Source organism: Aminipila terrae (assembly GCF_010120715.1).
GTDB classification, from domain to species: domain Bacteria; phylum Bacillota; class Clostridia; order Peptostreptococcales; family Anaerovoracaceae; genus Aminipila; species Aminipila terrae.
Genome location: NZ_CP047591.1, coordinates 2247905 through 2305575 on the forward strand (window position 1 = coordinate 2247905; position 57671 = coordinate 2305575).

General features: G+C 37.5%; 51 protein-coding genes, 1 tRNA gene, 4 pseudogenes and 1 other annotated feature (2 of these 57 running past the window's edge). Of the genes and pseudogenes, 51 read left to right on the forward strand and 5 right to left on the reverse strand.

Going from position 1 to position 57671, the window contains the following annotated elements; genetic code table 11:
* Positions 1-1307, forward strand: partial view of an elongation factor G gene (locus Ami3637_RS10630; protein ID WP_162362561.1) — the 3' portion only. It extends 652 nt beyond the left edge of the window; only the last 1307 of its 1959 coding nucleotides appear in the window; its start codon lies off the left edge, out of view; its stop codon occupies positions 1305-1307.
* A 147-nt stretch (positions 1308-1454) separates the two neighbouring features.
* Positions 1455-2843 (forward strand): DNA repair protein RadA, encoded by a 1389-nt coding sequence (radA, locus tag Ami3637_RS10635; protein WP_162362562.1) that lies wholly within the window; start codon positions 1455-1457, stop codon positions 2841-2843.
* 82 nt (positions 2844-2925) lie between these two features.
* Here radA and Ami3637_RS10640 read toward each other — a convergent pair whose 3' ends face one another.
* Entirely contained in the window at positions 2926-4281 is a 1356-nt protein-coding gene (locus tag Ami3637_RS10640; protein ID WP_162362563.1) for an APC family permease, read from the reverse strand.
* Between the two features lie 227 nt (positions 4282-4508).
* Between Ami3637_RS10640 and Ami3637_RS10645 the strand changes: the two genes are divergently transcribed.
* From Ami3637_RS10645 to Ami3637_RS10870, 48 genes and pseudogenes are all read left to right on the forward strand, one after another.
* Entirely contained in the window at positions 4509-5180 is a 672-nt protein-coding gene (locus Ami3637_RS10645) for a response regulator transcription factor (protein ID WP_162362564.1), read from the forward strand.
* A 2-nt stretch (positions 5181-5182) separates the two neighbouring features.
* The gene (locus tag Ami3637_RS10650; protein ID WP_162362565.1) at positions 5183-6613 is read left to right on the forward strand and encodes a HAMP domain-containing sensor histidine kinase; all 1431 of its coding nucleotides are present in this window, start codon (positions 5183-5185) and stop codon (positions 6611-6613) included.
* Positions 6614-6750: 137 nt separating this feature from the next.
* Positions 6751-7224 carry a CarD family transcriptional regulator gene (locus tag Ami3637_RS10655; RefSeq protein WP_162362566.1) on the forward strand — a complete coding sequence of 158 codons (474 nt, stop codon included), beginning with the start codon at positions 6751-6753 and terminating at the stop codon, positions 7222-7224.
* A gap of 84 nt (positions 7225-7308) precedes the next feature.
* Positions 7309-8412 carry a PIN/TRAM domain-containing protein gene (locus tag Ami3637_RS10660; protein ID WP_162362567.1) on the forward strand — a complete coding sequence of 368 codons (1104 nt, stop codon included), beginning with the start codon at positions 7309-7311 and terminating at the stop codon, positions 8410-8412.
* A 6-nt stretch (positions 8413-8418) separates the two neighbouring features.
* Positions 8419-9066: pseudogene (gene ispD / locus Ami3637_RS18960) on the forward strand (2-C-methyl-D-erythritol 4-phosphate cytidylyltransferase); the annotation flags it as partial.
* Positions 9067-9072: 6 nt separating this feature from the next.
* Positions 9073-9558, forward strand: coding sequence for a 2-C-methyl-D-erythritol 2,4-cyclodiphosphate synthase (gene ispF, locus Ami3637_RS18965; RefSeq protein WP_456298129.1), 486 nt, complete (start codon positions 9073-9075; stop codon positions 9556-9558).
* A gap of 17 nt (positions 9559-9575) precedes the next feature.
* Complete coding sequence (locus Ami3637_RS10670; protein WP_162362569.1) at positions 9576-11303, forward strand: proline--tRNA ligase; 1728 nt, start codon at positions 9576-9578, stop codon at positions 11301-11303.
* A gap of 3 nt (positions 11304-11306) precedes the next feature.
* Positions 11307-11918, forward strand: a complete 612-nt coding sequence (locus Ami3637_RS10675; RefSeq protein ID WP_162362570.1) for a trimeric intracellular cation channel family protein — start codon at positions 11307-11309, stop codon at positions 11916-11918.
* 10 nt (positions 11919-11928) lie between these two features.
* Complete coding sequence (locus tag Ami3637_RS10680) at positions 11929-12444, forward strand: NUDIX domain-containing protein (RefSeq protein ID WP_162362571.1); 516 nt, start codon at positions 11929-11931, stop codon at positions 12442-12444.
* Between the two features lie 16 nt (positions 12445-12460).
* Positions 12461-12949, forward strand: coding sequence for a peptidylprolyl isomerase (locus Ami3637_RS10685; RefSeq protein WP_162362572.1), 489 nt, complete (start codon positions 12461-12463; stop codon positions 12947-12949).
* 346 nt (positions 12950-13295) lie between these two features.
* Positions 13296-14612: a LysM peptidoglycan-binding domain-containing M23 family metallopeptidase gene (locus tag Ami3637_RS10690; RefSeq protein WP_162362573.1), complete on the forward strand. Its 1317-nt coding sequence runs from the start codon at positions 13296-13298 to the stop codon at positions 14610-14612.
* Between the two features lie 104 nt (positions 14613-14716).
* Positions 14717-16114: a cysteine--tRNA ligase gene (gene cysS, locus Ami3637_RS10695; RefSeq protein ID WP_162362574.1), complete on the forward strand. Its 1398-nt coding sequence runs from the start codon at positions 14717-14719 to the stop codon at positions 16112-16114.
* Positions 16115-16124: 10 nt separating this feature from the next.
* A complete protein-coding gene (locus tag Ami3637_RS10700) occupies positions 16125-16571 on the forward strand; it encodes a Mini-ribonuclease 3 (RefSeq protein WP_162362575.1) in 447 nt (148 codons plus the stop codon).
* A gap of 44 nt (positions 16572-16615) precedes the next feature.
* Complete coding sequence (gene thyA / locus Ami3637_RS10705; protein WP_330586606.1) at positions 16616-17416, forward strand: thymidylate synthase; 801 nt, start codon at positions 16616-16618, stop codon at positions 17414-17416.
* A 156-nt stretch (positions 17417-17572) separates the two neighbouring features.
* Complete coding sequence (locus tag Ami3637_RS17105) at positions 17573-17719, forward strand: hypothetical protein (RefSeq protein WP_202931043.1); 147 nt, start codon at positions 17573-17575, stop codon at positions 17717-17719.
* 11 nt (positions 17720-17730) lie between these two features.
* The gene (locus Ami3637_RS10710; protein WP_243157988.1) at positions 17731-18642 is read left to right on the forward strand and encodes a ribonuclease Z; all 912 of its coding nucleotides are present in this window, start codon (positions 17731-17733) and stop codon (positions 18640-18642) included.
* Between the two features lie 177 nt (positions 18643-18819).
* Positions 18820-19305: a dihydrofolate reductase gene (locus Ami3637_RS10715; RefSeq protein ID WP_162362577.1), complete on the forward strand. Its 486-nt coding sequence runs from the start codon at positions 18820-18822 to the stop codon at positions 19303-19305.
* Position 19306: 1 nt separating this feature from the next.
* Positions 19307-20062, forward strand: coding sequence for a 23S rRNA (guanosine(2251)-2'-O)-methyltransferase RlmB (gene rlmB, locus Ami3637_RS10720; RefSeq protein WP_330586607.1), 756 nt, complete (start codon positions 19307-19309; stop codon positions 20060-20062).
* Positions 20046-20660, forward strand: a complete 615-nt coding sequence (gene sigH, locus Ami3637_RS10725; protein WP_162362578.1) for an RNA polymerase sporulation sigma factor SigH — start codon at positions 20046-20048, stop codon at positions 20658-20660. Before rlmB ends, sigH begins: the two co-directional genes overlap by 17 nt.
* Before the next feature lie 189 nt (positions 20661-20849).
* Positions 20850-21956 (forward strand): hypothetical protein, encoded by a 1107-nt coding sequence (locus tag Ami3637_RS10730; RefSeq protein ID WP_162362579.1) that lies wholly within the window; start codon positions 20850-20852, stop codon positions 21954-21956.
* Positions 21953-22216 (forward strand): hypothetical protein, encoded by a 264-nt coding sequence (locus tag Ami3637_RS10735; protein ID WP_162362580.1) that lies wholly within the window; start codon positions 21953-21955, stop codon positions 22214-22216. The genes Ami3637_RS10730 and Ami3637_RS10735 overlap by 4 nt, the downstream gene beginning before the upstream one ends.
* Positions 22217-22644: 428 nt before the next feature.
* Positions 22645-23061, forward strand: coding sequence for a MaoC family dehydratase (locus Ami3637_RS10740; RefSeq protein ID WP_162362581.1), 417 nt, complete (start codon positions 22645-22647; stop codon positions 23059-23061).
* 14 nt (positions 23062-23075) lie between these two features.
* A complete protein-coding gene (locus tag Ami3637_RS10745; RefSeq protein ID WP_162362582.1) occupies positions 23076-24161 on the forward strand; it encodes a poly(R)-hydroxyalkanoic acid synthase subunit PhaE in 1086 nt (361 codons plus the stop codon).
* A 29-nt stretch (positions 24162-24190) separates the two neighbouring features.
* Positions 24191-25267, forward strand: a complete 1077-nt coding sequence (gene phaC / locus Ami3637_RS10750; protein ID WP_162362583.1) for a class III poly(R)-hydroxyalkanoic acid synthase subunit PhaC — start codon at positions 24191-24193, stop codon at positions 25265-25267.
* 276 nt (positions 25268-25543) lie between these two features.
* A tRNA-Thr gene (locus Ami3637_RS10755) sits at positions 25544-25620 on the forward strand.
* Between the two features lie 61 nt (positions 25621-25681).
* Positions 25682-26875, forward strand: a complete 1194-nt coding sequence (tuf, locus tag Ami3637_RS10760; protein ID WP_162362584.1) for an elongation factor Tu — start codon at positions 25682-25684, stop codon at positions 26873-26875.
* Positions 26876-27022: 147 nt separating this feature from the next.
* A complete protein-coding gene (locus Ami3637_RS10765) occupies positions 27023-27928 on the forward strand; it encodes a GDSL-type esterase/lipase family protein (protein ID WP_162362585.1) in 906 nt (301 codons plus the stop codon).
* Between the two features lie 17 nt (positions 27929-27945).
* A complete protein-coding gene (locus Ami3637_RS10770) occupies positions 27946-28449 on the forward strand; it encodes a DUF4358 domain-containing protein (RefSeq protein WP_162362586.1) in 504 nt (167 codons plus the stop codon).
* Between the two features lie 227 nt (positions 28450-28676).
* On the forward strand, positions 28677-29909 hold the full coding sequence (locus Ami3637_RS10775; protein WP_330586608.1) for an MBOAT family O-acyltransferase: 1233 nt from the start codon (positions 28677-28679) through the stop codon (positions 29907-29909).
* Between the two features lie 12 nt (positions 29910-29921).
* On the forward strand, positions 29922-31064 hold the full coding sequence (locus Ami3637_RS10780; protein ID WP_162362588.1) for a DHHW family protein: 1143 nt from the start codon (positions 29922-29924) through the stop codon (positions 31062-31064).
* A gap of 223 nt (positions 31065-31287) precedes the next feature.
* Complete coding sequence (locus Ami3637_RS10785) at positions 31288-31791, forward strand: PaaI family thioesterase (protein ID WP_162362589.1); 504 nt, start codon at positions 31288-31290, stop codon at positions 31789-31791.
* 179 nt (positions 31792-31970) lie between these two features.
* Entirely contained in the window at positions 31971-32531 is a 561-nt protein-coding gene (locus Ami3637_RS10790) for a sigma-70 family RNA polymerase sigma factor (RefSeq protein ID WP_162362590.1), read from the forward strand.
* Complete coding sequence (locus tag Ami3637_RS10795; protein ID WP_162362591.1) at positions 32528-33574, forward strand: DUF4179 domain-containing protein; 1047 nt, start codon at positions 32528-32530, stop codon at positions 33572-33574. The genes Ami3637_RS10790 and Ami3637_RS10795 overlap by 4 nt, the downstream gene beginning before the upstream one ends.
* Before the next feature lie 296 nt (positions 33575-33870).
* The gene (gene rpmG, locus Ami3637_RS10800; protein ID WP_162362592.1) at positions 33871-34032 is read left to right on the forward strand and encodes a 50S ribosomal protein L33; all 162 of its coding nucleotides are present in this window, start codon (positions 33871-33873) and stop codon (positions 34030-34032) included.
* A gap of 12 nt (positions 34033-34044) precedes the next feature.
* Entirely contained in the window at positions 34045-34290 is a 246-nt protein-coding gene (gene secE / locus Ami3637_RS10805) for a preprotein translocase subunit SecE (RefSeq protein WP_243157989.1), read from the forward strand.
* 17 nt (positions 34291-34307) lie between these two features.
* Positions 34308-34955, forward strand: a complete 648-nt coding sequence (nusG, locus tag Ami3637_RS10810) for a transcription termination/antitermination protein NusG (protein ID WP_162362593.1) — start codon at positions 34308-34310, stop codon at positions 34953-34955.
* 17 nt (positions 34956-34972) lie between these two features.
* Positions 34973-35398, forward strand: a complete 426-nt coding sequence (gene rplK / locus Ami3637_RS10815) for a 50S ribosomal protein L11 (RefSeq protein ID WP_162362594.1) — start codon at positions 34973-34975, stop codon at positions 35396-35398.
* Between the two features lie 67 nt (positions 35399-35465).
* Positions 35466-36164, forward strand: coding sequence for a 50S ribosomal protein L1 (gene rplA / locus Ami3637_RS10820; protein ID WP_162362595.1), 699 nt, complete (start codon positions 35466-35468; stop codon positions 36162-36164).
* A 14-nt stretch (positions 36165-36178) separates the two neighbouring features.
* Positions 36179-36296: a sequence feature (ribosomal protein L10 leader region), on the forward strand.
* A gap of 53 nt (positions 36297-36349) precedes the next feature.
* Entirely contained in the window at positions 36350-36847 is a 498-nt protein-coding gene (rplJ, locus tag Ami3637_RS10825; protein ID WP_162362596.1) for a 50S ribosomal protein L10, read from the forward strand.
* 88 nt (positions 36848-36935) lie between these two features.
* Positions 36936-37304, forward strand: coding sequence for a 50S ribosomal protein L7/L12 (gene rplL, locus Ami3637_RS10830; RefSeq protein ID WP_162362597.1), 369 nt, complete (start codon positions 36936-36938; stop codon positions 37302-37304).
* 385 nt (positions 37305-37689) lie between these two features.
* Positions 37690-41384, forward strand: a pseudogene (gene rpoB, locus Ami3637_RS18970) (DNA-directed RNA polymerase subunit beta).
* 17 nt (positions 41385-41401) lie between these two features.
* Positions 41402-45057, forward strand: a pseudogene (gene rpoC, locus Ami3637_RS10840) (DNA-directed RNA polymerase subunit beta').
* A gap of 177 nt (positions 45058-45234) precedes the next feature.
* Positions 45235-45669, forward strand: coding sequence for a 30S ribosomal protein S12 (gene rpsL, locus Ami3637_RS10845; protein ID WP_162362598.1), 435 nt, complete (start codon positions 45235-45237; stop codon positions 45667-45669).
* Between the two features lie 234 nt (positions 45670-45903).
* A complete protein-coding gene (rpsG, locus tag Ami3637_RS10850) occupies positions 45904-46374 on the forward strand; it encodes a 30S ribosomal protein S7 (protein WP_162362599.1) in 471 nt (156 codons plus the stop codon).
* Positions 46375-46420: 46 nt separating this feature from the next.
* Positions 46421-48483, forward strand: a pseudogene (gene fusA, locus Ami3637_RS10855) (elongation factor G).
* Between the two features lie 28 nt (positions 48484-48511).
* Complete coding sequence (tuf, locus tag Ami3637_RS10860; protein ID WP_162362600.1) at positions 48512-49705, forward strand: elongation factor Tu; 1194 nt, start codon at positions 48512-48514, stop codon at positions 49703-49705.
* A gap of 151 nt (positions 49706-49856) precedes the next feature.
* Entirely contained in the window at positions 49857-50417 is a 561-nt protein-coding gene (gene yfcE, locus Ami3637_RS10865) for a phosphodiesterase (protein WP_162362601.1), read from the forward strand.
* A gap of 32 nt (positions 50418-50449) precedes the next feature.
* Positions 50450-51442, forward strand: a complete 993-nt coding sequence (locus tag Ami3637_RS10870) for a pseudouridine-5'-phosphate glycosidase (protein ID WP_330586612.1) — start codon at positions 50450-50452, stop codon at positions 51440-51442.
* A 212-nt stretch (positions 51443-51654) separates the two neighbouring features.
* Here Ami3637_RS10870 and bioD read toward each other — a convergent pair whose 3' ends face one another.
* The 4 genes from bioD to Ami3637_RS10890 form a co-directional block, all read right to left on the reverse strand.
* Complete coding sequence (gene bioD / locus Ami3637_RS10875) at positions 51655-52398, reverse strand: dethiobiotin synthase (protein ID WP_162362602.1); 744 nt, start codon at positions 52396-52398, stop codon at positions 51655-51657.
* Positions 52399-52450: 52 nt separating this feature from the next.
* On the reverse strand, positions 52451-53428 hold the full coding sequence (gene bioB / locus Ami3637_RS10880; RefSeq protein WP_162362603.1) for a biotin synthase BioB: 978 nt from the start codon (positions 53426-53428) through the stop codon (positions 52451-52453).
* Between the two features lies 1 nt (position 53429).
* Positions 53430-54017, reverse strand: a complete 588-nt coding sequence (locus Ami3637_RS10885; protein ID WP_162362604.1) for a biotin transporter BioY — start codon at positions 54015-54017, stop codon at positions 53430-53432.
* 164 nt (positions 54018-54181) lie between these two features.
* A complete protein-coding gene (locus Ami3637_RS10890; RefSeq protein ID WP_162362605.1) occupies positions 54182-55048 on the reverse strand; it encodes a YitT family protein in 867 nt (288 codons plus the stop codon).
* Between the two features lie 344 nt (positions 55049-55392).
* Here Ami3637_RS10890 and Ami3637_RS10895 point away from each other — a divergent pair, with 344 nt between their 5' ends.
* Positions 55393-57671 carry the 5' portion of an ATP-dependent helicase gene (locus Ami3637_RS10895; RefSeq protein ID WP_162362606.1) on the forward strand. Its footprint extends 64 nt past the window's final position, so 2279 of the gene's 2343 nt are visible here — the first part of the coding sequence; it begins with the start codon at positions 55393-55395; the stop codon falls past the right edge of the window.

Genomic DNA, 57671 nt, shown 5'->3' on the forward strand with positions numbered 1-57671 from the left:
CTGCGTTCTCATTGGGACATGGAATTGAAGGATTGCTGGATTTACTTATTACATATGTACCTACTCCTTTGGAACATGGACCTTATTATGGATTTAATGAGAAAAATGAGCATATTGAGAGAAAATCTGTGGTGGATGCACCAATGTCAGCCTTTGTATTTAAGACTATTGTTGACCCGTTTGTTGGTAAGATTTCCATTATGAAAGTTATCACAGGAAAAATAAATTCAGGAACAGAAGTTTTAAATGAGAGGTCCGATAAAGTAGAGAAATTAGGAAAGTTATTTTTCCTCAGAGGGAAAAACCAGTTGGAACTGAATTATGCTGAAGCCGGTGATATCGTCGCCGTAGCCAAACTGCAGTATACATTATCAGGAGATACTCTTTGTGACAAGAGTGATATCATTCGTTACTTACCTCTAGATTATCCTGAACCTTCATACTTTATAGCTATTGAAGCAGTGGATAAAGGTGATGAGGAAAAGATGGGAACAGGTCTCAATAAACTAAGAGAGGAAGATCCATCATTTATAGTAACAAGAAATAATGAAACCCATCAGACACTACTGGGTGGTCAGGGTGAAATCCAGCTGGGAATTATCATAGCAAAATTGAAAGACAGATTTGGTGTTTCCGTAAAAACTGTACCTCAGAAAATTGCTTACAGAGAAACTATAAAAGGAAATTCCGATGTACAGGGAAAACATAAAAAACAATCCGGCGGCGCGGGTCAGTACGGAGATGTTCATATCAGATTTTCCCCATCAGAACAGGAATTTGAATTCTCAGAGCAATTATTCGGCGGATCCATACCTAAAAACTATGTTCCAGCAGTAGAAAAAGGCTTGATGGAATCTATGCATAAAGGACCTCTGGCTGGATGTAAAGTAGTAAATATAAAAGCCGTTCTTTATGATGGATCTTACCATGATGTGGACTCAAATGAAATGTCATTTAAAATAGCAGCTTCATTAGCCTTTAAGAAGGGCATCGTAGAGGCCAAACCATGCCTTCTGGAACCAGTTATGCATATGGAAATCACTGTTCCGGATGAATACATGGGAGATGTTATGGGAGATATGAACAAGAGAAGGGGTAAAATTCTGGGAATGGAACCACTTCAGGGAGGTGGACAAAAGCTTCTTGCAGAGGCTCCTCATGCTGAAATCTTTGATTATGCAGTATCCCTGAGAGCTATGACTCAGGCAAGAGGATCATTTACACAAAAATTTGAGAGATATGAAGAAGTACCTACTCATTTAGCTGAAAAAATTATAGCCAAACATAAGGCTGAAACTGAGGCATAGAGTAATATTTGAATTAAAAAGTAAGGGAGCAAACTATTATTGCTCCCTTTTTGTTGGCATTTTATCTAATATAAATTATACTAAGAGAATAGAAAAAATAAGTAACATTCAGGTTTTATAGCTGAAAAGAATATAAAGGGGTAAAAGATGAAAAAGGCAAAGACTATATTTGTATGCCAGGAATGTGGTTACGAGACTGCTAAATGGATGGGACAGTGCATCTGTGGAGCCTGGAACTCCATGGTAGAAGAAAAAGTAATCCCTGTGAATGAAAATGACAGCAGAAGCAGAACTACGGCTAATATAAGCGGAAATGCCAGGCAAAGAGTGAAAGCATCCAGATTATCAGAGGTCCAGTCGGGTAATTTTTCAAGAATTGATACCGGCATAGGAGAGTTAAACAGGGTTTTAGGAGGAGGACTGGTCAAAGGTTCTCTTACGCTCATATCAGGAGAACCTGGTATAGGAAAGTCTACAATTATAATTCAGGCAGCCTCAAACATCGCCGGACAATATGGGAAGGTACTATATGTTTCTGGAGAAGAGTCGGAAGAACAGATTAAAATGCGGGGAGACAGAGTATGTAAAGGCAATATACAGAATCTGTTTTTACTGGCTGAAACCAATATGGAAAATATCATAAATGTCACAGAGGAATTAAAGCCGGAATTTATTATTATAGATTCCATACAAACTATGTATTCACCAGAACTGGATTCTGCACCAGGAAGTGTTTCCCAGGTGCGGGCTTGCGGAAACGAATTGATGAAAATGGGAAAGGTACAAAATATTCCAATATTTATAGTGGCTCATGTGACGAAATCAGGAGAACTTGCAGGCCCTAAAATAGTGGAACACTTAGTGGACTGTGTTCTTAATTTTTCTGGGGAGAGAAACCAGGAGTTAAGGATACTACGATGCTTTAAAAATAGATTTGGCACTACAAGTGAAATCGGGGCTTTCGAGATGATGGAAGAAGGTCTGGTTGAAATTGAAAACTTATCTAAAACTTTTCTTGAGGGAATGGAGGAAGGCGCGGAAGGAGCTATAGCTACTGCAGTTTATGAAGGCACAAGGCCTTTGCTTTTAGAAATTCAGGCGTTAACAGCCCCTACAAATATTGGTTTTGCCAGAAGAACTGCCATTGGCATTGATAATAACCGGCTGAACATGCTGCTGGCAGTGCTTGAACGAAAAGCGGGTCTGTCTCTCATAAACCAGGATGTATACGTCAATGTTGTAGGGGGATTAAGGCCAGACGGTACGTCTACGGATCTGGCCGTGGCCCTTGCTATATATTCTTCCTTTAAAGGTAAGACTGCGTCAGGGAAAACCCTGGCACTGGGTGAAATCGGACTGACCGGAGATTTGAGATCTGTTCAGAACTGTGAGAAGATTGTAAGAGAAGCAAGCAGAATGGGATTTTCAAGAATAATTTTACCGAAAAAAAATGAACTTGCCATTAAAGAGCCTCCGCAAAATGTAAAACTTGTGGGAGTGTCAAATATCAGAGATGCTATTTCATGTTTTTCATAAAAAGCAAATATAATGAAGTTTGATTATCAATAAAAAAGTCAGATACAAAAGTGTATCTGACTTTTTGTTACATAAGTATTATTTAAGCAACGTTTTTCTGTTTGCTGAATATTGCACCGATAAACATGATAACTGCAAACACAATCAGATATGCTATGACAGCTTTACCATGTGAGAAACAAGCGGCAATAATCATAAATACGCAGCCTGCAAGAGCAAGTATAGGCATAAAGAAACGTTTAAATGCTGGTAAATCCTTTTCCTTTTTAATCATCATAATGAAGATAGGGATATATAATGCGTAAATGGATACTATTGGAAGCTCTGATGAATCAAAACAGAAGAATCCAAACCATGTAGGAGAAGCCAGGTTAGCACCATAGAAGAATAGCAGCCAGATAGCGCATAATAGTAAACCAATAACGGATGAATTTGTAGGCATATTGGTTACTTTGTCAACCTGACCAAAAATTTCAGGATTAGGTCCCTGCTTTCTGGAAGCAACAGAATAAATACCTCTTGTACAGCCAAGCATAAGTCCGTTCAGGGTACCCAGACATGAAATAATTACAAATACAAAGATAAGTGTACCGCCTACATTGGTAAACATTGTTTCAAATGCAAGTTTTGCTCCAGCTTCACCGCCTGCCATCATAACTTCGTTAGTAACAGCTCCTGCAAGACCTACATAGTAAAGAATATATACTGCCATAATAATAAAGGTTCCGCAAACTAAAGCGATTGGCAGATTCTTTTTAGAATTCTTTAATTCGGCATTTATACTGGTAGCTACAATCCAGCCTTCATATGCAAAAGCTGTGGCAACTACTGCTGTAAATAAAGCATTTGAAGTGTTTACGTGATTTACCACAGTTGTGAAGTTATGTGCAGTCATACCGTTTCCAAGGCCTACAATAGTCCCGATAACAGCCATTAAAAATAATGGAATTAATTTGATAACGGTTGTTGAAACCTGGAACTTACCTGAAAGTACAGGGGATAAAGTATTAAGGGCATAGCTTCCAATCAGGAAAAAGCATGAAATAGTCATACATGGACCGCCAACAATGTCCCACCCAAATAATACGCATGTATATCTGGCAGATACCCAGGCTAAAACGGATGTAAGTGTAGGATAATAAATAAGTGCCATAAACCAGCCTACGTAGTAGCCATATTTACTGCCCATTGTGGCTTCTGCGTAGTCAACGATACCATTTACATATTGATATCTTGTTGCCATTACTGCGAAGGTATATGCGCATGCAATCATAATAAGACCACCGATTACCCAGGCTAAAATACCAAGAGGAAGGTCACCTCCAGTAGCATTTAGTACTTTTTCTGCTTTGAAAAAGACACCACTTCCGATTACTATGCCTACAACCATAGCAATTGCAGTAATCAGGCCATATTTTTCTTTTAATTCAGTTTTCATTTTCATCTCCCATTTCTTAAAAAATATAGTTATAATAACAAATAATAATAAAATTATTTTAGCACTAGAACAAAAAATAAACAATAAAAACTTAAACAATTTAAATAAGAGATATGATAAAATTACATATAATATCTTTGTTTTAATCACAAACTTATCACTTTAACCGTTTAAGATATAATATAGAGATTTTAATGTGAAATGAAAAATAATAAAAGAGGTAAATTATGAGTAAATTGTTAATTGTTGACGATGAAATTAAAATTAGAGAAGTTATAAGGGAATATGCTGAATTTAACAGTCATGAGGTAGATGAGGCTGCAGATGGTATGGAAGCTATAGGGCTCTGCAAACTAAATGATTACGATTTGATTATACTTGATGTGATGATGCCTAAACTGGATGGATTCTCCACTTGCAAGGAACTTAGAAAATTTAAAGACACACCAGTAATCATGCTTTCTGCCAGGGGTGAGGAATATGATAAACTCTTTGGTTTTGAACTGGGGGTAGATGACTATGTGGTTAAGCCTTTCAGCCCCAAGGAACTGATGGCAAGAGTTCACGCAGTACTGGCAAGAAAAGCTTCCGTTCAGCTTGCTGAGCAGGATATACTTAATTTTAAGGGGTTATCTATTAATATTCCTGCAAGAACTGTCCTTGTGGATGGTGAGAAAATTGAACTTACACCAAAAGAATATGACCTTCTGTTTTATCTGGCTAAAAACTGCAATCTTGCATTATCAAGAGATAAACTCCTGTCAGATATCTGGGGTTATGACTTTTTTGGTGATGACAGGACTATAGACACCCATATTAAAAACCTGAGAAACAATCTGGGACCATACAGAGATTTTATAGTTACCTTAAGGGGTGTAGGATATAAATTTGAGGCATAGGCATGAAGATTAAATTACCTAAAATAAATTTTGACAAAAATAGTATAAATTTCAAACTGTGGGCTTATTTTATTCTATTTGCTGCATTTTTACTTTCACTTTTATGGCTTTTACAGATATTCTTTTTAAATACTTATTATCAGGAAATGAAAATATCTGAAACCAACAGAATAGCCAATGTGATTGCAGATAAATATGGTAAACCAGACTTTGTAGAAACCATAAGGTCTTTATCTGTATCCAATGATATGTATATCCAGATAGAAACAGATGATGCCATATTGTTTTCTCCGGGAAATGAATCTGGGAGAATGCCAGTCTATATGTATTTACCTGAGATGAGTACTGTGCGGAAAATGCTGTTTAAAGATAACCAACGGAGTGCTTCTGTTATTATCCCACAGAAAAACCCTGGGCATGGAGACAGAAAAACCCTGGCATATGCCAGCTTTTTGGAAAAGACTGCAGATGACAAAGTGATTTTATATATTTTTTCTCCTTTGTTTCCGGTAGATTCTACTGTAGGAATCTTGAGAAATCAATTAATATATGTTACTATTATTTCACTATGTATGGCATTCTGTTTGTCATTTTATTTGTCAAACAGGATTTCCAAGCCTATAAGAAGTATAACGAAATCCGCAGAAAAACTGGCTGCTGGGCAGTATGGTGTACCTTTTGAGGGGGGGCACTATACTGAAATCATACAACTGGCAGATACTTTAAATATGACATCAGTGGAATTAGAAAAGACGGATTCCTTAAGAAAGGATTTAATTGCAAATGTTTCTCATGACCTAAGAACACCTCTGACCATGGTTAAATCCTATGCAGAGATGATCAGAGATCTCTCCGGTGATAATCCTGAGAAACGAAAGGCCCATTTAGAGGTGATTATTGAGGAAGCAGACCGGTTAAATCTGCTGGTTAGTGATATGCTTGATTTATCCAGGCTTCAGACCCATGTCACACCTCTTGAAAAAAGTCAATTCAGCCTTTTGGAAGCTGCTCAAAGCATTATACATTCTCTGGGCATATATGAAAGCCGTGATGGGTATAAATTTGTTTTGGATTGCCCGGAAGATATCATTGTAACTGCAGATGAAAATAAAATAAAACGTGTTATTTCCAATTTACTCAATAACGCCATTAAATATTGTGGTGAAGATAAGGAAATTGAAGTAAAAATCTTCAGTAAAGATGGAGCTGCAAGGTGTGAGGTGTCTGACCATGGAATGGGCATTGCCGCTGATGAGATTGATCAGATATGGGACAGATATTATAAAGCAAGTACACATCATGTAAGGGAAGTAAAAGGTACCGGACTGGGGTTATCTATCGTTAAGGAAATCGTATTACTTCATAAAGGTCGTTATGGAGTAGACAGTAAAGAAGGAGAAGGCAGTACCTTTTATTTTGAATTAAATAAATAGAATTAAAAAAAATTAAAGAGAAATTAGCAATTTTGTTATTGACATAAAAAAAGCAGTATGATAAACTGAAAAATTTGTATGCTTGACATAAACCGAATTAGTAATATATACTAGAAGTATATATTGGAGGGATTGTTATGTATACCGTTGGAGATAAAGTCGTGTATCCGATGCATGGTGCAGGAGTTATAGAAAAAATAGAAGAAAAGAAAATCTTAGGGGAAATAAGAAAATATTACATCTTAAAACTGCCTTGTGGGGATATGAAAGTGATGATTCCTGTTGAAAGCAGTAACAGTGTTGGCGTGCGTGAAATTATTTCTGAAGAGCAGCTGAAAGGAGTTATCTCCATACTAAAAGATGACTCTAGTACAATGCCGAGCAATTGGAACCGCAGATATCGGGAAAATATGGAAAAACTAAAGACGGGTGACGTAATAGAGGTCGCTGAAGTTGTCAGGAATCTGATTCGGATGGACAGACAGAAAAAGTTGTCTACGGGAGAAAAGAAAATGCTTACTAATGCAAAACAGATTCTGCTTAGTGAAATAATTCTGGTAAGGGATATTGGACAAAACGAAGCAAATGATATTATTGATAAAGCAATTTAATCTTCGCTTATTGATAGTATTTGAGCTATAAACACTTCAAAAGAAATGGAGGGAAAAAACAGATTTGAAGGGGGGTGAAACAGGATGTTAAAAAAACTTATAAGAATAATATTGACTATTGTTGGGGCCATTGTGGGATATGGTGTGTTCTTATTAAGTGAATTTATGTATGGCTTATCGGGGAATTCCTTAGAAAGTAAATTCACAGAAACACAGTTAGCAGTTACTGCGCTATGTTTTGCTATTATTTTTGGAATTATATTTTTTAGAGCAACACCTAGTCTTGGAAAACACAGCATCAAGGTAGCAAAGGGCATTGAGTCCGATTTGCAGGGGGTTTCTACAAATGATATAGCATCAGGAACATTTGGATTGATTGTTGGATTGATTATTGCTTTTTTAGTCAGTCAGATTTATGCGACGATTCAGATTTTCTATATGGGTACAATTCTAAGCATCATTACGTATCTTATCATGGGATACCTGGGTGTTATTATTGCAACAAAAAGGTTTAAAGATGTAACAAGTGCATGGCTTGCAAGAAGCAAAAGTGGACAGCCTTTTAAATCAAAAAGCAAACTTGCTGATGCTACACCAAAAATTCTTGATACCAGTGTAATCATTGATGGAAGAATAGCAGATATTATGAAAACGGGATTTATCGAAGGAAATATCGTGATACCTGAATTTGTATTATTGGAGTTACAGCATATTGCTGATTCATCTGATGGATTGAAAAGAAACCGGGGACGCAGAGGACTTGATATTTTAAATAAAATACAGGAAGAATATGGTATTGATATTTACAATACCACATCTGAAAAATCTCTGGATGAGATTCCTGAAGTTGATGTTAAACTACTAAAGCTTGCGCAGATTATGAATGGGAAGGTTGTTACCAATGACTTCAACCTGAACAAAGTAGCAGGAATAAAAGGCGTTAAAGTCTTAAATATTAATGAACTGGCAAATACCTTAAAGCCAGTAGTGCTTCCTGGAGAGGACATGAAACTTTTCCTTGTGAAAGAAGGAAAAGAAAGCAATCAGGCCGTAGCATATCTTGATGATGGAACTATGATTGTCGTTGAAGAGGGAAGAAGGTTTATAGGACAGAATGTAACTGTTACTGTAACAAGTGTATTGCAAACATCAGCAGGACGTATGATTTTTGCAAAACCAAAGAGATAAAAATATATGTATAAAAACAAAAAAGTAGCTGTAATAATAGCCGCTGCCGGGTCTGGAAAAAGGATGGGCAGCGGCATTCCGAAACAATTTTTAGAAATAGAAGGTAAGTCCGTGCTTGTTAAAACTGCTTTGGCTTTCAGCCAGAATCAGTATGTTGACGGCTTTTTTGTCGTTACGGGAAAGGATTTTGTTGAAAGAACAGAAGAACTTTTGAAAAGTATGGATAAATTTATGGGAATTGCTGTAGGTGGTGCTGAACGGCAGGATTCAGTGTATAAGGGATTGGAAATGCTGCCAGAAGATACGGATTATGTATTAGTGCATGACGCAGCAAGACCTTTTATAACCCAGAATGTTATTGATTTGGTAATTGAAAAGTCTGTAGAGAAGGGAGCTGCGGTTGCGGCAGTACCAGTTAAAGACACCATAAAGACCGTTGATGAACAAGGGGTTTTTACAAATACATTACCGAGAGATCAGCTCAGGTGCATACAAACTCCTCAGGGATTTCAGAAGGAACTGCTTATAAAGGCCTATAAAAAAGCTTTTGCTGAAAATTATTATGGTACGGATGATGCGGTTTTAATTGAAAGGACAGGGTTCCCTGTACATCTGGTGGATGGAGATTATAGTAACATTAAGATTACAACAAAAGAGGATATGCCCATGGAATGCAGAATTGGTACAGGATATGATGTACACAGATTAGAAAAAAACAGAAAACTAATTTTAGGAGGTGTGGAAATACCTTTTGAATCAGGGTTGTCAGGACACTCCGATGCAGATGTTTTGGTGCATGCCATTATGGATGCACTGCTGGGTGCGGCGGCTTTAGGTGATATTGGAAGACATTTTCCAGATGCAGATGAAAAATATGAGGGTATTTCCAGTATGAAGCTGTTGGAACATGTTTCATGGCTTTTAGAACGCAATGGATATGGTATAGGCAATATAGATGCAACCATTATAGCGCAGGCCCCCAGATTGGCACCTTTTATAGATGAGATGAAAATAAATATTGCTGAAACTTTAAAAATAAGTCATAATAAAGTGAATGTAAAAGCGACTACAACAGAAAAACTGGGCTTTACCGGACGAAAAGAGGGTATTGCTTCAGAAGCTGTATGCATATTGAATAAAATTTGAAGGAGATCTTATAGAAAATGAAATTATCAAAAATGCACTTAAAAACCTTACGAGAAGTGCCAAATGAGGCTGAAATTGCCAGCCATATTTTGCTTGTCAGAACAGGAATGATTAAAAAACTGGTATCAGGGGTTTATGGCTTTATGCCACTTGGCTGGCGCTCCATAAGAAAGATTGAAGAAATAATCAGACAGGAAATGGATGCCAAAGGAGCACAGGAAATACACATGTCTGCAGTTCAGCCTGCAGAACTTTGGATGGAATCAGGAAGGTGGTTCAAATATGGGCCTGAACTTTGGAGATTGAAGGACAGAAATGGAAGAGATTTTTGCCTTGGCCCTACTCATGAAGAAATTTTTACAGATATTGTGAGAAATGATGTAAACTCATACAGACAGCTTCCTTTAAATCTTTATCAGATTCAGACCAAGTACAGAGATGAAGCCAGACCAAGATTTGGATTGATGAGAAGCAGAGAATTTATTATGAAGGATTCCTATTCTTTTGATAAAACCTATGAAGATTTAGATAAAAGTTATGATGATATGTATGATGCTTATGAAAAAGTATTTACAAGATGTGGACTGACTTTCCGGCCTGTGGAAGCAGATACTGGCGCTATTGGAGGAAGCAACTCTCACGAGTTTACAGCATTATCTGAAGTTGGTGAAAGCGAGATTGCATACTGTGAAAAATGCAACATGGCAGCAACCACAGAAAAAGCTCTATGTGTAGATGCAGCAGCTTCAAAGGCAGCAGAGCTTCCTTTAGAAGAAGTGCACACTCCGGGAACAAAAACCATTGAAGAAGTATCGGCTTTCCTGAATATGGATCAGACACAGACTTTAAAGGCATTACTGTTTGTAACTTATGATGACAATGGTAATGACAATGGCTATGTGGCTGCTTTCGTAAGGGGCGACAGAGAATTAAATATGATAAAACTTGTTAATGCATTAAATATTCCGGAACACGCCATTGGTTTTGCTGACGAGGCTAAAATGTCAGAAGCAACAGGCTGCGTAGGAGGATTTACTGGTCCTGTTGGCCTGCATGACTGTAAGATTGTAGTGGATAGTGAAATTCCTGGATTGAAGAATCTTTGTGCAGGAGCCTGCAAAGCAGACTATCACCTGAAAAATGTGAATTATGGCAGGGATTATAGTGCAGATATCGTTGCAGATATTAAAATGCTTAAGGCTGGAGACCCTTGCCCGGTATGTGGAGCTCCTGTAAAGCATGCAAGAGGGATTGAAGTAGGACAAGTCTTTAAGCTTGGAACAAAATACAGTGAATCCATGGGGGCTTACTATAAAGACGAAAACCAGAAGGATCAGCTTATTGTTATGGGTTGTTATGGAATAGGAGTTACCAGAACTCTGGCTGCTATTGTAGAACAGCACCATGATGAAAACGGCATTATCTGGCCAGTGTCGGTTGCTCCTTATCATGTGATTATTACGCTGTTGAGTCCAGAGGATGAAATACAGGCCAGAATAGCTGAAGATATTTACAGGCAGCTTGCCAGTGCAGGCGTAGAAGTACTGCTTGATGATAGAAAAGAAAGACCTGGTGTTAAATTTAAAGATGCGGATTTGATTGGTATTCCTGTACGAATCACAGTGGGCAGAGGTGCCGCTGAAGGAAAAGTGGAATATAAACTCAGAAGAGAATCCGATAAAGAAGAAATTTCTCCTGAAGAAGCCATTGCTAAAGCAATCACAATTATTAACGAGGAGAAATAATGAATGGAATTCATTTCTTTAATGGAATTAATAGGAACTGTAGCATTTGCAGCGGCAGGGGCACTGGTAGCCATCGATAAAGAATTGGATTATTACGGAATATCAATTTTTGCCATAATAACAGCAGTTGGAGGGGGAATAGTCCGGGACGTGATGATTAATGTTCCCGTACCTGTTTCTCTTGCCAATCCTCTATATATTATAATCAGCCTGATTACAACGGCTGTAGTAATAATTTTTTATAAGAGGATTGTAAAATATCAGAATGTAGTAATGTTTTGCGATGCCATTGGACTGGCAGCCTTCACGGCAATAGGTGCAGAAGTGGCACTGGTAAACGATGTTTATATGCCTTTTGTGGTTATAACGCTGGCTGTTTTAACGGGAACTGGTGGAGGCGTGATAAGAGATGCCATGTGTGGTGATGTACCATATGTTTTCAAAAAAGAGGTTTATGCTGTAGCTTCTATTTTTGGAGCAGTGATTTTTATGGCGATATATCCTTATTTTGGAAAACACGTGGCAGTATACGCTTCGTTTGGAGCGACGCTTGCTATCAGATTAATATCCATGAAGTTTAATTTACATCTTAAAAAGGTTGCAAAGCAAGGATAGGAGTACATTTATGTGGGCTGGTGGAGTACGAGTAATAATATTTGATGATGAAAAGAAGATATTAATGGTTAGACAGCATCATGAAAACAAAGATATCTGGATGTTGCCGGGAGGAGCCATTGAAGAGCATGAAGATGCACGGCAGGCAGCTGCCCGTGAGGTCAAAGAAGAAACTGGTCTTGATGTAACCATAGAAAAATTAATCTGGCATGTGGAAGAGGTTTCAGATGTCCGGGGTCAAAGGTTTGTAAATTTCTTTTTGGGAAAAATCTGCGGGGGAGCGTTGGAACTTGGATATGATCCGGAGCTTTTTGGACAGGAACAGGTTATGAAGGAAGTTAAGTTTGTTTCCAGAGAAGAACTTAACTCTTTAGAAAATATATATCCAGATTATTTAAGAGAAGAAATATGGGAGTTTATGGATTACTTTTTCGGACTGGAAAAGTTTGAGGGCCATATTGAAAAAGAAGTGCTGTCTGTGCTGAAAAAAAGAGATAAAATGTACGACAGCTTTAAATTAAGATAATAAAGGAGAAAAATGTATGAAAAAAATCGTGACAATTGAAATGGAAAACGGAGACATCATGAAAGGAGAACTCTATCCAGAAATCGCACCGGAAACAGTAAAGAACTTTGAGACTCTGGTAAAAGACGGATTTTATGATGGACTGATTTTTCACCGGGTTATTCCTGGCTTCATGATTCAGGGTGGTGATCCTACAGGTACTGGTATGGGTGGGCCTGGACATACAATCAAAGGAGAATTTTCAGCCAATGGATTTGAAAATAATTTAAAACATACTAAGGGCGTTTTATCTATGGCAAGAGCCATGGACCCAAATTCCGCTGGTTCACAGTTCTTTATTATGGTTGAAGACGCTCCACATCTGGATGGACAATATGCTGCTTTCGGTAAAATTACTGAAGGAATCGAAGCTGCAGATAAAATAGTAAATGTGAAAAGAGATTTTTCGGATAAGCCGAAAGAAAAACAGGCTATGAAGAAAGTAACCATTGAAGATGAGGAATAATTTTATATAATATATAACGTTAAAATGGCTAATACCGCAAATAAGTGATAGGATTGTTACAGTCTTGTAATATATTGGTATCCTAAGAGGCTTATTACTTTTTTAACAAACTGGGTTGCAAAAATCCGTGATTATGTTGAAATTTCAACTTGATTACGGATTTTTTTATTTGAAGTTTTTGTGAAGAAAATGCCATAGGGGTTGACTTTTCTGTAACAATACTGTAACATTACAACGTAGCTGGAAATAATATGCTACATGAGATCGTAAGTACAATACATCTCTTTTGAAAGGGGATTATAGAAAAAACGGGTATTAACTAGCGAGGAAAAAAGGAATTTAGAATATGAATATAAAAATAAAAAATGCTATGAGTTCTATAAAGGATAAATGTACCTTAGAAAAAATCGGGCAGACCACAAAGAGTTTTTCAAAGAAGCAGAAAATTACGGCTGGCGGGGTAGTTGGCGTGCTGGCACTTGCTGCAATCCTTTCTGTAACACCAATGGTACCTATGGGGGCACCAGGGCATACAGGAAATCATACAGCTGTTCATGAAAATAAAATTGAGCTTGCAAAAGCTGCAAATGATATACAATGGCTAATAAAAATTGGAGGAAAAACCATATTGGCAGTGGATACTGAAGAAGATGCCAAAGCTGTTTTCCAGGGAGTAAAGTCCTATTATTTAGCCAATAAATCCGATCCAAATGCCACTGTTGTTTTTGATAAGGAATTTGGATGGGACCCATATGATGCCAAGGCGGTAGGAGGCGACCCAGCCTGGGTGATGAGTGTTGCTGATGCTGTTGACTATATTATAAAGGGAACAGCGACCCCGAAGACTTATGTAGTCCAGGGTGGCGATACGGTATGGGACATTGCGATGAAAAGTGGGATATCTCTGGATGAACTGGAAAAAATGAATCCAGGAATCAGTTCTTCCAGTTTACAGATTGGTTCCGTGGTAAATTTATATGAATCCAAACCATTTGTAGCTATTACAACTACAGAAACAGTAGTGGGAACAGAAACAATACCGTACCAAACGGTTTATGAAGATTCAAGTTCTCTGTATAGAGGACAATCCAAGGTTAAGACGGCCGGAGTAGCTGGAAGTAAGCAGGTTACTTCTCAAGTGATCAAGCAAAATGGCGTGGTAATAGCTTCAAACCTATTAAGTGAACAGGTTTTAAACCAGCCACAGAATCAGATTTCATTAAAGGGAACAGCATCAGCTCCCACTTATACGGCTAGTATTGCAACGGCAGGGACTTCTTCTGCAAAATTCAGCGGTATTCTGAGTGCTCCTATGGGACACATCGAAGTTTCCTCTACCTACGGGGCAAACAGAGGAAGCAGGAGACATGCAGGAGTAGATTTGAGAAATCCGGCTGGGACACCATTTGGTGCAGCAGCTGATGGTGTAGTTATTTCTGCAGGATATTCAGGTTCTTATGGTAATATAATAAAAGTTGATCATGGCGGCGGACTTCAGACTTATTATGCACACTGTAGCAGTATGTGTGTTTCACCAGGACAGAAGGTCACAAAAGGCCAGACTTTAGGGACTGTAGGCTGTACAGGAAATGCGACTGGTAATGTACTTCATTTCGAAGTCAGAATAAATGGTGTCGCACAGAATCCTATGAATTATATTTAAACTTGTTTGAATTGTAGTTAAATGGGTATACAACTTAAGTAGAATATTGTATAATTTTAGGGCAGGTTTACCTGCCCTATGTTTTTATGAAAGGGAGTGCCACTATGAAAATATATAATACATTGACTAGAAAAAAAGAGGAATTTGTTCCTATTGATAGGAATGAGATTAAAATATATGTCTGCGGGCCTACAGTGTACAACTATTTCCACATAGGAAATGCAAGACCATTTGTTGTATTTGATACTTTACGAAAGTACTTGGAGTATAGAGGTAACAATGTGAAGTTTATACAGAACTTTACAGATGTTGATGATAAAATAATCAATAAAGCAAGAGAAGAAGGCGTAACCGCCGGGGAAATAAGCGAAAAGTATATTGAAGAATATTATAAAGATGCAGGGGCTTTAAATGTAAAAAAAGCTTCTGTGCATCCTAAAGTAACCGAAACCATGGATGATATTATCCGGTTTGTTGTAGATTTAATTGAAAAAGGATACGCCTATGAAGTTAATGGTGACGTTTATTACAGCACCAGAAAATTTAAAGCGTATGGGAAGCTTTCCAAGCAGAATATTGAAGACTTAGAAGCAGGAGCAAGAATTGAAGTTGGTGAAAAAAAGCATGATCCCCTTGATTTTGCTCTCTGGAAAGCAAGAAAAACAGAAGATGAAATCGCGTGGGAATCTCCTTGGGGCATGGGAAGACCAGGATGGCATATTGAATGCTCTGCCATGTCAAAGAAGTTTCTTGGGGAGACTATTGATATCCATGCGGGAGGGCAGGATTTAGCTTTTCCACACCATGAAAATGAGATAGCTCAGTCAGAAGCACACAATGGCAAACCTTTTGCTAACTACTGGATGCATAACGGATATATTACTATCGATAACGAAAAAATGTCAAAATCAAAGGGCAATTTTTTTACTGTGAGAGATATTTTAGCGGATTATAGTGGAGAGGTAATGAGATTTTTCCTATTATCAGGACATTATAGAAATCCCATTAATTTCAGTGATACACTTATGGAGCAGGCGAAGAACGGTCTGGCAAGAATGCAAAATGCTAAAGCGAGCCTAAAATATTTAATGGAAACTGGATCTGATACCATGAATGAAGCAGAAAAAGCTGCTGCTGAAACTTTCAGCAAATACAGGCAGGAATTTATCGATGCCATGGAAGATGATTTAAACACAGCGGATGCAATCACTGCAGTGTTTGAGTTAATTTCAGCCATAAATAATGCTGTTAAAAATGGAGCTTCCAGAGAGTTTGCTAAAAAAGCATTGGATATTCTTACGGAACTCACTGGAGTTCTGGGATTGTTACAGCAGGAAGAGGATGACAGTGTTGATTCAGAAATTCAGGCATTGGTGGATGAAAGACAGGAAGCCAGAAAAAACAAGGATTTTGCAAGAGCTGATGAAATCAGAGATATTTTAAAAGCCAAGGGAATTGTTCTGAAGGACACTCCTCAGGGTGTACAGATTATAAAAGAATAAGGATCAACGGATGGAAGCAAATAAAATTAACACAACAGCCTTAGCGTACATTGGGGATGCAGTATACGAAGTTTATGTGCGAAGATATGTTTTGGAAAAAGATTCTGTAAATGTGAACAAGCAGAATAAGCTGGCAGTTAAGTTTGTACGTGCTGAGGGGCAAGCTCTGGCCATAAAGAAGATGATGGAATCCCTCGATGTGAATGAACAGCTTCTTGTTAAACGTGCCAGGAATAAAAAAATAACATCTAAGCCTCAAAATGCTGATCCTGTAACATATAAACTTGCCACTGCGTTTGAAGCTCTGGTGGGATATCTGTATTTAGATGGAAATGTACAAAGACTGGAAGAAGTGATTAATCAGGCTATAGCCTCATTGACAAGGCGGAACTTGATGATGTCAGAAAAAAAGACAAGAAATAGAAATTCAGTTGGTAAAGAAAACTTTTATATTTAGGAAAGGTAGAGTCGATGAGTAAAGCGGATGTATTATTTATAAATATGTGCAGAGACATATTAGAAAATGGATATTCTTCAGAGGGACAACTTGTCAGGGCAAAATGGGAGGATGGCGCTCCGGCACACACAATTAAACGATTTGGTGTAGTAAACAGATATAATCTACAGGAAGAATTTCCTGCGCTAACCTTAAGACCTACCGCTATAAAATCCGCTTTTGACGAGTTACTCTGGATCTGGCAGAAAAAGTCTAACAGAATCGCCGATTTAAACAGTCATATCTGGGATGAGTGGGCGGATGAGCAAGGAACAATTGGCAAAGCATATGGCTATCAATTGGCCCAGAAATATAAATTTGCACAAGGGGTAATGGATCAGGTAGACAACGTTATCTGGCAACTTAAAAATACACCTTATTCCAGGAGAATATTAACCAATATATTTAATTTTCAGGATTTGACTGAAATGAATCTGGAACCCTGTGCATACAGCATGACCTTTAATGTAACAGAAAACAGATTAAACGCCATTTTAAATCAGCGCTCTCAGGATATTTTAGCCGCCAATAACTGGAATGTGGTCCAATATTCTATACTGGTGCATATGCTGGCTCAGGTGTGCGGTTTTGAAGTGGGAGAATTAGTACATGTTATAGCAGATGCACATATTTATGACAGACACGTACCTGTAATTAAAGAGATGATTGAAAGACCTCAGTTCCCTGCACCAAAATTCACGTTAAATCCAGAGATAAAAGATTTTTATGAGTTCACAGCAGACGACATTAAAATTGAGAATTACGAAAAAAATCCACAGATTAAAAATATACCTATTGCCGTTTAAAATCAGTTCAAAAACCTGCCTTTATATAGGGCAGGTTTTATTATTGTGTAAAAAGCGTGAGAGCAAAATGATGAAGATTTTTTATTAGTTGAATAATTCCCCTATAATATTTAAATAATAAGTTTATATTTACTATTATTAGGAAGGAAAAATATTATGGACAACAATAAGAACAGAATGAAGGACAGAGAAAAAAGTAATCCTGAACTAAGGAAAATGGATCCCAAAGGAAATGCCGACGTAGGAATTGTAAAAGGGAAAAAAATTGGGGTACATGACGGAAAGCATGAGAAAAGTAAATAGTATAGAAATCAATGGGTAGTATTTTAGATGTATGTCTGCCTGGGACTGGCGGTGTGGTTCCCAGGGAAGACAGGTGGCTGGCATGCTGCTGGCTGGAGTATAAAGGCAAAGCTATATTGATTGACTGCGGAGAGGGCACACAGATAGCTTTAAAAAAGTCCGGGTGCAAGCTAAGCCATCTATCCATACTTCTTATCACGCATTTTCATGCAGATCATATAGCTGGATTGCCAGGTCTATTGCTTACATTAGGGAATAGTGGCAGAAAAACTCCTCTTATTATTATAGGACCAAAGGGTTTGGAAAAAGTAGTGCAATCATTAACTGTGATTGCCCCAATACTTCCTTATGTAGTTAAAATTCATGAATTGGAGGAAGACAAAGAAGAGGAATGGAACATGGATGAATTAACTATATCCCATTTATCATTGAGTCATGGTGTTCCTTGTTATGGCTATGGCATTACTGTGAAAAGAAAACCAGTATTTAATCCTCAAAAAGCATGTGAACTGGGAGTTCCAAAGACCGCATTTAAAATGCTTCATGAAGGGCTGACTGTACGGTTAGAAGATGGCCGTACCATAGAACCGGAAACTGTTATAGATGAGAAACGAGACCCTATCCGGGTCTGTTATTTTACGGATACAAAAATGGTTAAAACAATGAAAGATTTTGCTTATGGTGCAGATCTGCTCATAAGTGAAGGCATGTATGGGGAAGAAAATAAGCTTGATGAAATGCTTAAAAAGGGCCATATGCTATTTTCCCACAGTGCACAGCTTGCAAAAGATGCTGTGGTAAAACGCTTATGGATTACTCATTACAGTCCGGCTTTGACTAAGCCAGAACGCTATATTGAAAATGCCCGGGAAATTTTCTCTGACACTACTCTGGGATATGATGGAATTAGAGTAACACTTTAAAAATGGGTGAAACAAATGGTATTAAAAAGAAAGGCCTTGAAATGTAGCATTCATGGCCTTTTATTATGCTTTTATAAATAAATGTACAGGAAATAAAGACCTGTCACGGCAACTTGACGCATTGCTTATTTGTTGATATACTGCTACAGATAGTATACATAAAAAGGAGAAGTATGCATGAAGATGATAGCAGCAGTAGATAATAACTGGGGTATAGGAAAAGATAATGATTTACTCGCCCATATTCCAGGTGATTTAAAATATTTTAAAGAAAAAACTCTGGGAAAGGTTGTGGTCATGGGCAGAAAGACTCTGGAGTCTTTGCCAGGACAGAAACCCTTATCCGAAAGAACCAATATTGTTTTATCTTCTGATAAAGAATATAATGCCGGATGCCAAGTCTGCCATTCAAAAGAAGAACTTTTAAAAGAATTGGAACAATATGATTCAGATGACATCTATATTATTGGAGGAGCAAAGGTTTATGAAGAAATGTGTGAAAGATGTGATACATATTTCATTACGAAAATTAACAATACCTTTGATGCAGACCGTTATTTTATAAATCTTGATGAGTGTAAAAATGTAGAAATGGTCTGGGAAAGCGGGAGTCAGGAACATAAGGGCCTAGAATACAAATTTACAGAGTATAGGAGAAAATAGTTTGGAAGCAGAAAATACAAATAAAAACATTATTGTAGGTAGAAATCCGGTAATGGAAGCATTGCGAAATGATAGGGAAGTAGAAAAGTTGATTGTAGGCAAAGGAGCCGAAGGATCCATCAAAAAAATTGTAGGTATGGCAAAAGATAAAAAGATTCCCATTATCATGGCGGATAAGATTACCCTGGACAGACTGGCAGATGGCAGTCCGCACCAGGGAATAGCCGCTTATGTGTCTGCTTACAGTTACTGCGATGTGGATGATATTCTTAAAAAGGCTGAAAAACGTGGAGAACCTCCATTTATAATAATTCTGGACAACCTGGAAGATCCTCATAATTTAGGAGCCATAATGCGTACAGCAGAGGCCTGCGGAGTTCACGGGATTATCATACCTAAAAGAAGATCGGTGGGGATTACGGATGTAGTTGTAAAAGCGTCTGCTGGTGCCGTAGAATATATTTCCTGCGCTAAAGTATCTAACATAGTGCAGACCATAGAAAGTCTGAAAGAAAAAGGAATATGGATTTATGCCTGTGACATGAACGGAGAAACATATTATAAGGCAGATTTAAAAGGCGCTGCGGCTCTTGTTATAGGTAGTGAAGGCTTTGGGATAAGCAGACTGGTAAAAGAGAAATGTGATTTCGTAGTATCGATACCTATGGTAGGTAAAATTACATCATTAAATGCTTCAAACGCTGCTGCGGTATTAATGTGTGAGGTAAGAAAACAAAGAGATGCAGGAAAATTATAATCAGATAAATGATGAAGAGCTTGCAACCTTAGCGCAGGCTGGCGATGAACTTGCTGAAGAAACTTTGATTCGAAAGTATAAGAGCGTTATTAAAAATAAATCCCATTTATATTTTGTTACAGGTGCAGATTCAGAAGATGTGATGCAGGAAGGTATGATCGGTCTGTTTAAGGCAATCCGAAGTTACAGAGAAGGAAGAAATGCAAGTTTCAGAACTTACGCTGAGCTTTGCATAAACAGACAGATTTTAACTGCAGTCAGACAGGCAACCAGAATGAAATATTCTCCTTTAAATACATCTATTTCAATAGACAATAAGATTTCTGATGAAAACTATGATGTAAGTATTGCAGATACTTTATATTCCAGTCTGGAAGAAAATCCTGAGACTATTATCATAATGAAAGAGAAAATGCAGGGTCTGGAGAACGAAGGAAAAAATTTTTTTAGTGAATTAGAAAGTAAAGTGCTGGTAGAATTTCTACAGGGCAAAAATTATAACGACATTGGAAAGTTAATGAATAAAACTCCAAAGTCTATAGATAATGCTATCCAGCGAATAAGGAAAAAGCTAGAAAATCATCTAAACAGGGTATAAAAGGACAAAAAATCTCACAAAGTAATATAGCTTTGTGGGATTTTTAATTTACCAGAATTTGATGTTGTCGAAATTTGAAGAAATTTGAAAAAAGTTGTTGACATTCCCCTATAGGGGAAGGCGTAGAATTGCTTTTGTATTAAAAGTTTGCATAAAAAATGCATAAAAAGATGTGAAGGGAGATTTTTTATGAAGGAAGGTTTTTCGGCAGGGGCAGTGTCTAATGTACAACTGTTAGCTGCTAAGGACAAGTTATCATCGAGTTTTTTTAAAAGAGGAATTATTATTGGACTACTTTCAGGTATATGCTATGGATTCTACTCATCTTTTCTAACGTTAGGTATGTCAACAGGAATCTGGTCACAGTGGTATGGACCAAATACTGTATTGCCTGCACTGGCTGTTACCTATATGTTAGCTGCTTTAGGTAGTGCAGTTAATGACACCATAAGTGCAGTATGGGCTGTTATTATTGCTGCAACAAAAGGAAAACTTGGCGACTTTTTCAGAACTGTTAAAACTAAGCCAGGTGCAATGATTGCTCTTGCAGCTTTAGCTGGAGGGCCGATTGCAGGAACAGCTTACGTTGCATGTTTACAGCTTGCAGGTTCTATCGTAATTCCTATTACGGCTTTGTGCCCTGCAATTGCTGCTATTTTGAGCAGAATATTATATAAGCAGAAGCTTACACCACGTACAATACTGGGAATCTTAATCTGTTTTGCAGCTAGCTTTATGATTGCAAGTACAGGATTTGGTGGCGGAGCTCCAAAGGGCCTTGTATTAGGTATGATAGTGGCTTTTGTGGCTGCTTTGGGATGGGGTATTGAAGGCTGTGTTGCTGGATATGCCACTTGTATGGTTGACTACGAAATCGGAATTACTATCAGACAGATTACTTCAGGCTTAACAAATTTAATTGTTTTAGTTCCTTTGTTTGGAATTATTGCTGGGGGTGGATTAGGACTTTCTTTTGACCTTATTCCTGCAGCTGTAGCTGATGGACATGCCATGATGTGGTTTGTAATCAGCGGATTCTTTGCAGTATATTCCTTTAACTTATGGTATAAAGGAAATAGTATGTGTGGTACAGCTCTAGGTATGGCTTGTAACGCAACTTATTCTTTCTTTACACCTTTATGCTCATGGGTTATTCTTGGATTAATCTTTGGACAGGAAGGTTGGGCTATCCCTCCAATCGCATGGGTTGCTGCTGTAGTTATGTCATTAGGAATCTTTATTATGGCTGTAAATCCACTTGATTTCTTTAAGGGTAAAGGAGGAGCAGAAGCATGAAGCCGTTAAATTATGCTATTTTAAAATATTTTACAACTGTAGAGGAAGCTTGTGCAGATGATGTTATTGAAGCTTTAAAAGGTCAATATGGAAACTTTAAAGGTTTGAGAAAACCTGCAGTTATTGAAGCTGTCATGACTGCAGAAGCCAATGGACTTTTAGAAGAAACAAGATATGATTTGGATAAGAACAAAGAATTGAGAGTTTATTACCATGCACACAAGGAAGGTGCCGATACAATAAATTCTTATATAAAATAATAAATATTGATGTAGATTTATATTTATTCAAAATGTCAGCTTCTTAAATTAATAATAAATAAAAGAAACTGCCCCAGAATAAGCCAGTAGTTTTACTACTGATTTATTCTGGGGCAGTTTTTTATTGCCGAAGGCCCTGAAAGAATATAAAGTCTGAAAAAAATATGATTATTTAAAAAACTATAAAAGATAAAATAGTTTCTGCTTATTAGTTATCTTTTAAATTGCAGATATTTTTATGCCTGCAACATAGTAGTAATCTTTAAGCTTGTCAAATAGACTAAATAGTCTAAATATTTATTAAATTCAAACTTTTTTGACAAAAATCTCTTCCATATGTTGTAAGAACATGGTATATTATACTAAATTTTTAGTTTAAATTTTAAATTTTAAAGTTTGGGGGGATTAGCATAGGTAAGCATGAGAGTATGAGAAATTTCACCGATATTAAAATAGGGGAAAAAGACTCAATAAGTAAAGTTATTACTGAAGAGGATGTAGTTTTATTTTCAAGATTATCTGGTGATGTAAACTTAATTCATTTAGATGAAGAATTTGCCAGAAAAAGTCCATTTAAAAGGAGAATTGCACCAGGACTTTTAACTAGTTCTTTAATTTCTGCAGTTTTAGGAACAAAGCTTCCAGGGGTAAATACTTTATATTTATCACAGACATTAAAGTTTTTGGCACCGGTTTTTATAGGGGATGAAATAACGGCAGTTGTAGAAGTTTTAAGTAAAATTGATGAAAAGAGAATCGTTATATTAAAAACAAGTGTTTATAATGCTGAAAATGTTGAAGTTGTCTCAGGGGAAGCTGTAGTAAAAAAATTAATAGAAGAATAGAGAGGGGATATTATATGAATAATGTCATGGATCAGTTTTTTGATATGCAAAAAAATATGATAAATGTCTGGCAGGAAGCATTTTTACCAAAAACCGATGCTAAAGAACAGAAAAGTGAGAAGATGAGCAAAGAAGCTCCGGAAGATACCATGGACTTTTTTACAAAGATGATGGATTTTAATAGTAAGCTTTTTTCTCCATTTAACGATGGGAATGCATTTGAAATATTTAAGAAGATGTCTTTTGGTACGGATGTATACTACAATGTATACAAACTGTGGGAAGATTTAAACAAGCAGGCTTTTAAGCCAGAAATGAAAGAATATACGGAGATGTATGGTAAATGGAAAGACGAATATATGAACTTTGTAAAACAGAGTGTTATTCCATATCTGCCGAAACCGATGCAGTCTTTTGTAAAAGAGCCAATGGAAATCATGGAAATGTATAAAGGCTTTGTTGAAAAGTTTTATGGACCATGGATTGAAAGCAGTGAAGTCCTAAAGGATTATATGGTACAAGGTACTTACAAAAATCCTATTGCTTATCTGGATTTCATGAAGCTTTGGGAAGATAATTATTCAAAATCTTTCGGAAAGATTTTGAACAGCCCGACTATGGGATTTAATAAAGAATATTACGAAAAGCAGCAGGAAAGTATGGACACTTTTGTAAAATATATGACTCTGCTAGGCGAATTTTCAGCTAACATTTTCTCTGTTGCCCAAAAAACCATGGAAGATATTCTTGACAATTACATGGAGATGCAAAAATCCGGTAACCAGCCTAAAACTTTTAAAGAGTTTTATGAGTACTGGTCTAAAGAAAATGAGAATGCATATCTGAAATTATTTAATACTGAGGACTTCAGCAAGTTATTTTCTGAACTTGTGGATTCTTCTATGGTATTTAAAATGAGATATGATGGCTTAATAGAAGAATATCTGAAATTTATGCCCATTCCAACCAAGAGTGAGATGAACAGCCTTTATAAGACAGTTTATGATTTAAAAAAACAGGTAAAAGATGCAAGAAAAGAATTAAAAGATTTAAAAGAAGAAATAGCCAATTTATCTGATGTAATAAAAGCCAGTAAATAATTCTAAATTTTTTTATAAGGAGAAATAAAATGAATTTAGCCTATGGTTTGGATATGCAAAAATCTTTTGATGAGTTTTTTGCATTACAAAAAAAGATGATGAGAGGTATGGAAGTTTTAATGGATGTCGATGATGAGGGATCAGATTGCACTCCAAAGGAACTTGTATACGAAGAAGATAAAATGAAGCTATATCATTATAAGCCATTAACGAAAAATACATGTAAAGTTCCTACTTTAATAGTATATGCTTTAGTAAACAGACAGTATATGATGGATATTCAACAGGATAAAAGTGTAATAAAGAACCTGCTGGAGCAGGGACTGGACTTATATATTATTGACTGGGGTTATCCAGCGCCAGAAGATCGGTATTTAACCATGGAAGATTACATAGAAGGATATATCCATAATACCGTGGATTTTATATGTAAAGCTAATAAAGTAGAAAAAATTAATATAATGGGTGTTTGTCAGGGAGGAACTTTTTCAACAATTTATTCCGCGCTCCATCCGGATAAAATAAAAAATCTGGTGACCATGGTTGCACCAATAGATTTTGATACGGAAGAGGGATTGCTGTTTAAATGGGGAAAGAACCTTAATATAGACAGCATGGTCGATGCTTATGGGGTTATTCCCGGGGATGTCATGAATGCTGGCTTTGTTATACTAAAACCTTTCCAACTTATGTTGGATAAATATATAACCGTTTTGGACAATCTGGACGATTCAAAACAAATGTCAGACTTTTTCAGAATGGAAAAGTGGATATTTGACAGTCCGGGACAAGCGGGAGAAACTATCAGACAATTTGTAAATGATCTTTATAAAGAGAACAAATTGGTAAAGGGAGAATTAATGATTGGGGAAAAGCAGGTTAATTTAAAAAATATTAACATGCCCCTTTTAAATATCTATGCAGAATATGACCATTTGGTTCCCCCATCTGCAAGCAAGCCTCTGAATGATCACATAGGCAGTAGTGATAAAGAAATGGTTTCTTTTCCTGTTGGACATATTGGGATGTATGTTAGTTCCAAATCACAAAAAGAAATGGCGGGTAAAATAGCAAAATGGATTATGGAAAGAAGCAAAAAATCATAACTGGGTTAAGAAGAGATTGACATGAAGAATTGTGGCAATTAGTGAAGTGCAGTTTTAAACAATTATCACAACATTTTAAAGAGTGTTGGAAATCCTTGAAAAACAGGGATTTTCAGCACTTTTATGATGCCATAAATTAATTAATGCCAGGGAAGGGCAATCTTTGTGAAAAGGAAAAACGGTGAAACAAGAGAGAGGTCTTCATAAAATGTGCTTCAGGTATCGCAATTCAACTGTTGACTATGAAGGGACAATGTTGTAAAATAGTCCTAACGTGCTGTTGTAGCTCAGTAGGTAGAGCACTTCCTTGGTAAGGAAGAGGTTCGGCAGTTCAAGCCTGCTCAACAGCTCCAACTTAAATAATAAAAAAGAAATTATTTGCAAAAGTAACATGCAAAGGGGAGGAAATAAAAAATGGCAAAGCAGAAATTTGAAAGAAATAAGCCACACGTAAATATCGGAACAATTGGTCACGTAGACCACGGTAAGACAACTCTTACAGCTGCAATAACAAAGACATTACACCAGAGATATGGTTTAGGTCAGAAAGTAGATTTCGACCAGATTGATAAGGCGCCAGAAGAAAGAGAAAGAGGTATCACTATTTCAACAGCTCACGTTGAATATGAAACACCAAACAGACACTATGCGCACGTAGACTGTCCGGGACATGCTGACTATGTAAAGAACATGATTACAGGAGCAGCTCAGATGGACGGAGCTATTCTGGTAGTAGCAGCAACAGACGGACCAATGCCACAGACAAGAGAACACATCCTGTTATCAAGACAGGTAGGTGTACCATATATCATCGTATTCTTAAACAAGTGCGATATGGTAGACGACGAAGAACTGCTTGACTTAGTAGAAATGGAAGTAAGAGAATTACTTGACGAATATGAATTTCCAGGAGATGATACACCAATCATCAGAGGATCCGCATTAGGTGCATTAGAAGACCCAACAGGTCCATGGGGAGATAAGATTGTAGAATTATTCGAAGCAGTAGATTCATACATTCCAGAACCAGAAAGAGATAACAGCAAGCCATTCATCATGCCAGTAGAAGACGTATTCTCAATCACAGGAAGAGGAACAGTAGCAACAGGAAGAGTAGAAAGAGGAACACTGAAAGTTGGAGATGAAGTAGAAATCATCGGACTGACAGAAGAAAGAAGAAAAGTAGTAGTAACAGGAATCGAAATGTTCAGAAAGCTGTTAGATCAGGCAGAAACAGGAGATAACATCGGAGCACTACTAAGAGGCGTACAGAGAAGTGAAATCGAAAGAGGACAGGTACTGTGTGCACCAGGAACAATTCATCCACATACAAAGTTTACTTCACAGGTATATGTACTGAAGAAGGAAGAAGGCGGAAGACATACACCGTTCTTTAACGGATACAGACCACAGTTCTATTTCAGAACAACAGACGTAACAGGAGATTTACAGTTACCAGAAGGAACAGAAATGTGTATGCCTGGAGATAACATCCAGATGACAATCAGCTTAATCACACCAATCGCAATCGAAGAAGGATTAAGATTCGCTATCAGAGAAGGCGGAAGAACAGTAGGTTCTGGTGTTGTAGCTAGCGTTATTGAATAATTAAAAAAGAAATTTTAGGCAATGGGAAAATTCCCATTGCCTTTTTTCGTTTCAGGATTTAGAATATATGAGGAAAGACAAATATATAAATAAAAAATGTTAATTTTAGGCAATTTAGTATTAATTTCAGATGGGTGGAAAGCAGTTTTGATCAGAATAAAAAATCGAAAAAGGTTTAAAATTTTTATAATAATCAGCGTGGTTGTGCTGATTGTTTTAGTTTGGTGTATGATATGGATAAATATAGAAGCCAGTGAACATGGGAAACGACAGGATCTGACAACAAATAAAAACGTTGCTAGTGCTGTTGAAAATGTGGAAAATACTAAAACAAATAAGTCAGTGAAAGAAGATAAAATAAAAGAAAAGCCAGAAATAAGTGAAAAGAACAAGGATGTTAAATCTGGTGAAAAGCCAAATGATACAAATAAGATTAATACTGATAAACCTATGGTGACACCTGAAAAACTTCCTGGGGATCAGGAATATTCCATATACAATAATACTCTTATTATAGGGGATTCCAGAATAGAGGGATTTAAACTTTATTCTGGAGTAAAAAATGCATCCTATTTTTGCATGAAAGCCATGACCATAGATAAAATTGTAGAAGGAAAACAGGTGCCTATGGATGGAAAGTCCGTTTCAGTTTATGACATGCTTGATGCAGCCAACTATGATAAAGTCATTGTAGGTGTAGGCTTGAATGAACTGGGATGGAATCATATTGAGACTTTTTTAGCAGATTATGGGAAACTCATAGATAGTATAAAGGAAAAACAGCCTGATGCTGTCATATATCTTCAAGCTGTTTTGCCTGTTTCGAAATCAAAAAACGACAGTGATAAAGTACATAATAATGCACAAATATACTGGTATAATGAAAATATTATAAAATTAGCTTCAGATAAAGGGGTACAATTTATAAACCCGGCTGCAGCTTTAGTAGATGGAGATGGATATCTGGTATCAGATGCTACTACAGATGGTATACACTTAAATTCTCAGTACTGTAAAGTCTGGGCACAATATTTAGCAGGATTAATAAAATAATAGGGGGAATATGAAAGATGAGAAATTTAAAATTGTGTGTGATTATGGTATTAGTGATTTGTGCTGTGTTTACAGGATGTAACAAGGGTGGGTCTAAAGAAACCGCAGGAAATGAGCAGATTCTGGAGCAGGCCAAAGTATCAGATTTAGGGGAATACATAGTTAAAAATACACAGTTTAAAGACTATATGAGCAAAGTCGATAATGATATATTTTTTAGCCTGTATAACTTGAATAAAGATCTTGTAGATGATGCGGTTTTATATTCCAGTACAGGGGCTACGGCTGAAGAAGTTGCGGTTATCAAAGCAGTGGATGGAAAAACTGAAGATGTGGTAAAAGCCTGTAAAGATAGAATTCAGGCTCAAAAGGAAGGCTTTGAGAATTATGTGCCTGAAGAACTTGACAAGTTATCTAAACCGGTTATTAAGACCTTCGGTAACACCGTTGTATTAGTTGTATGTAATGACAGTGATGCAGCAGATAAACTGCTTGCCAACTATGACAGTAAAGAAATATAGGTGAAAAATAAATGGTTTTTAGTAGTATATCTTTTTTAGTATATTTTTTACCGATTGTAATTTGCGTATATTACCTGGCTCCAGCAGGCTTGAAAAATCTAGTTTTGCTAGTAACAAGCCTCTTTTTTTACGCCTGGGGAGAGCCCATATACGTTTTTTTAATGATCTTTTCTATTGTTTTTAATTACTGGTTTGGCATTTTACTCCATAGATGTAACAGGAATGATGTGAATAACATAAAGGCCAAGGGTATATTGGTGGTTAATGTGGCCATTAACCTTGGAATACTTGGATTTTTTAAATATGTGGACTTTATGATTGGAAATATTAATGTTACATTTGGAGCACACATTCCAGCAATGAATTTGCCACTTCCAATAGGAATTTCATTCTATACTTTCCAGGTTATGTCATATGTCATTGACCTGTACAAGGGAAAAGTGAAAGTACAGAAAGATCTTATAGCATTTGGAACCTATGTGGCCCTCTTTCCTCAGCTTATAGCGGGACCCATAGTACGATTTGAGACTATAGAGGAACAATTAAAAAAGAGACATGTGGACCCGGAAATGTTTGCATCCGGGGTCAGAAGATTTACTATAGGAATGGCTAAGAAAGTACTTCTGGCAAACAATATCGGACTGTTATGGGAAAGTGTGATGAAAATGAATCCTGGAGATTTGCCAGTTGCTACTGCATGGATTGGGGCTGTTGCATTTACATTGCAGATTTACTTTGATTTTTCAGGGTACTCGGATATGGCTATCGGATTAGGAAAAATGTTTGGATTTACCTTCCTGGAGAATTTTAATTACCCTTATATATCAAAGTCCATCACAGAATTCTGGAGAAGATGGCATATTTCCCTAAGCAGCTGGTTTAAGGAATACGTGTATATTCCTTTAGGGGGGAACCGTCATGGAATTAAACGCCAGATACTGAATATTTTTACTGTCTGGGCTCTGACCGGACTTTGGCATGGAGCAAGCTGGAATTTTGTTATTTGGGGAATTTATTTTGCAATCCTGCTTATTATAGAGAAACTCATATTAGGAAGAATATTGCAAAAACTCCAGAAGAATTTTGGAATACTAGGTAATATTGTGTCAGGAGCTTATGCTATGGTACTAATAACCATTAGCTGGGTAATATTTGCTATTGGAGATTTGAATTCTGTAAAAGAATATATGGGAAGTCTGATGAATCTTCACAATAATGGATTTGCAAACAGCAATACGTGGTATTTGCTGAGCAGCAATCTGACTTTACTGATTATATGTATAATAGGGTCAACAGATATTCCAGCAAAAGTATGGGAAAAAGTTTATTCTGTCAGGTTGCAGAACAAGCCATTAGTAGGTTCCATTATTGAAGATATAGGATTGCTGATTTTGTTTGCAATAAGTTTTGCCTATATAGTAGCATCAACATATAATCCATTTTTATATTTTAGATTTTAGTAAGGAGGCACTATGAAAAATAAAAAAGCTGCTATAACCAGTGGTGGGTTTGTAATGATTTTAGTCTGCCTTCTACTATTCTGTATCATTATACCTGATAAGCAATTTTCGGACAATGAAAACAGACAACTGCAACAAATGCCCAAATTGACTGCTTCCAACGTAGCTAGTGGGGATTATATGAAAAATTTTGAGTCCTATGCTTCGGATAATATAATTGCAAGAGATGAGTGGGTAAAAGTTAAGAATATCACAGACATGGTCTCAGGGAAAAAGGACAATGGAAGTGCTTACTTTGGGAAGGACGGCTATCTGTTTCCGATAGATAATATCGATGAAATGCAGTTTCAGAAGAATCTGGCTTATGTAAAGACATTTATTGATAAAACAGATAAAATTAACAAAAATATAAATATTTCAGTAATAATTGCCCCCACTTCTGAAGAAATTTATAAAGATAAGATGCCTGAAAATGCGCCAGCACCCAATCAATGGAAAATTTTAAAAGAATCAAGAGACTGTTTTGGTGAAATGCTTATAAATCCAACTGGAATTCTTTCACAGCATAAGCGGGAATATATTTATTATAAGACAGATCATCACTGGACAACTTTGGGAGCTTATTATACATATAAAATGTGGGCAGAGCAAAATGGATTGAAACCACTGAAGAAAGAAGATTTTAACGTAGAAGTGGTCAGCAAAGATTTTTATGGGACGACTTATTCTAAAGCGGCTGGATTTAAAACAAAGCCAGATTATATTGAGAAATTTACCAACAGCGCGATAGAACACACTGGTATGAAGATTGAAAAAGTTACCCAGACAAAATCTCTTCCAAGTCTGTTTGATAAAAAGTATCTTAAGACCAAAGATAAATATTCTTACTTTTTAAGCAGCAATAATCCTATGACTACCATAAGCGGAACGGCAAAAAACGGACATAATATTCTTGTTATCAAAGATTCTTACGCCAACTGTTTTGTGCCATTTATTACAGGGCATTTTGATCATATTTATGTAACGGATTTACGATATTACAAGCAGAGTTTGACTCAATTTGTAAAAGAAAACAAGATAACCGATATTATGTTTTTATATAATGTCGTACAGTTTTCCAATGACAGAAATATGGTATATCTGCTAAAAGATTAAAACCAGATAAGCATGTTCTTTAGAGACAAAACCTATTGACGCCACTATAAACTGGTAATAAAATGTAAATATACAAGTAATTAATCTGCGGACTTTTATGTCCGCAGTTTTAAATTAAAAGTCTATCCCCCCAGCTGTGATGGGGCGGGAAGGTCTTAGACAGAAATTTCAACGGCTTTAGCTGCCAGAAGTTTTTGATTAAAGGAAATAAAGAGGTGGCAAAATGAATTATAAAGTGACTAAAAAGCAGAATAACAGTGCTAGATGTGTAGTTTGTGGAACTAAAAATAAGTTCAGCTTAAATACAAGATTTTATGAGATAGAAAATGGACAACTGACTTGTACCTTCAGAACAGAGGACTGGCACCAGAGTTATCCAGGAAGAACCCATGGAGGACTCTCCGCTGCCGTTTTAGATGAATTAATAGGAAGAACAGTCTGTATTGAAGAACCGGATTGCTGGGGTGTGACTGTTGAGCTTACTCTTAAATATAAAAAACCGGTACCTACAGAAGCGGACTTAAAAGGTGTCGCTCATATAACCAGAAATACAAGAAAGATTTTTGAAGGTGTAGGCCAGATTTTGCTTCCGGACGGTAGTGTAGCAGTAGAAGCTACAGGAAAGTACATGAAGATGCCTATTAATCAGATTGCAGAAGGAGATTTCGTGGATTCCGAATGGTATCTGCTGGAAAATGAGAATGATCCATCAGAAATAGAGGTATAAAAAGTTAATTAAATATTTCATATAGGCAATAAAAATAAAACTTCGAATTTTTTCGAAGTTTTTTGTTTAAGAGGATAGAAAAGTATATATTTTATGCGAATTAATAAATGTAAGGGCCATTACAAAATGATGAAATGATAGTGACGCTAGTATTTTGAAAGAGAAAGGGGGCATCAAGGTTGACCGTTAATGAAGAAAATTTCATAGAACAAATATTATTAAAAAATGAGAAGGCATTGGAATTTGTCATTGAAAAATACGGATGGATTATAAAAACCGTTGCCAGAAAGCATTTGCAAAAGCAACTGGAACTGACAGACGAATGTATAAATGATGTGCTGCTGGCAGTATGGGAGAATGTGGATTCTTTTGATAAGAGTAGAAATACTTTTGAGAACTGGCTTGCAGGGGTGAGCCGATATAAGGCCATAGACTGTAAGCGAAAGTATTTGAAAAAATATAGGGAAGAGCCTTTGGAAACGCTGGAAAATGTAGTGGATTTAAAAAGCAGGCATGGATCTGAGGAACAGGAAATTTCAGAGGAACTGAGTGAAATGCTGGCCTGTTTAGGCAAAAAAGACAGGGGGATATTTGAACGGCTGTTTTGGCATGGTGAATCCGTAAAGTCTGTGTCCATATCAATGGGAATGAAAGAGACTGCGGTTTATAATCATGTGTCAAGAGGAAGAAGAAAACTCAGAAAACACTTGTCTCTGATGGGGAAGGAGAATAATTTATGAAAGAAATTTATTCACTATTAAATGATGTGGAAACGGATATAGATTCTTATTGTCCACAAGACTTAACCGATATAGAAAAAACAAAATTAAAAGAACAAATTAAAAAGAGAATTGGGAAGCCTGAAAAGAACGGAAAGAGGAAAAGATATGCAGCTGTGGCTGCGTGTGTTGCTGTCTGTGTTATTGCTTTAGGAACTTTAAATTTTAGTGATTTGGTTTATGCCTCGGCTAAAAGCATAGCATGGCAGATTAGCAATTTTTTAGGGATAGAAAAGAACCTTCAGGATTACACAACTGTTGTGGGAACTTCAAAGACAGATAAGGGATATACCATTAAGTTAAATGAAATCATTCTGGATGAAAACCAGCTTGTGGTGTCCTCTTCGGTGCAATCGAAACAGAAGTTATCGGAAGGAGGGGTCATTGCTTCTGCGGATGTATATGTAAATGGAAAAAGAGTATCTGTTGCGGCTGGAGGCAGCAGCAGGGCCTTGGATGATTACACAGAAGAATCTCTTTTGGATTATGAGCTGGAAGATATAGATACCAGTAGCAGACTTGACATTGAACTGGTCTATACAGATATCTTACAGGGCAGCAAAGTGACCAACGGTAAATGGGCATTTCACTTTGAAGCGGATGGAAGCAAACTGGCGGAAGCCACAGTTCATAAGGATTTGAATAATAGTTTTACCCTCCCTGATGGAAGCAAACTTGTATTGACAGAATATACGTCAAATGATTTAGGACAGAAGATTTACTTTAAAGTGGAAAACTGGGAATATGAAAAAAATCCTATGTATGACTTGGAACTGGAAGGAAAAGACGACCAGGGAAATAAAATTATTTTTGACATGAGTTATTTTGATGGTGAAGAAAAAACAGGAAGATTAAATGTACGAATGATAGAAGGGGTAGTGCCGGAGTCAGCCAAATGGGTTATGTTAAAGCCTTATGCAGTGAAAATGCCTGAAAAAAGCGGAAAGATGAGTCATGATTTCGTTGAAATAGGGGACAGCTTTACAATAAAGTTGTCGGATTAGTAAGAATTAATTTAACTATTAAATGATAAGAAAAAATTGCCGGGCACTATGATTTATGGTACAATAATAATTGTGGTGCCCGACATTTGTCACAAATATAAAAAAAACTTGACATAGACAGAGGCAAATGGTATCCTTAATGAGCGACTTTATGATATTTAGTATGATATAATCGTGTATATAATGTGGAAATATATGTGATTACGTTACAAAATATGAGGAAAAAATACGGAGCCTGAAAGAGTGCTCTGAATTTACATTGAAAGCAGAATGCACAAAAATAGGAGGTGGAGTCGATGGCATCATCAGCTAGAGTGAAAGTTACATTAGCATGTACAGAGTGCAAGCAGAGAAACTACAATACTATTAAGAACAAAAAGAACGATCCTGATCGTATTGAATTAGATAAGTATTGTAAATTCTGCAAAAAGCACACTCTTCATAAGGAAACAAAATAAGGAGTGAGTAATATGGAAAACGAAAAGGCTAAAAAAAAGCCGGTAGTAGCAGCTCCTAAAAAACAGAAAGTTAGTATGGGAGAGTATTTCAGGGGCATTAGGACTGAAATGAAAAAAGTCGTGTGGCCTACTAAGAAAGAGCTTGGATCATATACAATAGTTGTGTTATTTACTTGTGCGTTTTTTGCGGTTGGATTTTGGCTGATTGATTTAGGCGTTCTTTCCGGGCTTAAAGCAATATTAGGTATTACTTTATAAATAAGTAGAGGTATAAGATGTCAGATTTAGAAAACAACTTAGACCTAGATAAGGAAGAACTTGAGGAAGAAGCTACAGCTGAAGCTCAAACTGTTTCTTCTAGTTCTGGAATCGCATACGATGAAAACCAGGGATATGTAAGTAATTCCGATAGCCCTGCAAAATGGTATGTTGTTCATACTTATTCCGGGCATGAAAACAAGGTTAAAGTAAATATTGAGAAGATTGTCGAAAACAGGGGTATGCAGGATTTAATTCTTGATATCGTTGTTCCTACTGAAGACAGTGTGGAAGTTAAAAATGGTCAGCGTAAGGTAAAGACCAGAAAAATATTTCCAGGCTATGTTTTGGTAAAGATGCTTGTTACAAATGAGTCCTGGTACCTTGTAAGAAATACGCAGGGTGTTACAGGGTTTGTAGGACATGGTACAGAACCTATTCCTCTAACCAATGAAGAAGTCAGAAGAATGGGAATAGAAAAAGTCCATGTTGAAATTGATGTAGAAGTAGGCGACAATGTTAAAGTTATCAATGGTCCTTTCGAAAGCTTTATGGGTGTTGTAGAAGAAGTTAATATGGAGAAGGAAACTTTAAAAGTAAAGATTTCCATGTTTGGCAGAGATACACCGGTTGAACTTGAATTTGGACAAGTAGATAAAATCTAAATGAAAGGAGAAAGAATATGGCAAAGAAAGTTGAAGGTCTTATTAAACTTCAGATTGCAGCAGGTAATGCTACTCCAGCACCTCCAGTAGGTCCAGCATTAGGTCAGAAGGGCGTAAACATTATGGACTTCTGTAAGCAGTTTAATGCTAGAACTCAGGATCAGCCTGGAATGATTATTCCAGTTGTAATTACTGTTTATGCAGACAGATCATTTACATTTATTACAAAGACTCCTCCTGCAGCAGTATTGTTAAAGAAAGCAGCTGGCTTAAAAGCAGCATCAGGCGAACCAAACAAGAAAAAGGTAGCTACTTTAACAGAAGAACAGGTAAGAGAAATTGCAAAGGTTAAGATGCCTGATTTAAATGCAGCAGACTTAGATGCAGCAACATCAATGGTTAAAGGTACTGCAAGAAGCATGGGTATCGTAGTAGAAGGTTAATTTAAGATGGGAGATTATGCCAGTAAATTTTGTGGCAGATCGTTTGTACCACAAGGAGGTAGATATTATGCCTAAGAGAGGCAAAACTTACAGAGAATCAGCTAAGTTAGTTGATAAAACAAATTTATATGAAGTTAGCGAAGCGATGGATTTAATTACAAAGACTGCAAAGGCTAAGTTTGATGAGACTGTTGAAATTCACATTAAACTGGGCGTTGATGGCAGACATGCTGACCAGCAGGTTAGAGGTGCTATCGTACTTCCTCACGGAACTGGTAAGTCAAAGAAAGTTCTGGTATTTGCTAAGGGTCCTAAAGCACAGGAAGCTGAAGCAGCAGGCGCAGATTTTGTTGGAGCTGAAGAATTAGCTCAGAAAATCCAGACTGAAAACTGGTTTGACTTTGATGTAGTAGTAGCAACTCCTGATATGATGGGCGTTGTTGGTAGACTGGGTAAGATTCTTGGTCCTAAAGGATTGATGCCAAACCCTAAATCAGGAACAGTAACTATGGATATTACAAAGGCTCTTGAAGAGATTAAAGCTGGTAAAGTTGAATACCGTCTTGACAAGACAAACATTATCCATACTCCAATCGGAAAAGCTTCTTTCGGAGCTCAGAAACTGGAAGAAAACTTTAAAGCTTTAATTGAAGCTGTTGTAAAGGCAAAGCCGGCAGCAGCAAAGGGACAGTATTTAAGAAGCGTAACAGTTGCTTCAACTATGGGTCCTGGAATAAAGTTAAATCCTATGAAGCTTTCAAACTAATAAAAGGTTGGAATAATTAAATAGAATTATCACCGTAGACAGCGGGTGCAATTGCTTAATTTCCCGCCGAGGTACAATATAAATATGTTGTCCTTGTCAGTCTATGATTGGCAGGGATTTTTTTATGGAGTACCCTATGATTTATTATCACCTGACGTTTAGCGCAGGTGGAGAAAGGAGTCAAAATGTCAATAGAAGCACAGAAAGAAAAACAATTAATAATTGACGAGATAAAAGATAAGCTGGAAAAAGCTCAGTCAGCGGTAGTTATTGACTATATCGGAACTACAGTTGCAGAAGCTGATGCTATGAGAAAGAAACTTCGTGATGCCAATGTGGATTACACTGTTTACAAGAATACTCTTGTAAAGAGAGCTATTCAGGGAACTAAGTACGAAGGTCTTGCTGAAGTATTGGAGGGACCAAGTGCTGTAGCAATCAGTTATGATGATGCAGTTGCTCCTGCAAGAGTAATTAACGGAGTAATTAAAGAATACAAGAAAATGGCTTTTAAGGCTGGTGTTGTTGAAGGAAATTTCTTTGATGCAAAAGGCATTGAAGCAATTGCTGCTCTTCCATCAAGAGAAGAACTTATTGCTAAGTTTATGGGTAGCATTCAGTCACCTGTATCTAAAGCAGTTAGAACATTCCAGGCTATTGCAGATGCTAAAGCTGAAGCATAGGAAACCCTGCATTTTGTAAAACAGAATGTAGAGAATTTTAAAATTAAAATTAATTAAGAATCAGATAAAAATAAAAAGGAGAACAAAAATGAACAAAGATCAGATTATCGAAGCTATCAAAGCGATGACAGTTTTAGAATTAAATGAATTAGTAAAAGCATGTGAAGAAGAATTCGGAGTATCAGCAGCAGCTCCAGTAGCAGTTGCAGGAGCAGCAGGTGCAGGTGCAGAAGCAGCTGAAGAACAGACAGAATTCACAGTAGTACTTGCAAGTGCTGGTGGAGAAAAGATTAAGGTTATCAAGGTTGTTAGAGAACTTACTGGCTTAGGTCTGAAGGAAGCTAAGGAATTAGTAGACGGAGCACCTTCAAACATTAAAGAAGGTATCGAAAAGGCAGAAGCTGAAGCTATCAAGAAGCAGTTAGAAGAAGTTGGCGCAACTGTAGAAATGAAATAAGCTTTTACGGAGACTTAAATTTAAGACGGCGAATTTCGCCGTCTTTTTTAACATTCTGTTCAGTACTTAAACACTATTGGCGGAATTTACGCAACAAAATTGAAATCAGAGATATTTAGAAAACCGTATATTTTATAAATTATGTCCAAAAAGGTATGAAATATAAGTGGAAAGTTAATAATAATTATGTAAAAACTAGAAAAAATAGCTTGACTAGAATTGAATGTTGTGATAATATAATAGACTGCCATACAATGTTATTTGTTAAAGAAATAATGAACGCACTATTGATTATGGCTGCTGAATATGAAGCGTTCATTGAATCAAAGAATCTGAGTTTGAGTGGGTCTTTTAAGGAAGACTCATGATATAAGGAGTGATGAATATGCCAACACCCGTTACAGTAGGTAGAAAACAGCGCATGAGCTTCTCAAAGATTAATGAGGTAGCAGAAATGCCTAATCTTATCGAAATTCAGACCGAATCTTATGACTGGTTCATAAAGGAAGGTCTATATGAAGTTTTTGAAGACATCTCACCGATAAAGGATTATGCAGGAAACTTAGTATTAGAATTTATCGATTACTCGCTAAGTGACCCTCCGAAATATGGGCAGGAGGAGTGTAAAGAACGAGATGTAACATATGCAGCTCCGCTAAAAGTTAAAGTTAGATTGATTAATAAAGAAACGGGAGAAGTAAAAGAGCAGGAAGTATTTATGGGAGACTTCCCTCTGATGACAGAAAAAGGTACATTTATATACAATGGTGCAGAGAGAGTAGTTGTAACTCAGTTAGTTCGTTCTCCTGGACCTTATTATGATGTAACCGTGGATAAGTCAAACAATAAGCTGTTCTCCACAACTATTATTCCTAACAGAGGAGCATGGCTTGAATACGAAACAGACTCAAATGAAATTATTTCAGTTAGAGTCGACAGAACCAGGAAACAACCTGTTACAACTTTACTAAGGGCGTTAGGTTTTGGATCAGATCAGGAAATCATTGATATTTTTGGAGAAGATTCGCGACTACGAAAATCTTTGGACAAGGATCCAACAGATAATTATGAGGATGGTCTTAAAGAAATTTATAAAAAACTTAGACCAGGAGAACCTCCTACAGTTGATAGTGCTAAATCTTTCTTAGATGCATTATTTTTTGATCCCAAAAGATACGACCTTGCAAAAGTTGGCAGATATAAATATAATAAAAAGCTTGGATTATCAAATAGAATCATTGGTGTAGTGGCAGCCGAAGATGTTTTTGATCCTAATACAGGGGAAATTCTGGCAGAAAAGGGCCAGAGGATTTCCAGAGAATTGGGTTTCCAGATTGAAAATGCAGGTGTAAAGGAAATTTACGCTTACGGCAAAACAGATGAGGATTATGTTACAAAGATTATTGGTAACAGATTTGTTGATTTAAAGCTATATGTTGATTTTGATATTACAGGACTTAAAGTAGAAGAAAAAGTTTATTATCCTGTATTAATGGAGATTCTTTCGGAATGTTCCACAGAAGATGAAATAAGAGAAGCTTTGGTAATGAGAAAGAATGACTTATCACCAAAGCACATTATAATAGATGATATCATTGCGTCCGTAAGCTATATTCTTAACCTGAATTATGGCATAGGCAGTGTAGATGATATAGATCACTTAGGAAACAGAAGACTTAGAACTGTTGGTGAATTGTTACAGAATCAGTTCAGAATCGGACTTGCCAGAATGGAAAGAGTCGTTAAAGAGAGAATGACTATTCAGGATATTGAGGTTACTACGCCTCAGGCCCTTATGAATATCAGACCTGTTACTGCGGCTATTAAGGAATTCTTTGGAAGTTCACAGTTATCACAGTTCATGGACCAGACTAATCCTCTTGCGGAACTGACTCACAAGAGAAGATTGTCAGCCCTAGGACCTGGAGGTCTATCCAGAGAGAGAGCTGGTTTCGAAGTCAGAGATGTACACCATTCTCACTATGGAAGAATGTGTCCTATTGAAACTCCGGAAGGTCCTAACATTGGACTTATTGGTTCCTTAACCACTTATGGTAAAATAAATGAATATGGTTTTATAGAAGCTCCTTACAGACCAGTTGACAAGAAAACTGGTGTTGTACAGAATTATATAGAATACTTAACTGCAGATGAAGAAGAAATGCTTATTATAGCACAGGCAAATGAACCCCTTGATTCAGAAAGCAAATTTGCAAATTACAAAGTTGCATCCAGAGGGTTGGAGGAGAAATCGACCTTGTTCCAAGAGAATTGATTGACTACATGGACGTATCTCCTAAACAGGTAGTATCTGTTGCTACTGCTATGATTCCGTTCCTGGAAAATGATGATGCTAACAGAGCCCTGATGGGGTCTAACATGCAGCGTCAGGCAGTACCTCTTTTGGTACCGGATGCTCCATACGTTGGTACAGGTATGGAATATAAGGCAGCCCGCGACTCAGGGGTTGTAATTCTTGCAAAAAATCCAGGTACGGTTGAGTATGTAGATGCAACAAAAATCAGAATCAGACGAGATGACGGTACAGGTACAGACGAATATGCCTTATTAAAGTTTAAGAGAGCCAACCAGAGTACCTGCATCAATCAGAGACCAATCGTAAATCATGGGGAGCACATAGAAAAGGGAGAAGTTATTGCAGACGGCCCTTCAACAGATTTAGGAGAAATTGCACTGGGAAGAAACCTTCTGATTGGATTTATGACCTGGGAAGGATATAACTACGAAGATGCTATTATTTTGAATGAGCGTCTTGTAATGGAAGATAAACTTACTACACTTCATATTGAAGAATATGAAGCAGAAGCCAGAGATACCAAGCTGGGACCTGAAGAGATTACACGAGATATCCCAAATGTAAGTGAAGAAGCCTTAAGAGACCTTGATGAAGAAGGCATTATCAGAGTTGGTGCCGAAGTTCATCCGGGAGATATACTTGTAGGGAAGGTAACACCAAAAGGTGAAACTGAACTTACTGCAGAAGAAAGACTGCTTCGTGCAATCTTTGGGGAAAAAGCCAGAGAAGTAAGAGATACATCTCTTAAAGTACCTCACGGCGAAACTGGTATTGTGGTAGACGTTAAAATTTTCTCAAGAGAAAATGGTGATGAACTTCCACCAGGAGTTAATAAGCTGGTTAGATGCTATATTATTACAAAGAGAAAAATCAGTGTTGGGGACAAAATGGCCGGTCGTCACGGTAATAAGGGTGTAATTTCAAGAATTCTGCCTGAAGAAGATATGCCATTTATGGAAAATGGTGAGCCAATTCAGGTAATGCTTAATCCTCTGGGGGTACCTTCCCGTATGAACGTTGGGCAGGTATTAGAGGTTCATCTGGGTCTGGCAGCCAAGTTTAAAGACTGGTATATCGCAACTCCAGTATTTGATGGAGCTAATGAAAAAGATATTATTAAACTTCTTGGAGAATGCGGCTATCCTGAGACTGGTAAGTTAAAACTGCGTGATGGCAGATCAGGCATGCCGTTTGATAATCCAGTTACAGTAGGATACATGTATATGCTGAAGCTGCATCATCTTGTAGATGATAAGATTCACGCAAGAAGTACAGGTCCTTATTCACTTGTAACTCAGCAGCCTCTTGGAGGTAAAGCTCAGTTCGGCGGACAACGTTTCGGAGAAATGGAAGTATGGGCTCTTGAAGCTTATGGGGCAGCCCATGTATTACAGGAAATCTTAACGGTAAAATCCGATGACGTTGTAGGCCGTGTTAAAACTTATGAAGCTATTGTAAAGGGCGAAAATATTCCTGAACCAGGTATTCCTGAATCCTTTAAAGTTCTTATTAAGGAAATGCAGAGTTTAGGCCTTGATGTTAAAGTCCTGACAGAAGATAATGAGGAAATTGAAATAAAGGAATCAACTGAATTTGAGGGGATTTCAAGTCTTGAAAATATTATAGATTTAGATGAGGAAGGGGAGCCTGAATCATTTGAAGAAGAATTTTTAGAGGAAGAGCTTGAAGAATCAGATGAAGAAGATGAAGATTTGGATATTATAGACCTTGAAGTAAGCGAAGAGCTTGATGATGAGTTATAGAAAGGGGGAGGGACTCCTTGAGTGATAATAATAACTATGAATTAAACAATTTTGAAGCGTTACAAATTAATTTAGCTTCCACAGAAAAAATTCTCAGCTGGTCTCACGGGGAAGTGAAGAAACCTGAAACAATCAATTACAGAACTTTGAAACCTGAAAAAGAAGGTTTATTCTGTGAAAGAATTTTCGGACCTACAAAGGACTGGGAGTGCCATTGTGGTAAATATAAAAGAATCCGATATAAAGGTATAGTATGTGACCGCTGCGGAGTAGAGGTTACAAAAGCAAAAGTAAGAAGAGAAAGAATGGGTCATATTGCTCTTGCAGCTCCAGTTTCCCATATCTGGTACTTTAAAGGTATTCCAAGCAGAATCGGACTGGTACTGGATATTTCTCCAAGAAATCTTGAAAAAGTATTATATTTTGCAGCTTATATCGTAACAGACCAGGGTAACACAAGCTTTGGTTATAAAGAAATACTGACAGAACAACAGTACAGGGAAGCCAGAGAGAAATACGGAAACGATTTTAAAGCTGGTATGGGTGCAGAAGCCATCAGAGAGCTGCTTACTCAGATTAATTTACCTGAACTGGCAGATGATTTAAGAAGAAAACTTAAAGATGCATCTGGTCAGAAGAAAATAAGAATCGTCAGAAGGCTTGAAGTAATAGAAGCTTTGAGAATTTCAAATAATAAGCCTGAGTGGATGATTTTGGAAGTTATTCCGGTTATTCCACCAGACTTAAGACCTATGGTTCAGTTGGACGGGGCAGATTTGCTACATCCGACTTAAACGACTTATACAGACGAGTTATTAACAGAAATAACAGATTAAAGAGACTGCTTGAACTGGGAGCACCTGATATCATCGTAAGAAATGAAAAGAGAATGCTTCAGGAAGCAGTGGATGCGCTTATTGATAATGGAAGAAGAGGCAGACCGGTAACAGGACCTGGCTCAAGACCTTTAAAATCTCTTTCAGATATGCTTAAAGGTAAACAGGGAAGATTCAGACAGAACCTTCTTGGTAAGCGTGTAGACTACTCTGGACGTTCTGTAATCGTAGTAGGACCAGAACTTAGATTCTATCAGTGTGGTCTTCCTAAGAAAATGGCGCTGGAACTATTCAAGCCGTTTATTATGAAGAAGCTTGTTCAGAACGGTCATGCTCACAACATTAAGAGTGCTAAGAGAATGGTTGAAAAAGTAAAACCTGAAGTATGGGATGTTTTAGAAAGTGTTATTAAAGAGCATCCGGTAATGCTTAACCGTGCTCCGACTCTTCACAGATTAGGTATTCAGGCTTTTGAACCAGTATTGGTAGAAGGCAAGGCAATTAAACTTCATCCATTGGTATGTACAGCATTCAATGCAGACTTTGACGGAGACCAGATGGCGGTTCACGTTCCTTTATCCGTTGAAGCCCAGGCAGAAGCAAGATTCCTGATGTTGTCCGTTAATAATATTCTTGCTCCAAAGGATGGCTCACCAATTACAACCCCTACCCAGGATATGATTCTGGGAAGCTACTACCTGACTCATCCAGGAATGGAAGACAGAAGTACGGTTGCTGAAAAGGGCGACGGAAAAGTATTTACTGACTTTGACGAAATGATGATGGCATATCAGAATGGTGTTGTTGGTATTCATGCCAGAGTTAAAGTAAGAAGATATTGTGACGAAAACGATTCCAGAGGAAAATTAGTGGAATCAACAGTAGGAAGATTTATATTTAATGCAAATATCCCTCAGGATCTTGGATATGTTGATAGAAAAATTGATAGATATACACTTGAGGTAGACTTCCTGTGCGACAAGAAGAAGCTGGGACAGATTATTGATAAGTGTTACAGGGTGCATGGCAACACTGGAACTGCAATTATGCTGGATGCTATTAAGGATATGGGCTTCCATTATTCAACGAAAGGTGCCGTTACAATCAGTATTTCTGATATGGAAATTCCTAAGGAGAAACCGGAAATTCTTGCTAAAGCAGAAGCACAGGTTGATAAATACGAAAAGGCTTACAGAGCTGGTCTGGTATCAAACCAGGAAAGATATGAAAAGGTTATCAGTATCTGGAATAAGACAACAGACGAAATTGCAGATGCACTAATGAATTCACTTGGAACATTAAATAACTTGTTCATCATGGCCCACTCTGGTGCCAGAGGTAGTAAAAACCAGATTAAGCAGGTTGGTGGTATGCGTGGACTTATGGCTAACGCATCTGGTAAAACTATTGAAATTCCTATTAAGGCTAACTTCCGTGAAGGCTTATCTGTATTGGAATACTTTATTTCCACAAATGGTGCCAGAAAAGGTCTGGCCGATACAGCCCTAAGAACAGCCGACTCAGGTTACTTGACAAGAAGACTTGTTGACGTATCACATAACGTTATTGTAAGAGAGGTTGACTGTGGTACAGATGAGGGTATAGAAGTAAGAGCCTTTACTGATGGTAAGGAAGTAATTGAAGCCCTTAAGCTTCGTATTGTAGGAAGAACTTCACTTACTGATATATATGATCCGAATACTGGAGAATTAATTGTTGAGCAGAATGAAGAAATTTCAGAAGCTGCTGCTGAACACATTGAGAACTGTGGTATTGAGGCTGTAGCAATCAGATCTGTTATGACTTGTCACAGTACATCAGGTATTTGTGCTAAGTGTTATGGCAGAAACCTTGCAACAGGTGAAAATGTAAATATTGGAGAGGCTGTTGGTATTACGGCTGCTCAGTCTATCGGTGAACCAGGTACTCAGTTAACCATGAGAACCTTCCATACGGGTGGTGTAGCAGGTAGCGATATTACACAGGGTCTTCCAAGAGTTGAAGAACTTTTCGAAGCCAGAAAGCCTAAAGGTCTTGCTGAAATCTGTGAAGCAGATGGTACTGTAGTTTCTATAGAGTCCAGAAAAGATAATAAGACTGAGGTTAAGGTAAGAGGAGATGAGGAAAGATCCTATATCATTCCTTACGGTGCAAGACTGAATGTCAGAGAGGGCGACTATGTCCTGGCTGGAGGTTCAATCACCAAAGGTCCTTTAAACCCTCATGATATCTTGAGATTAAATGGCGTTGAAGGGGTATACCAGTACCTGCTTAAAGAAGTACAGCGTGTATATAAACAACAGGGTGTTGATATCAATGACAAGCATGTAGAAGTTATTGTAAGCCAGATGCTTTCAAAGTGTAAAATTGAAGAAGCTGGAGATACAACACTGCTTCCAGGAGGCTTATACAGCGTATATGAGATTGAAGAAGCAAATGCTATTGCAGCTGAAAATGGCGGAGAGCCTGCTGTAGGAAAAAGAGTACTTCTTGGTATTACCAAGGCATCTCTTGCTACAAATTCATTTTTATCTGCGGCTTCCTTCCAGGAAACTACAAGAGTCCTTACGGATGCAGCAATTAAGGGTAAGAAGGATGGACTTCTTGGACTTAAGGAAAACGTTATCATTGGTAAGCTGATACCTGCTGGTACAGGTATGAAACGATACAAAGGTATAAAACTTGACTATGGCGTAAATACAGAACTGATGGAATCCTTCTCCACAAACAATGAGGATGAGGAAGAAGAAGATTTTGAAGATCTTGCAGATATGGAATCCGTAGTTGATACAGATTTTTCAGGAGCAGATATTGTTGAGCTTGAGGATTTAGAATAATTAGCTTGACATGAAATCTGCAAATATGATAAAATATTTATCGATTCTGAGCCTGATTTTATAAAGAAATTTGTAAAATTCTGGGCATTAGGATATATTATTTACGAATAAACTTGTGCATTTGGGAAATAATACCCTAGTGCACAAGTTTAAAGTGTTTAAAGAAAGGAGAAAATAATGCCTACTATTAACCAATTAGTACGTGACGGCAGACAGTCTGCAGTAAAGAAGTCAAATTCACCAGCATTATTAAAAGGATTAAACTCAATAAAGAGAGTTCCTACAGATATTGCTGCACCTCAGAAGAGAGGCGTTTGTACTTCTGTAAAAACTGTAACACCTAAAAAGCCTAACTCAGCGCTTAGAAAGGTTGCCAGAGTACGTTTAACAAATGGTATCGAAGTAACTGCTTATATTCCTGGTATTGGTCATAACCTACAGGAACACAGTGTTGTACTTATCAGAGGCGGAAGAGTAAAAGACCTTCCAGGTGTAAGATATCATATCGTTAGAGGAACTCTTGATACTGCCGGTGTAAACAACAGATTACAGGCCCGTTCAAAATATGGTGCAAAGAGACCAAAAGCAGCAAAAAATAATAATCGGATTTAAAAGGCCATGATATAAATGTTAATAGTATGTAATTATTTTTAAACATATATCAAGTGCGCCGCGGCATTTATGGCATTAAAAAATCAAAAGCTAAGCAGTTTTGAATTTTCTGGCGTCATAATGTCGAGTACCGACAAAGCAAAACTGTCTTACCTGTGCTTTTGGGTAATGACAGAGTAACTTTTTGCGAAAAAAATTAATGTAAAAAGCGAAGATTAACAGGAGGGAAGAGAAGTGCCAAGAAAAGGTAATACACCAAAAAGAGAAGTACTTCCAGATCCGGTTTATGGAAACCTAGTTGTTGCTAAACTGATCAACAGCATTATGTTAGACGGTAAGAAGGGCGTTGCTCAGTCAATCGTTTACGATGCATTTGACATGATTAAGCAGCAGACTGGTGAAGAACCGATTGAAGTATTTGAGAAGGCTATGAATAATATCATGCCAGTAGTAGAAGTTAGAGCTAGAAGAGTTGGTGGTGCTAACTACCAGGTTCCAGTTGAAGTAAGGGCTGAAAGACGTCAGACTCTGGGCTTAAGATGGCTTACAAAGTACACTAGAGCCAGAGGTGAAAAGACTATGTATGAAAGACTTGCTAAGGAACTTATGGATGCAGCTAACAGTACTGGCGGTTCAGTAAAGAAGAAGGAAGATACACATAAGATGGCAGAAGCTAATAAGGCTTTCGCACATTACAGATGGTAATTCCAAATAATAGAATTTAAAAAGAATAGCAGAAGGGAGGGTTATTATGCCTAGAGCTTTTTCGTTAGAAAATACAAGAAATATTGGTATTATGGCGCATATTGACGCTGGTAAGACCACTACAACAGAAAGAATTTTGTTCTATACAGGAAGAACACACAAGATTGGGGAAACTCATGAAGGTGCGGCTACAATGGACTGGATGGAACAGGAGCAGGAACGTGGTATCACAATAACCTCTGCTGCTACTACAGCACAATGGAAAGGTCATAGAATTAACATAATCGACACACCAGGCCATGTGGATTTTACAGTTGAAGTAGAAAGATCTCTGAGAGTTCTTGATGGAGCTGTAACAGTACTTTGCGCTAAGGCGGAGTAGAACCACAGTCTGAAACAGTTTGGAGACAGGCTGATAAGTATGAAGTTCCTAGAATGATTTTTATTAATAAAATGGATATCCTGGGAGCAAACTTCTACAGAGTTGTTGGCATGGTTAAAGACAGATTGAAAGCGAACGCAGTTCCTATTCAGTTACCAATCGGTGTTGAAGATAGTTTCATTGGAATTATCGACTTAGTAGAAATGAAAGCAGAGATATATAAGGATGACTTAGGTAAGGAGTTTGATATTACAGATATTCCGGAAAATATGATGGAACAGGCAAATGAGTGGAGAGAAAAAATGATCGAAGCTGTTGCTGAATGTGATGAAGAACTTACTATGAAATTCTTAGAAGGGGAAGAACTTACAAAGAAAGAAATCAAGGATACGATTAGAAAAGCAACTATTGCTGGACAAATGGTTCCTGTAACTTGTGGTTCTGCATACAGAAACAAGGGCGTTCAGATGATGCTGGATGCAGTTGTTGACTATATGCCATCACCTCTTGACATTCCGCCTATTAAAGGTGTTATTCCTGGTACAGAGGAAGAAGATGAAAGACCAGCTGATGATAAGGCTCCATTCTCAGCATTAGCATTTAAGATTATGGCAGACCCATTTGTTGGTAAGCTTGCATTCTTCAGAGTATACTCTGGTACTATCACATCAGGTTCATATGTATATAATTCAACTAAGGGAAAGAAGGAAAGAATCGGAAGAATCCTTCAGATGCATGCAAACAAGAGAGAGGATATCACTGAAGTTTATTCAGGAGATATTGCTGCTGCAGTAGGTTTCAAGGATACTACTACAGGTGATACAATTTGTGATGAAAAGCACGAAATCATCTTAGAATCCATGGAATTCCCAGATCCGGTTATTGAAATTGCTATTGAACCTAAAACTAAGGCAGGACAGGAAAAGATGGGTATTGCTTTAGCAAAGCTTGCTGAAGAAGATCCAACTTTTAAGACTTATACAAATACAGAGACTGGACAGACAATTATTGCAGGTATGGGAGAACTTCACCTTGAAATTATCGTAGACAGACTTCTAAGAGAATTTAAGGTAGAGGCTAACGTTGGTAAGCCTCAGGTTTCATATAAGGAAACTATCACAGAACTTGCAGACGTTGACCATAAGTATGCTAAGCAGTCTGGTGGTCGTGGTCAGTACGGTCATGTTAAAATCAAGGTTTATCCAAGACAGCCAGGCGAAGGCTTTGAATTTAAGAATTCAATTGTTGGTGGTGCTATTCCTAGAGAATACATTCCTAAGATTGAAGAAGGTGTCAGAGAAGCTATGAATGCTGGCCCTATTGCAGGATATAACGTTGTAGACGTTGGTGTTGAACTTTATGATGGTTCATATCATGAAGTTGACTCAAATGAAATGGCATTTAAGATTGCTGCTTCAATGGCATTCAGGGAAGCTTGCAAAAAGGCTAAACCAGTACTTCTTGAACCAATCTTTAAGGTTGAAGTTACAGTTCCTGAAGACTACATGGGAGATGTAATTGGTGATATCAGTTCAAGAAGAGGCAGAATCGAAGGTTCTGACATGAATGCTGGTGCAGTTGCAGTAAGAGGTTTTGTTCCTCTGTCAGAGATGTTTGGTTATGCAACTGACCTTCGTTCAAAGACTCAGGGTCGTGGTGTATATGTAATGCAGATGGACCACTTCGAAAAGTTACCTGATAGCTTGATTGAAAAAATTAACAAATAAGTAAATTTGTATAAAGGAGAAAATAAAAATGGCAAAGCAGAAATTTGAAAGAAATAAGCCACACGTAAATATCGGAACAATTGGTCACGTAGACCACGGTAAGACAACTCTTACAGCTGCAATCACAAAGACTTTACACCAGAGATATGGTTTAGGTCAGAAGGTTGACTTTGACATGATCGACAAGGCGCCAGAAGAAAGAGAAAGAGGTATCACTATTTCAACAGCTCACGTTGAATATGAAACACCAAACAGACACTATGCGCACGTAGACTGTCCGGGACATGCTGACTATGTAAAGAACATGATTACAGGAGCAGCTCAGATGGACGGAGCTATTCTGGTAGTAGCAGCAACAGACGGACCAATGCCACAGACAAGAGAACACATCCTGTTATCAAGACAGGTAGGTGTACCATATATCATCGTATTCTTAAACAAGTGCGATATGGTAGACGACGAAGAACTGCTTGACTTAGTAGAAATGGAAGTAAGAGAACTTCTTGACGAATATGAATTCCCAGGAGATGACACACCAATCATCAGAGGATCCGCATTAGGAGCATTAGAAAATCCAGAAGGTCCATGGGGAGATAAGATTGTAGAATTATTCGATGCAGTAGATTCATACATTCCAGAACCAGAAAGAGATAACAGCAAGCCATTCATCATGCCAGTAGAAGACGTATTCTCAATCACAGGAAGAGGAACAGTAGCAACAGGAAGAGTAGAAAGAGGAACACTGAAAGTTGGAGATGAAGTAGAAATCATCGGACTGACAGAAGAAAGAAGAAAAGTAGTAGTAACAGGAATCGAAATGTTCAGAAAGCTGTTAGATCAGGCAGAAACAGGAGATAACATCGGAGCACTACTAAGAGGCGTACAGAGAAGTGAAATCGAAAGAGGACAGGTACTATGTGCACCAGGAACAATTCATCCACATACAAAGTTTACTTCACAGGTATACGTACTGAAGAAGGAAGAAGGCGGAAGACATACACCTTTCTTTAACGGATACAGACCACAGTTCTATTTCAGAACAACAGACGTAACAGGAGATTTACAGTTACCAGAAGGAACAGAAATGTGTATGCCTGGAGATAACATCCAGATGACAATTAGCTTAATCACACCAATCGCAATCGAAGAAGGATTAAGATTCGCTATCAGAGAAGGCGGAAGAACAGTAGGTTCTGGTGTTGTAGCTACAGTTATTGAATAATTAAATATTTAGTAATTTAGATAAAAAGACGGTTTCAATGGAGACCGTCTTTTTTTTATTATATATTTATGTTTAGATGCATTAAAAGAAATTTTATGATAAAATAAAGTCTATGGTATTGATTTGTTGCAAAGCGCTAAGGAGGATTCGTATGAAATTAATGATCGCATCAGACATACATGGCTCATCTTATTACTGTAACAAGATGATAGAAGCTTATAAAGAAGAAGAAGCAGAGAAGTTGCTACTGCTTGGAGATATTCTTTATCATGGTCCCCGAAATGATTTACCAAAAGACTATGATCCAAAAAAAGTCATAAAGATGCTGAATAGTATAAGCAGAGAGATTTTATGTGTCAGAGGCAACTGTGAAGCAGAAGTAGATCAGATGGTGCTGGATTTCCCAGTATTAGCAGACTATTGTATCATATATCTGGGAAGTCGAATGATGTTTGCAACCCATGGTCATAAACTAAATCCGGAAAATCTGCCGCCCCTGAATAAGGGAGATATACTTTTAAATGGCCATACTCATGTACCAAAATGTGTAGGGTATGGAGAGGCAGGGCAAATTGATTTTATCTACATGAATCCCGGATCGGTTTCTATGCCAAAAGAAAATAGCCCCCAAAGCTATATTATTGTAGATAACAATAAATTCACATGGAAGGATTTTGAAGGCAATGCTTACCTGGAATATAATATAAGATGATTATATAATCTCAAAGAGGAAGGTTAAATAGGATGAATAAGTTCAATAAATATTTAGATGTTTCAGCGGAAGTTGAGGAAGCACTAGAAGCAGGGAGACCTGTGGTTGCCCTTGAATCAACGATTATTTCTCATGGAATGCCATATCCACAAAATGTTGAAACAGCGCTACAGGTGGAAAAGATTATCCGTGAAAATGGGGCAGTGCCAGCTACTATAGCAATAATAAAAGGCCGGTTGAAAGTAGGTATTTCGCCAGAAGAAATTGACTACTTAGGCAAAAAAGGTCTTGAAGTAACAAAAGCCAGCAGAAGAGATGTTCCGGTTTTAGTAGCGGCTAAGGCAGATGGTGCTACCACTGTGGCAACAACAATGATTTTAGCTGCCATGGCAGGGGTTAGAGTCTTTGCTACAGGTGGCATAGGAGGAGTGCATCGAGGGGCAGAAGTTACCATGGATATATCAGCTGACCTTGAAGAACTTGGTATGACTCCAGTGATGGTTGTTTGTGCTGGGGCCAAGTCTATTCTTGACCTGGGACTTACGTTAGAATATCTTGAAACAAAAGGGGTCCCTGTTATTGGATATCAGACCAAAATGTTGCCAGCTTTCTACACCAGGGAAAGTGCCTTCAATGTAGATTACCGTATGGAAACTCCTAAGGAAATTGCCGATGCATGGACAGCCAAGCTGGAACTTGAACTGAAGGGTGGTATGCTTGTAACAAATCCTATTCCAGAAAAGTATGCCATGGATTCTGCATATATCAATAAGTGTATAGAAGAAGCTGTAGAAGAAGCGAAATCAATAGGAATAAAAGGAAAAGAAACTACTCCGTTTTTACTGGCTAAAATTAAGGAAATAACTGGGGAGAAAGCCTTGATTCCAATATACAACTGGTATTTAATAACGCCAGACTTGCCGCACAGATTGCCTGTGAGATGTGTAAATAAAATTAGTGTGGTAAGGATATCTGGCATTGACTACCGTAAATTTACAAAATTTAAAAACGCGGTAGCTTTTTGATTCTTTAATGGTCAGTTTTGAAACCTTTTTAGGGCTTTCATAGAAAAACCTACCGCAATTTGGAAAGTTAGCAAAAAATACGGTAGCATTTAACTAAAAAGCTACCTCGATTATTGATTTTTCTAAATTTTGAGAGCAAGCTATTTAAGCTGTCAAGCTTTCGGATAGTTTGACCAGAGAAATAAATAGACTCATTAGTTTTTTTAAAAACCTTATTTTGAGTGTAGAGTTGGGATACAATCCAAAACAGGTAGATTTGTAAGAAATTCTATCTGTTTTTTATTGTCTTTATGTAAAAGGTTGTTCCCATCAAAATTATTAAGTATAATGCCGGCAATGCTGATATTTTCCTGCCGGGCATATGCTACTGTAAGAAGCACAAGGTTTATAGTTCCCAGGCCTGCATCTGCAACAATGATTATATCAAGACCCAGCATTTTGATTATGTCGGGAAGCATTAGTAATTCAGAATTACTCTGGAGTTTATTGGGCAATGAAGTATTTGGAGTTCTCAGAGGACATAAAATGCCTCCGCAGCCTTCTACAACTAAAAAATCATATTCTTCACTCAGTTTGTTAAAGTGCTGGAGTATGACATTTTTTTCTATATAGGGTGTCCTATTTCTATGCGTGATATAGTGACAGTTCTTATGTATTCTATCCTGCTCAATTTTAGCGGCTAAATGAGGGGAGACGGCTGGCTCGAATATGTAGGAAACTAAATCTACAGGAGATCTGGGCAAATCAGCTACACGGCAGACATATTCTGCATCACCCGGAACCAGCCTTCCATTTTTCACATATGCTCCACTCAATGCAGGTTTATAATATCCCGCATTTACATTTTTTTCTCGTAAGTATTTTACAATCAGTCCGCTTACATAAGTTTTACCTGCATCTGTACCAGTGGCAGTAATAAAAATCCCTTTTTTATTATTAAAAATATTAGTTCCCATTGAAATACTCTCCTTCAGGCGCTATAGACCTTCATGTTTATTCAAACAATTATTAAAGCTTGGAAATTTTAAATCCTAAGTCTTTTATCATATTAATATCATAATTAATGCTGATGCCTGAGGTAGTAAGCATATCACCAGAGATAGCAGCATTTGCACCCGATGCAAAAACACTACGTCCTTTATCCTTTAAAAGGCCCCTGCCCCCTGCTAGTCTAAGGGCAGCTTCAGGCAGAATGAAACGGTAAAGTGCAACGATTTGCTTAACTTCATTCAGATTTAAAACAGGGTTATGCTCAAAAGGGGTATGAGGTATAGGGTTTAAGATATTGATTGGCACTGACTTTATGCCAAGTTCTTTTAAATCGAAAGCCATATCAATTCTGTCCCTCATTGTCTCTCCTAAACCCATAATTCCGCCACTGCAAACAGCTAGCCCGGCTTTCTGGGCTGCTTTGATTGTAGCTATCTTATCCTGATAAGTGTGAGTAGTACAGATAGCAGAAAAATTTCTTCTGGAAGTTTCCAGATTATTATGATAGCGTACAACTCCCGCCTGCCTTAGCTTTAACAACTGCTGGTAATTTAAAAGTCCATGAGAAGCACATAATGAAATGTTTAAACTACTGTGAATAAGTTTATAACTTTTACACAGTTGATCTACTTCCCTGTCATTAAGGGATCTGCCTGAAGTAACGATAGAATAACGCAGGATACCCTTTTCCTGGTTATATCTCGCCCCAGCCAGAAGACTGTCTGCATCCAGTAAAGAATAATTCCCTGTTTCTACTGGATAGTGGGCGGACTGGGCACAATATTTGCAATCTTCAGAGCATCTTCCACATTTCCCATTTATAATTGTGCAGATATCAAAATGGTCCCCACAGAAGTGGTGGCGGATTTGGTTGGCCGCTTCACAGAGCATCTCTGAATTTTGGGGGGAAGCGTGGCAGATGTCGGATAAATGTAGGGCTTCTTCCTTTGATATTTCATAGCCATTTATAATTTTATTTTTTAGTTCCTGTATCATATTAAACCCCCAGTCTTTTTAGTGGGTTAAAAAGCCGTGAAGCCAACAGGGACGCCAGTATGCATAAAAGAGCATCACCAGGAATATCCAGAGGTAAGGAAGCGGCTATAACAGCCCATATAGCTGTAGGTTCATGCATATAAAAATTAAGCATAAAATATTTGTAAATAAAGCCTATAGTATAGGTAATCAACATTCCAGTAAAAGCCACCGGCAGATAATACTTAAATTGGGGTTTCGTAATTCTTTCACATAAAAAGCCTACAGCAAAAGATGTGGCTACAAAGCCTATCAAATACCCAAAGCTTGGTCTGAATATATATTGTATTCCGCCTCCGGCAGCAAAGACCGGAATTCCCATCAATCCCATGAGAACGTAGGAACCTGTAGCTATCATGCCCAGACGTGAACCCAGAAGCATTCCTGAAAGTGTTACAAACAGAAACTGCAAGGTAAAGTAATCCATAAAAGGCACGGGAATCTGAATAAAGGCTCCTATGGCTGTTAATCCAGTGAATAATGCACAAAGAACTAATTCTCTTGTTGTAAATCTCTTTTTTGAAGTAATAGTGGTGTTTTCACTAATCATAATTGTGACTCCTTTAGTAAATAGAAAAATCTCATGTTGGCTTATGCAGGTAAGTATATCATAGAAGAAAATGGTTGTAAACCAAATAGTTGATGAAGGTTTACAACTACGGCGAAAAAGTACCGCTTAGTTTTATGAAAATCCTAAGCGGTATTGTCAGATAATTAATTTGTACGGTGTTCACGCTCAAAGCTGAAACCTCTTCCCTTTACTTCGTTAATACTACTGATCGTAATGAATGCATAGGGGTCAATTTTCTGCACTTCAGCATTTACACTGAATACTTTTCTGCTTGTGGTAACACATAAAACGGCCATTTGAGGAGTCTGCGTCATGGCTGTTTCCATGGATATAAGAGAAACTCCCACATTTAAATCGTGAAGAAGCACGTCTCTTATTTTATTATATTCTTTTGAAACAATAAATAATTGAGAACGCTGTGTCCCTGAAAGTATAACTTTGTTCACGATAAAACTGGTTATGATAGTAAAAAGAATTCCATACAGAACCTGTTCTGTGGTTGAAAAACCTATTTGTGTCAGTAGGATGCAAGTGTCAAAAGTGTATAGAGATAATGCTACAGGAATATGAAATTTTTTATTTAAAATAAGTGGTGGAATATCCATACCGCCAGTTGATGCACCCATCCTTAAAATCAAACCCATGCCTACACCAAGAAGTATGCCTCCTAAAATAGTGGAAAGGAGTACATCTTTTGTAAGATTGGAAAGTGGTTTGATGGATAAAAAAATGCTGACAAAAAGTGGGTAGAGAAAGGTACTTAATATGGTTGTAAGAGCAAATTTTTTACCAAGAAAAAAGAAGCCTAAAAGAAACAAAAATACGTTTAAAATGGTGAGAGTAACAGAAAGGTTTATCCCCAGATAATGTTCAACAGTAAGGGACAAACCTGTTGCTCCACCCATTATAATGCCATGAGGCCTTACAAAACAGGCTACAGTAAAAGCCAGAATTACATTGGCACCAATGATAATCAAAGAAGTTGAAGTAAGCTGTTGATATTTTTTCATTATAAACAAATCTCCTTGTAATATAAATTATTTTTCATATCTTATATAACTTAAGAACACTAAAGCTTATGATACCACAAATATATACATAATATTACCTTTTTTTAGAAAAAATTACCTATATAAAAATATTATTGATAATAAATAATGTTTTTATAAACAGGAGCCTAATATAACGGATTTTTATTTATAGTAAAAGAACGCACTTGCAGGGTTGTTTTTAAGGTGTTTTTTATATGGGTATGGCAATGGAAAGGCAAAATATGATATACTATCAATTACGGGATTTTGTAACACAATAAGGATAAAACTAGTTTTTATCCTGATTTTTTATAGGAGAAAATATGGATTACTTAAAGGGATTAAATGACAAGCAGCGGGAAGCTGCATTACATAAAGACGGACCATTACTTATACTGGCAGGTGCTGGTAGTGGAAAAACCAGTACCATGACCAGGAGAATCGCTTATCTGATAAAAGAAGAAAGGGTTTCCCCATACAATATATTTGCGGTAACCTTTACCAACAAGGCCGCCAAGGAAATGCGTGACAGAGTGGAAAATCTTATTGGAGAAGGTCTCAATATGTGGATATTGACTTTTCACTCCGCCTGCCTGAGGATTCTACGCAGGAACGCAGAGCTTTTAGGATATACAAATGATTTTGTAGTGTATGATCCTACAGATCAGAAAACAGTTATTAAAAACTGTATAAAAGCTGCAAATGTGGATGATAAAAAATATACTCCCGCTTATGTTTTAAGCGTTATCAGTGATAATAAAGAAAAGGCTGTAACCCCTCAGGAATTTATGAGACTGAATGAAGGAGACTTTAAAGGAAAAATCCTGGCAGGACTTTACAGTGAGTACTGTAAAACTTTAAAAAAGAATAATGCAATGGACTTTGACGATTTAATTGTGAATACTGTAAGACTTTTCGAAGAAAATGAGGATGTGCTGCTGCATTATCAGAACCGGTTTAAATACATTATGGTAGATGAGTATCAGGATACCAACTTTATGCAGTATCGATTTATACGGCTTTTGGCTGAAGCTCATAATAATATCTGTGTGGTAGGTGATGACGACCAGTGTATATACCAGTGGAGAGGTGCAGATATTACAAACATTTTAGATTTCGAAAAGGATTTTAAAAATACCAAAGTTATCAAATTGGAACAGAATTACCGTTCCTACGGAAATATACTGGCGGCTGCCCACAGCGTTGTTGAAAGAAATATGCAGAGAAAGCATAAGAAGCTTTGGACAGATAAGGAACCGGGAGAGAAGATTACATATTACCGGGCAGATGATGAAAAAGATGAAGCCAGATATATTGCTCAGGAAATTGACAGGCTGAAGACCAGCGACAGGCAATATAAAGATTTTGCTATTTTATACAGAACCAATGCTCAGTCCAGAAATTTTGAAGAAGCCCTTTCAGCCAGGGAAATTCCTTACAGGGTTCTGGGAGGACTAAGGTATTACGATAGAAAAGAAATCAAAGACATCATGTCATACATGAGATTAGTGCAGAACCCTTCTGATGATGTGGCTTTTGTAAGAATTATCAATGAACCAAAAAGAGGAATAGGGGACAAGACCGTTGAAAAGGTAAGGACATTAGCTGAAGTCCGGGGAGAGAGCCTGTTTGAAACCCTGAAAGACGATGAAGTGGTCATGGGGCTTCCTTCCAAAGCAGTAGCCAGTGTGCGTAAGATGGTAGATACCATACTTAAATACAGTGAAGAAAAGGATAATCTGAGAGTGTCTGATATTTACGATGGATTGTTGGTAAATACAGGTTATCTTAAATCACTGGAAGATGCAAATACTGTTGAAGCCGAAGGCAGGATAGAAAATATTATGGAATTTAAATCTGTAATATACGATTATGAAAAAGAAGACCCACAACTGTCTTTATCGGATTTTATGGAGAAAATCGCCCTGGTTGCAGAAGTGGACAACCACAATGAAAATGAAAATGCGGTGGTTCTGATGACCATGCATAGTGCTAAGGGATTGGAATTTCCAGTGGTGTTTCTTCCAGGAATGGAAGATGGGTTATTTCCTGGATGGCGGGCGCTGGAAAAGCCAGCAGGGCTTGAAGAGGAAAGAAGACTTTGTTATGTAGGCATGACCAGAGCTAAAGAACGTTTATTTATGACCAGTGCACAGATGCGTACACTTTATGGTAAGACAGAATATACCAGAGAGTCACAGTTTATGCGGGAAATTGATAAAAAACTTCTGGCAGGAGACGGGGTTTATGAGAAGAAATCAGCGAATCTGGAAAATGGTCTGGGAAGCAGCTTTGGCAACAGTTGGGGAAGCGGCTCCGGATTTGGCGGTACAGCAGCCCAGAAAGCACCTGCTTCAAGAACAGGAAGCAGCTGGGGTAATTTGGGTAGCAGGCCGGGAGCTTCTGCTCTAAGAGGTGGAAATGATGGCTTTGCCAGTGCCAGTCCAACCATGCCTTTTGATCCTTTGTCAGCAGCCAAGAGAGACTCTAAGGAAAGCGCAGCATCCAGAGGAAATGCAGATTTTCAGGCTGGAGACAGGGTGAACCATGCTAAGTTTGGAGAAGGTATGGTAGTCTCTGCAGATGGAAAGACTATCAGTGT

Bases quoted from the DNA above. Each gene is read 5' to 3' on its own strand.
- radA (WP_162362562.1), top strand. From the start codon at position 1,455: ATGAAAAAGGCAAAGACTATATTTGTATGCCAGGAATGTGGTTACGAG.
- Ami3637_RS10640 (WP_162362563.1), bottom strand. From the start codon at position 4,281: ATGAAAACTGAATTAAAAGAAAAATATGGCCTGATTACTGCAATTGCT.
- Ami3637_RS10645 (WP_162362564.1), top strand. From the start codon at position 4,509: ATGAGTAAATTGTTAATTGTTGACGATGAAATTAAAATTAGAGAAGTT.
- Ami3637_RS10650 (WP_162362565.1), top strand. From the start codon at position 5,183: ATGAAGATTAAATTACCTAAAATAAATTTTGACAAAAATAGTATAAAT.
- Ami3637_RS10655 (WP_162362566.1), top strand. From the start codon at position 6,751: ATGTATACCGTTGGAGATAAAGTCGTGTATCCGATGCATGGTGCAGGA.
- Ami3637_RS10660 (WP_162362567.1), top strand. From the start codon at position 7,309: ATGTTAAAAAAACTTATAAGAATAATATTGACTATTGTTGGGGCCATT.
- ispF (WP_456298129.1), top strand. From the start codon at position 9,073: ATGCCCATGGAATGCAGAATTGGTACAGGATATGATGTACACAGATTA.
- Ami3637_RS10670 (WP_162362569.1), top strand. From the start codon at position 9,576: ATGAAATTATCAAAAATGCACTTAAAAACCTTACGAGAAGTGCCAAAT.
- Ami3637_RS10675 (WP_162362570.1), top strand. From the start codon at position 11,307: ATGGAATTCATTTCTTTAATGGAATTAATAGGAACTGTAGCATTTGCA.
- Ami3637_RS10680 (WP_162362571.1), top strand. From the start codon at position 11,929: ATGTGGGCTGGTGGAGTACGAGTAATAATATTTGATGATGAAAAGAAG.
- Ami3637_RS10685 (WP_162362572.1), top strand. From the start codon at position 12,461: ATGAAAAAAATCGTGACAATTGAAATGGAAAACGGAGACATCATGAAA.
- Ami3637_RS10690 (WP_162362573.1), top strand. From the start codon at position 13,296: ATGAATATAAAAATAAAAAATGCTATGAGTTCTATAAAGGATAAATGT.
- cysS (WP_162362574.1), top strand. From the start codon at position 14,717: ATGAAAATATATAATACATTGACTAGAAAAAAAGAGGAATTTGTTCCT.
- Ami3637_RS10700 (WP_162362575.1), top strand. From the start codon at position 16,125: ATGGAAGCAAATAAAATTAACACAACAGCCTTAGCGTACATTGGGGAT.
- thyA (WP_330586606.1), top strand. From the start codon at position 16,616: ATGTGCAGAGACATATTAGAAAATGGATATTCTTCAGAGGGACAACTT.
- Ami3637_RS17105 (WP_202931043.1), top strand. From the start codon at position 17,573: ATGGACAACAATAAGAACAGAATGAAGGACAGAGAAAAAAGTAATCCT.
- Ami3637_RS10710 (WP_243157988.1), top strand. From the start codon at position 17,731: ATGGGTAGTATTTTAGATGTATGTCTGCCTGGGACTGGCGGTGTGGTT.
- Ami3637_RS10715 (WP_162362577.1), top strand. From the start codon at position 18,820: ATGAAGATGATAGCAGCAGTAGATAATAACTGGGGTATAGGAAAAGAT.
- sigH (WP_162362578.1), top strand. From the start codon at position 20,046: ATGCAGGAAAATTATAATCAGATAAATGATGAAGAGCTTGCAACCTTA.
- Ami3637_RS10730 (WP_162362579.1), top strand. From the start codon at position 20,850: ATGAAGGAAGGTTTTTCGGCAGGGGCAGTGTCTAATGTACAACTGTTA.
- Ami3637_RS10735 (WP_162362580.1), top strand. From the start codon at position 21,953: ATGAAGCCGTTAAATTATGCTATTTTAAAATATTTTACAACTGTAGAG.
- Ami3637_RS10740 (WP_162362581.1), top strand. From the start codon at position 22,645: ATGAGAAATTTCACCGATATTAAAATAGGGGAAAAAGACTCAATAAGT.
- Ami3637_RS10745 (WP_162362582.1), top strand. From the start codon at position 23,076: ATGAATAATGTCATGGATCAGTTTTTTGATATGCAAAAAAATATGATA.
- phaC (WP_162362583.1), top strand. From the start codon at position 24,191: ATGAATTTAGCCTATGGTTTGGATATGCAAAAATCTTTTGATGAGTTT.
- tuf (WP_162362584.1), top strand. From the start codon at position 25,682: ATGGCAAAGCAGAAATTTGAAAGAAATAAGCCACACGTAAATATCGGA.
- Ami3637_RS10770 (WP_162362586.1), top strand. From the start codon at position 27,946: ATGAGAAATTTAAAATTGTGTGTGATTATGGTATTAGTGATTTGTGCT.
- Ami3637_RS10780 (WP_162362588.1), top strand. From the start codon at position 29,922: ATGAAAAATAAAAAAGCTGCTATAACCAGTGGTGGGTTTGTAATGATT.
- Ami3637_RS10785 (WP_162362589.1), top strand. From the start codon at position 31,288: ATGAATTATAAAGTGACTAAAAAGCAGAATAACAGTGCTAGATGTGTA.
- Ami3637_RS10795 (WP_162362591.1), top strand. From the start codon at position 32,528: ATGAAAGAAATTTATTCACTATTAAATGATGTGGAAACGGATATAGAT.
- rpmG (WP_162362592.1), top strand. From the start codon at position 33,871: ATGGCATCATCAGCTAGAGTGAAAGTTACATTAGCATGTACAGAGTGC.
- secE (WP_243157989.1), top strand. From the start codon at position 34,045: ATGGAAAACGAAAAGGCTAAAAAAAAGCCGGTAGTAGCAGCTCCTAAA.
- nusG (WP_162362593.1), top strand. From the start codon at position 34,308: ATGTCAGATTTAGAAAACAACTTAGACCTAGATAAGGAAGAACTTGAG.
- rplK (WP_162362594.1), top strand. From the start codon at position 34,973: ATGGCAAAGAAAGTTGAAGGTCTTATTAAACTTCAGATTGCAGCAGGT.
- rplA (WP_162362595.1), top strand. From the start codon at position 35,466: ATGCCTAAGAGAGGCAAAACTTACAGAGAATCAGCTAAGTTAGTTGAT.
- rplJ (WP_162362596.1), top strand. From the start codon at position 36,350: ATGTCAATAGAAGCACAGAAAGAAAAACAATTAATAATTGACGAGATA.
- rplL (WP_162362597.1), top strand. From the start codon at position 36,936: ATGAACAAAGATCAGATTATCGAAGCTATCAAAGCGATGACAGTTTTA.
- rpsL (WP_162362598.1), top strand. From the start codon at position 45,235: ATGCCTACTATTAACCAATTAGTACGTGACGGCAGACAGTCTGCAGTA.
- tuf (WP_162362600.1), top strand. From the start codon at position 48,512: ATGGCAAAGCAGAAATTTGAAAGAAATAAGCCACACGTAAATATCGGA.
- yfcE (WP_162362601.1), top strand. From the start codon at position 49,857: ATGAAATTAATGATCGCATCAGACATACATGGCTCATCTTATTACTGT.
- Ami3637_RS10870 (WP_330586612.1), top strand. From the start codon at position 50,450: ATGAATAAGTTCAATAAATATTTAGATGTTTCAGCGGAAGTTGAGGAA.
- bioD (WP_162362602.1), bottom strand. From the start codon at position 52,398: ATGGGAACTAATATTTTTAATAATAAAAAAGGGATTTTTATTACTGCC.
- bioB (WP_162362603.1), bottom strand. From the start codon at position 53,428: ATGATACAGGAACTAAAAAATAAAATTATAAATGGCTATGAAATATCA.
- Ami3637_RS10885 (WP_162362604.1), bottom strand. From the start codon at position 54,017: ATGATTAGTGAAAACACCACTATTACTTCAAAAAAGAGATTTACAACA.
- Ami3637_RS10890 (WP_162362605.1), bottom strand. From the start codon at position 55,048: ATGAAAAAATATCAACAGCTTACTTCAACTTCTTTGATTATCATTGGT.